This window comes from Kocuria sp. GQ42 (genome assembly GCF_059758435.1).
Genome location: NZ_JCAXEN010000004.1, coordinates 224,099 through 281,314, shown reverse-complemented (window position 1 = coordinate 281,314; position 57,216 = coordinate 224,099). Strand labels below are relative to the sequence as shown.

General features: G+C 73.9%; 46 protein-coding genes (2 of these 46 only partly in view). 25 read left to right on the top strand and 21 right to left on the bottom strand.

From position 1 onward, the window contains the following. Positions 1–406: the beginning of a type I methionyl aminopeptidase gene (gene map, locus AC6CH6_RS10930; protein WP_419967253.1), read on the bottom strand. The gene continues 494 nt to the left of window position 1, outside the view; only the first 406 of its 900 coding nucleotides appear in the window; the start codon lies at positions 404–406; the stop codon falls past the left edge of the window. A 131-nt stretch (positions 407–537) separates the two neighbouring features. Between map and AC6CH6_RS10925 the strand changes: the two genes are divergently transcribed. Further along, entirely contained in the window at positions 538–714 is a 177-nt protein-coding gene (locus tag AC6CH6_RS10925; RefSeq protein WP_498255131.1) for an SPOR domain-containing protein, read from the top strand. A 64-nt stretch (positions 715–778) separates the two neighbouring features. Here the strand turns inward: AC6CH6_RS10925 and panB are convergent, their stop codons facing one another. Next, positions 779–1,615, bottom strand: coding sequence for a 3-methyl-2-oxobutanoate hydroxymethyltransferase (gene panB, locus AC6CH6_RS10920; protein ID WP_133411694.1), 837 nt, complete (start codon positions 1,613–1,615; stop codon positions 779–781). Between the two features lie 138 nt (positions 1,616–1,753). Here panB and glnA (AC6CH6_RS10915) point away from each other — a divergent pair, with 138 nt between their 5' ends. Beyond that, positions 1,754–3,094, top strand: coding sequence for a type I glutamate--ammonia ligase (glnA, locus tag AC6CH6_RS10915; RefSeq protein ID WP_017834147.1), 1,341 nt, complete (start codon positions 1,754–1,756; stop codon positions 3,092–3,094). A gap of 18 nt (positions 3,095–3,112) precedes the next feature. Continuing rightward, on the top strand, positions 3,113–6,178 hold the full coding sequence (locus AC6CH6_RS10910; protein ID WP_419967251.1) for a bifunctional [glutamine synthetase] adenylyltransferase/[glutamine synthetase]-adenylyl-L-tyrosine phosphorylase: 3,066 nt from the start codon (positions 3,113–3,115) through the stop codon (positions 6,176–6,178). 121 nt (positions 6,179–6,299) lie between these two features. Here AC6CH6_RS10910 and glnA (AC6CH6_RS10905) read toward each other — a convergent pair whose 3' ends face one another. Continuing rightward, complete coding sequence (gene glnA / locus AC6CH6_RS10905) at positions 6,300–7,724, bottom strand: type I glutamate--ammonia ligase (protein ID WP_368796346.1); 1,425 nt, start codon at positions 7,722–7,724, stop codon at positions 6,300–6,302. A gap of 196 nt (positions 7,725–7,920) precedes the next feature. On the opposite strand from glnA (AC6CH6_RS10905), the gene AC6CH6_RS10900 reads away from it, so the two are divergent. Next, a complete protein-coding gene (locus AC6CH6_RS10900) occupies positions 7,921–8,367 on the top strand; it encodes an RDD family protein (protein ID WP_498255130.1) in 447 nt (148 codons plus the stop codon). 106 nt (positions 8,368–8,473) lie between these two features. Here AC6CH6_RS10900 and AC6CH6_RS10895 read toward each other — a convergent pair whose 3' ends face one another. The 3 genes from AC6CH6_RS10895 to lipB form a co-directional block, all read right to left on the bottom strand. After that, positions 8,474–9,271: a DUF4191 family protein gene (locus AC6CH6_RS10895; RefSeq protein WP_419967249.1), complete on the bottom strand. Its 798-nt coding sequence runs from the start codon at positions 9,269–9,271 to the stop codon at positions 8,474–8,476. A 126-nt stretch (positions 9,272–9,397) separates the two neighbouring features. Beyond that, positions 9,398–10,405 carry a lipoyl synthase gene (lipA, locus tag AC6CH6_RS10890; RefSeq protein ID WP_017834152.1) on the bottom strand — a complete coding sequence of 336 codons (1,008 nt, stop codon included), beginning with the start codon at positions 10,403–10,405 and terminating at the stop codon, positions 9,398–9,400. Positions 10,406–10,475: 70 nt separating this feature from the next. Next, positions 10,476–11,177, bottom strand: a complete 702-nt coding sequence (gene lipB / locus AC6CH6_RS10885; RefSeq protein ID WP_498255129.1) for a lipoyl(octanoyl) transferase LipB — start codon at positions 11,175–11,177, stop codon at positions 10,476–10,478. 95 nt (positions 11,178–11,272) lie between these two features. On the opposite strand from lipB, the gene AC6CH6_RS10880 reads away from it, so the two are divergent. Further along, entirely contained in the window at positions 11,273–12,928 is a 1,656-nt protein-coding gene (locus AC6CH6_RS10880) for a serine/threonine-protein kinase (RefSeq protein ID WP_498255128.1), read from the top strand. A 47-nt stretch (positions 12,929–12,975) separates the two neighbouring features. On the opposite strand, the gene AC6CH6_RS10875 is transcribed toward AC6CH6_RS10880, so the two are convergent. The 4 genes from AC6CH6_RS10875 to AC6CH6_RS10860 form a co-directional block, all read right to left on the bottom strand. Beyond that, a complete protein-coding gene (locus AC6CH6_RS10875) occupies positions 12,976–13,323 on the bottom strand; it encodes a hypothetical protein (protein WP_498255127.1) in 348 nt (115 codons plus the stop codon). Between the two features lie 132 nt (positions 13,324–13,455). Continuing rightward, positions 13,456–15,756, bottom strand: a complete 2,301-nt coding sequence (sucB, locus tag AC6CH6_RS10870) for a 2-oxoglutarate dehydrogenase, E2 component, dihydrolipoamide succinyltransferase (protein ID WP_498255126.1) — start codon at positions 15,754–15,756, stop codon at positions 13,456–13,458. 109 nt (positions 15,757–15,865) lie between these two features. Next, positions 15,866–17,233, bottom strand: coding sequence for a dihydrolipoyl dehydrogenase (gene lpdA, locus AC6CH6_RS10865; RefSeq protein ID WP_017834157.1), 1,368 nt, complete (start codon positions 17,231–17,233; stop codon positions 15,866–15,868). Positions 17,234–17,376: 143 nt separating this feature from the next. Next, the gene (locus tag AC6CH6_RS10860; RefSeq protein ID WP_498255125.1) at positions 17,377–18,930 is read right to left on the bottom strand and encodes a leucyl aminopeptidase; all 1,554 of its coding nucleotides are present in this window, start codon (positions 18,928–18,930) and stop codon (positions 17,377–17,379) included. Between the two features lie 266 nt (positions 18,931–19,196). Here AC6CH6_RS10860 and AC6CH6_RS10855 point away from each other — a divergent pair, with 266 nt between their 5' ends. The 4 genes from AC6CH6_RS10855 to AC6CH6_RS10840 all read left to right on the top strand — a co-directional run bounded on the left by AC6CH6_RS10855 (position 19,197) and on the right by AC6CH6_RS10840 (position 24,738). Further along, positions 19,197–20,114 (top strand): proteasome assembly chaperone family protein, encoded by a 918-nt coding sequence (locus AC6CH6_RS10855; RefSeq protein WP_017834159.1) that lies wholly within the window; start codon positions 19,197–19,199, stop codon positions 20,112–20,114. A 93-nt stretch (positions 20,115–20,207) separates the two neighbouring features. Beyond that, positions 20,208–21,503, top strand: a complete 1,296-nt coding sequence (locus AC6CH6_RS10850; protein ID WP_498255124.1) for an MFS transporter — start codon at positions 20,208–20,210, stop codon at positions 21,501–21,503. A 120-nt stretch (positions 21,504–21,623) separates the two neighbouring features. Next, positions 21,624–23,054 (top strand): DUF4192 family protein, encoded by a 1,431-nt coding sequence (locus AC6CH6_RS10845; protein ID WP_498255123.1) that lies wholly within the window; start codon positions 21,624–21,626, stop codon positions 23,052–23,054. Positions 23,055–23,241: 187 nt separating this feature from the next. Then, the gene (locus AC6CH6_RS10840; RefSeq protein WP_133409978.1) at positions 23,242–24,738 is read left to right on the top strand and encodes an RNA polymerase sigma factor; all 1,497 of its coding nucleotides are present in this window, start codon (positions 23,242–23,244) and stop codon (positions 24,736–24,738) included. 159 nt (positions 24,739–24,897) lie between these two features. On the opposite strand, the gene AC6CH6_RS10835 is transcribed toward AC6CH6_RS10840, so the two are convergent. Then, the gene (locus tag AC6CH6_RS10835) at positions 24,898–25,098 is read right to left on the bottom strand and encodes a DUF7455 domain-containing protein (RefSeq protein WP_017834164.1); all 201 of its coding nucleotides are present in this window, start codon (positions 25,096–25,098) and stop codon (positions 24,898–24,900) included. 265 nt (positions 25,099–25,363) lie between these two features. Between AC6CH6_RS10835 and AC6CH6_RS10830 the strand changes: the two genes are divergently transcribed. Together AC6CH6_RS10830 and AC6CH6_RS10825 are read left to right on the top strand one after the other, a co-directional pair. After that, positions 25,364–27,472 carry a DNA gyrase/topoisomerase IV subunit B gene (locus tag AC6CH6_RS10830; RefSeq protein WP_498255122.1) on the top strand — a complete coding sequence of 703 codons (2,109 nt, stop codon included), beginning with the start codon at positions 25,364–25,366 and terminating at the stop codon, positions 27,470–27,472. A 94-nt stretch (positions 27,473–27,566) separates the two neighbouring features. After that, entirely contained in the window at positions 27,567–28,619 is a 1,053-nt protein-coding gene (locus tag AC6CH6_RS10825) for a malate dehydrogenase (RefSeq protein ID WP_133409980.1), read from the top strand. 3 nt (positions 28,620–28,622) lie between these two features. Here AC6CH6_RS10825 and AC6CH6_RS10820 read toward each other — a convergent pair whose 3' ends face one another. After that, complete coding sequence (locus AC6CH6_RS10820; RefSeq protein ID WP_419967237.1) at positions 28,623–31,124, bottom strand: DNA topoisomerase (ATP-hydrolyzing); 2,502 nt, start codon at positions 31,122–31,124, stop codon at positions 28,623–28,625. A gap of 127 nt (positions 31,125–31,251) precedes the next feature. Between AC6CH6_RS10820 and AC6CH6_RS10815 the strand changes: the two genes are divergently transcribed. The 4 genes from AC6CH6_RS10815 to AC6CH6_RS10800 are packed head-to-tail and all read left to right on the top strand — an operon-like array spanning position 31,252 to position 37,506. Continuing rightward, complete coding sequence (locus AC6CH6_RS10815; RefSeq protein WP_498255121.1) at positions 31,252–33,948, top strand: bifunctional acetate--CoA ligase family protein/GNAT family N-acetyltransferase; 2,697 nt, start codon at positions 31,252–31,254, stop codon at positions 33,946–33,948. Between the two features lie 15 nt (positions 33,949–33,963). Beyond that, positions 33,964–35,577: a serine/threonine-protein kinase gene (locus tag AC6CH6_RS10810; protein ID WP_498255120.1), complete on the top strand. Its 1,614-nt coding sequence runs from the start codon at positions 33,964–33,966 to the stop codon at positions 35,575–35,577. A gap of 46 nt (positions 35,578–35,623) precedes the next feature. After that, positions 35,624–36,334 (top strand): DUF5998 family protein, encoded by a 711-nt coding sequence (locus AC6CH6_RS10805; protein WP_035924032.1) that lies wholly within the window; start codon positions 35,624–35,626, stop codon positions 36,332–36,334. A gap of 5 nt (positions 36,335–36,339) precedes the next feature. Then, a complete protein-coding gene (locus tag AC6CH6_RS10800; RefSeq protein ID WP_498255119.1) occupies positions 36,340–37,506 on the top strand; it encodes an alkaline phosphatase family protein in 1,167 nt (388 codons plus the stop codon). 108 nt (positions 37,507–37,614) lie between these two features. On the opposite strand, the gene AC6CH6_RS10795 is transcribed toward AC6CH6_RS10800, so the two are convergent. Both AC6CH6_RS10795 and sepH read right to left on the bottom strand, forming a co-directional pair. After that, positions 37,615–38,352: a hypothetical protein gene (locus AC6CH6_RS10795; RefSeq protein ID WP_498255118.1), complete on the bottom strand. Its 738-nt coding sequence runs from the start codon at positions 38,350–38,352 to the stop codon at positions 37,615–37,617. Positions 38,353–38,509: 157 nt separating this feature from the next. Next, on the bottom strand, positions 38,510–39,943 hold the full coding sequence (gene sepH, locus AC6CH6_RS10790; RefSeq protein WP_498255117.1) for a septation protein SepH: 1,434 nt from the start codon (positions 39,941–39,943) through the stop codon (positions 38,510–38,512). 299 nt (positions 39,944–40,242) lie between these two features. Here sepH and AC6CH6_RS10785 point away from each other — a divergent pair, with 299 nt between their 5' ends. Then, complete coding sequence (locus AC6CH6_RS10785; protein WP_419967231.1) at positions 40,243–40,542, top strand: DUF4193 family protein; 300 nt, start codon at positions 40,243–40,245, stop codon at positions 40,540–40,542. A 93-nt stretch (positions 40,543–40,635) separates the two neighbouring features. Here the strand turns inward: AC6CH6_RS10785 and AC6CH6_RS10780 are convergent, their stop codons facing one another. Further along, positions 40,636–41,157, bottom strand: a complete 522-nt coding sequence (locus tag AC6CH6_RS10780) for a DUF3093 domain-containing protein (RefSeq protein WP_095651737.1) — start codon at positions 41,155–41,157, stop codon at positions 40,636–40,638. Between the two features lie 111 nt (positions 41,158–41,268). Here AC6CH6_RS10780 and dut point away from each other — a divergent pair, with 111 nt between their 5' ends. The 4 genes from dut to AC6CH6_RS10760 all read left to right on the top strand — a co-directional run bounded on the left by dut (position 41,269) and on the right by AC6CH6_RS10760 (position 43,630). Continuing rightward, entirely contained in the window at positions 41,269–41,697 is a 429-nt protein-coding gene (gene dut / locus AC6CH6_RS10775) for a dUTP diphosphatase (protein WP_031283352.1), read from the top strand. 71 nt (positions 41,698–41,768) lie between these two features. Then, positions 41,769–42,500 (top strand): DUF3710 domain-containing protein, encoded by a 732-nt coding sequence (locus tag AC6CH6_RS10770; RefSeq protein WP_498255116.1) that lies wholly within the window; start codon positions 41,769–41,771, stop codon positions 42,498–42,500. A 3-nt stretch (positions 42,501–42,503) separates the two neighbouring features. Beyond that, positions 42,504–42,908: a hypothetical protein gene (locus tag AC6CH6_RS10765; RefSeq protein WP_419967228.1), complete on the top strand. Its 405-nt coding sequence runs from the start codon at positions 42,504–42,506 to the stop codon at positions 42,906–42,908. Next, positions 42,905–43,630, top strand: a complete 726-nt coding sequence (locus tag AC6CH6_RS10760) for a DUF3159 domain-containing protein (protein WP_498255115.1) — start codon at positions 42,905–42,907, stop codon at positions 43,628–43,630. The genes AC6CH6_RS10765 and AC6CH6_RS10760 overlap by 4 nt, the downstream gene beginning before the upstream one ends. A gap of 15 nt (positions 43,631–43,645) precedes the next feature. Here AC6CH6_RS10760 and AC6CH6_RS10755 read toward each other — a convergent pair whose 3' ends face one another. Together AC6CH6_RS10755 and AC6CH6_RS10750 are read right to left on the bottom strand one after the other, a co-directional pair. Continuing rightward, on the bottom strand, positions 43,646–44,329 hold the full coding sequence (locus tag AC6CH6_RS10755; RefSeq protein ID WP_017834178.1) for a potassium channel family protein: 684 nt from the start codon (positions 44,327–44,329) through the stop codon (positions 43,646–43,648). Further along, positions 44,329–45,075, bottom strand: coding sequence for a potassium channel family protein (locus AC6CH6_RS10750; RefSeq protein WP_017834179.1), 747 nt, complete (start codon positions 45,073–45,075; stop codon positions 44,329–44,331). Before AC6CH6_RS10750 ends, AC6CH6_RS10755 begins: the two co-directional genes overlap by 1 nt. 86 nt (positions 45,076–45,161) lie before the next feature. Between AC6CH6_RS10750 and AC6CH6_RS10745 the strand changes: the two genes are divergently transcribed. The 4 genes from AC6CH6_RS10745 to dxs all read left to right on the top strand — a co-directional run bounded on the left by AC6CH6_RS10745 (position 45,162) and on the right by dxs (position 53,780). After that, positions 45,162–47,162 carry an APC family permease gene (locus AC6CH6_RS10745; protein WP_498255114.1) on the top strand — a complete coding sequence of 667 codons (2,001 nt, stop codon included), beginning with the start codon at positions 45,162–45,164 and terminating at the stop codon, positions 47,160–47,162. Beyond that, on the top strand, positions 47,159–48,580 hold the full coding sequence (locus AC6CH6_RS10740; protein WP_498255113.1) for a class I SAM-dependent RNA methyltransferase: 1,422 nt from the start codon (positions 47,159–47,161) through the stop codon (positions 48,578–48,580). The genes AC6CH6_RS10745 and AC6CH6_RS10740 overlap by 4 nt, the downstream gene beginning before the upstream one ends. 167 nt (positions 48,581–48,747) lie before the next feature. After that, entirely contained in the window at positions 48,748–51,573 is a 2,826-nt protein-coding gene (locus AC6CH6_RS10735; RefSeq protein WP_498255112.1) for an aconitate hydratase, read from the top strand. Positions 51,574–51,740: 167 nt separating this feature from the next. Then, the gene (gene dxs / locus AC6CH6_RS10730; RefSeq protein ID WP_498255111.1) at positions 51,741–53,780 is read left to right on the top strand and encodes a 1-deoxy-D-xylulose-5-phosphate synthase; all 2,040 of its coding nucleotides are present in this window, start codon (positions 51,741–51,743) and stop codon (positions 53,778–53,780) included. A gap of 7 nt (positions 53,781–53,787) precedes the next feature. Here the strand turns inward: dxs and AC6CH6_RS10725 are convergent, their stop codons facing one another. Next, on the bottom strand, positions 53,788–54,225 hold the full coding sequence (locus AC6CH6_RS10725) for a Rieske (2Fe-2S) protein (protein WP_498255110.1): 438 nt from the start codon (positions 54,223–54,225) through the stop codon (positions 53,788–53,790). Positions 54,226–54,471: 246 nt separating this feature from the next. Here AC6CH6_RS10725 and AC6CH6_RS10720 point away from each other — a divergent pair, with 246 nt between their 5' ends. Continuing rightward, positions 54,472–54,912: a hypothetical protein gene (locus AC6CH6_RS10720; RefSeq protein WP_419967221.1), complete on the top strand. Its 441-nt coding sequence runs from the start codon at positions 54,472–54,474 to the stop codon at positions 54,910–54,912. 131 nt (positions 54,913–55,043) lie between these two features. On the opposite strand, the gene AC6CH6_RS10715 is transcribed toward AC6CH6_RS10720, so the two are convergent. From AC6CH6_RS10715 to msrB, 3 genes are all read right to left on the bottom strand, one after another. Beyond that, positions 55,044–56,390, bottom strand: a complete 1,347-nt coding sequence (locus tag AC6CH6_RS10715) for an HRDC domain-containing protein (RefSeq protein ID WP_419967220.1) — start codon at positions 56,388–56,390, stop codon at positions 55,044–55,046. A gap of 52 nt (positions 56,391–56,442) precedes the next feature. After that, entirely contained in the window at positions 56,443–57,102 is a 660-nt protein-coding gene (locus AC6CH6_RS10710) for a DUF3000 family protein (RefSeq protein WP_498255109.1), read from the bottom strand. A 112-nt stretch (positions 57,103–57,214) separates the two neighbouring features. Further along, positions 57,215–57,216, bottom strand: partial view of a peptide-methionine (R)-S-oxide reductase MsrB gene (gene msrB, locus AC6CH6_RS10705; protein WP_017834188.1) — a 2-nt sliver only. Its footprint extends 433 nt past the window's final position; a 2-nt sliver of its 435-nt coding sequence is all that appears in the window; its start codon lies off the right edge, out of view; the stop codon is cut by the window's right edge — 2 of its three bases fall inside, at positions 57,215–57,216.

Below are 57,216 nucleotides of genomic sequence, written 5' to 3'. Positions count from 1 at the left end.
CCAGCACCGTGGAGTCGGGGATGCCGTGGCAGATCACCTCGTTGAGGGACGTGCAGATGGACTTGGGGAAGCCCCGGTACCCCAGGCAGGAGGGGTAGGCCCCGTGGTCGCACAGGTACTCGTGGGCGATCCGGTCGAGCTCGTCCGTGGTCGTGCCCGGCACGGCGGCCCGGCCGGCCTCCTGCAGGGCGCGCGCCGCGATCCGGCCCGCCGCACGGATGAGCTCGATCTCGTCCGGGGTGTAGACGTTGCCGCCGCGGCCCTCGTCCGGCTCCGCCCGGCCCACGTACTCGGGGCGGGGGATGGACGCCGGCACGGGCCGGCCGGGGGTCACGGAGCCGGGAGCGAGGGCGCCGACGGGGGCGGTGCCGCCGGGGGCGGGAGCGGTGAGGTTGTGCGTGGGCACGGGGGTCTGGACCTCCTGGATCGGGTGGGCCGGCCCCGTCCGGGCCGGTCCGGGCCTAGGATCTACCCTAGCGCGCCGGGCACGGGGCCGGTCCGGTCACCGGTGCCCGGCGGCCACCGAGAGGAGAGGTCATGGCCGAGTACTGGTTCAACACCTACACCCACCAGGTCGAGGAGGGCCCGCAGTCGGACTACCGCAAGCTGCTCGGGCCCTACGCCACGCGCGAGGTGGCGCAGAACGCGCTGAAGCTCGCCGCGGAGCGCACCCGGCAGTGGGACGAGGAGGACCGCGCCTTCGAGGAGGGCTGATCCGCCGCGGGCGCAGTGCCTCGAGGGCCGGGTCGCCCCGGAACGGTGCGCCGGGCGCGGTGGCTCAGAAGCCGTGCTCCGGGGCCGGGAAGGCCCCCGAGCGCACGTCCTCGACGTAGCGGCCCACGGCGTCGGAGACCACCCCGTGCAGGTCCGCGTACTGCCGGACGAAGCGCGGCATCCGGCCCCGGCGCAGCCCCAGCATGTCCTGCCACACGAGCACCTGGCCCGTGGTCGCGGGCCCGGCCCCGATGCCCACGGTCGGGATCTCCAGGGCGGCGTCCACGGCCGCGGCGGCCTCCGCCGGGACCATCTCCATCACCAGGCAGAAGGCCCCGGCGGCCTCGAGGGCGCGGGCGTCCTCCACGAGCGTGCGCGCGGCGTCGCCGCGACCCTGCACCCGGTACCCGCCCAGGGCGTGCTCGCTCTGCGGGGTGAAGCCGATGTGGGCCACGACGGGCACCCCGGCCTGGACCATGGCCCGGACGTGGGGGGCGAACCACGCCCCGCCCTCGAGCTTTACCGCGTGCGCGCCGCCCTCCTTGAGGAAGCGCACCGCGGTGGCCACCGCCTGTTCGGGGGAGGCCTCGTAGGAGCCGAAGGGCAGGTCCACCACCACGAACGCGCGCTCGACGGAGCCGGACACGGCACGGCACATCGGCAGCAGCTCGTCCACGGTGACGGGCAGGGTGCTGGAGTGGCCCAGGACGTTGTTGCCCGCGGAGTCCCCGACCAGCAGCGAGTCGACGCCGGCCGCGTCGAAGATCGCCGCCGTCAGGGCGTCGTAGCACGTGAGCATCGTGAACTTCTCGTCACGGCGCTTGGCCTCGCGCAGGTGGTGCGTGCGCACCCGGCGCACGTCCAGCGCGCCCGGTGCCGGACGGGGTGTCTCCTGGGTCATGGCCCCACCCTATCGGGCGCGCCCGTCCGCGGCCGTCCGGTCCGGCGGGCGCGGCGGGGCAGCGCGTTAGAGTGGGCGGGACAGCAAGCGTGCCCGGGCGGCACAGCACTCCCGGGCAGGAAGACGAGGAAGACAACCATGGACCGTCAGCAGGAGTTCGTCCTCAGGACCATCGAGGAGCGCGACGTGCGCTTCGTGCGCATGTGGTTCACGGACGTCGTCGGGAGCCTCAAGTCGGTGGCCCTGGCCCCCGCCGAGGTCGAGGCGGCCTTCGAGGAGGGTCTCGGCTTCGACGGCTCCTCCATCGAGGGCCTGTCGCGGGTCTCCGAGGCGGACATGCTCCTGCAGCCGGACCCGTCCACGTTCCAGATCCTGCCCTGGCGCAGCGAGACGGAGCCCACCGCCCGGATGTTCTGCAACATCCTCACCCCGGACGGCGAGCCCTCCTCCTCGGACCCGCGAGGGGTGCTCAAGCGCGTCCTGGAGAAGGCCTCGGACATGGGCTTCACCTGCTACACGGCGCCGGAGATCGAGTTCTACCTGCTGAAGTCGGCGGACCTCGACGCCGAGGGCCGGCCCACGCCCGTGGACCACGAGGGGTACTTCGACCACGTGCCGGGCGGCGTGGTGCAGGACTTCCGGCGCAAGGCCGTGAACATGCTGGAGGCCGTCGGGATCTCCGTCGAGTTCTCCCACCACGAGGCCGGCCCCGGGCAGAACGAGATCGACCTGCGCTACGCCGACGCCCTGCAGACGGCCGACAACATCATGACGTTCCGCACGGTCATCAAGGAGGTCGCCCTCTCGCAGGGGCTGTACGCGACCTTCATGCCCAAGCCGTTCACCGAGCACCCCGGCTCCGGCATGCACACCCACTTCTCGCTCTTCGAGGGGGACACCAACGCCTTCTTCGAGGCCGGGTCCGAGTTCCGCCTCTCCCGCACGGCCGGGCACTTCATCGCCGGCATCCTGCGGCACGCCCCCGAGTTCACGTCGGTGACCAACCAGTTCGTCAACTCCTACAAGCGGCTGTGGGGCGGGGGAGAGGCCCCCTCCTACCAGTCCTGGGGCCACAACAACCGCTCCGCGCTCGTGCGGGTGCCCCTGTCCAAGCCGGACAAGGTGCAGGCCGCGCGCATCGAGTACCGCGGCATCGACTCCGCCACGAACCCCTACCTCTCCTACGCCGCGCTGCTGGCCGCGGGTCTGCGGGGCATCGAGAACGAGTACGAGCTCCCGCCCGTGGAGCTGGACGACGTCGCGGCGATGAGCTCCGCGGAGCGCCGCGCCCTCGGCCACAACCCGCTGCCCTCGAGCCTGTACGACGCCATCCGGGAGACCGAGGAGTCGGAGTTCATGGCCGAGCTGCTCGGGGAGCAGGTCTACGACTACTTCCTGCGCAACAAGCGCCGCGACTGGAACGACTACCGCCGGGTCGTCACGCACTTCGAGCTCAAGAACAACCTCGGCATCCTCTGACCCCGGACGGACCGTCCCATGACACACCCTCCCCAGTCCGCGGCCCCGGCGGGCACCGTCCCGTCCGGCCGTCTCATCAAGGTCGGCTTCGCGGACACGGGCAACGCCCAGCGCTGGCTCGGCTTCCCGGAGCTCGCCGAGGTCGACCTCGACCGGCTGCTGGAGGGTCTGGCCCTGGCGGCCTCGCCCGACGTCGCCCTGCGGCTCACCGTCCGGCTCCTCGAGGGCTCACCGGAGCTCGCCGAGCGGATCAACGCCGGCCCGGAGGCCTCCGAGGCCATGTTCCGGCTCCTGGGCTCCTCCGAGGCGCTCGGGGAGTTCCTGCTCCGGCGCCCCGAGCACCTGGACCTGCTCGCGGAGCCCGCCGCCGCCGAGCCGGCGGAGATCCCCGGCGAGCAGTTCCGCGACGCGCTGCTGACGGCGGTCGGCGCGGACCCCGCCGCGCGGACCCCGGTGGCCGCCGGGACCGGTGACGCCGCCTGCAGCGCCCTGCGCGCGGCCTACCGGCGGGAGCTGACGCGCATCGCGATCCGGGACGTCGGGGCCCTCTACCCCGCAGACCACATGCCCGCGGTGGGCCGCCAGCTCGCCGACCTGGCCGCCGCGGCCCTCGAGGGGGCGCTCGCCGTCTCCCGGGCGGAGGCGGCGGGGACCTGGGCCCCAGAGACCGTCGACCGGGTGCGGCTCGCCGTGATCGGGATGGGCAAGTGCGGCGCCCGGGAGCTCAACTACATCTCCGACGTCGACGTCGTCCACGTCATGGCCGTCGAGGACCCGGATGGCGCGGAGCCCCTGGACGGGGCGGAGGCCACCGTCATCGCCACGGCCCTCGCCACGGGCACCGCCCGGGCGCTCATGGCCCGCGGCGCGGAGCCCCCGCTGTGGGAGGTGGACGCCAACCTCCGGCCCGAGGGCAAGGATGGGCCGCTCGTGCGCACCCTGGACTCGCACGTGCGCTACTACGAGCGGTGGGCCGAGTCCTGGGAGTTCCAGGCCCTGCTCAAGGCCCGGCCCGTGGCCGGGGACCCGGAGCTCGGGGCGGCCTACCGGAAGGCCATCGAGCCGTTCGTGTGGCGCAGCTCCGGGCGCGAGGGCTTCGTCGAGTCCGTGCAGGCCATGCGCCGGCGGGTCACCGACAACATCCCGGCCGCCGAGGGCGAGCGCCAGATCAAGCTGGGACCCGGCGGGCTGCGCGACGTCGAGTTCACCGTCCAGCTCCTCCAGCTGGTGCACGGGCGCACGGACGAGCGGGTCCGGACCCAGGCCACGACCGAGTCCCTGGCCGCGCTCTCCGAGGGCGGCTACATCGGCCGCCGGGACAGCGAGCAGTTCTCCGCCCACTACCGCTGGCTGCGCCTCCTGGAGCACCGCATCCAGCTGTTCCGGCTGCGCCGCACCCACCTCATGCCGCGGGGCGAGCAGGAGCTCACGGTCATCGCCCGCTCCCTGCGCGGCGCCGCGGACACCGCCCGCCCCTCCGGCGACTCGCTGCTCGAGGAGTGGCGCAAGGTCAAGCGCAGCGTCCGGGGGATGCACGAGCGGATCTTCTACCGGCCGCTGCTGGCCGCGCTCGCCCACCTGCCCGAGACCGACACCCAGCTCTCGGCGGAGTCCGTGCGGGACCGGCTCGCCGCGCTCGGCTACCGGGACCCGAAGGCCGCCGTGCGCCACATCGAGGCGCTCACCCGCGGCGTCAGCCGGCGGGCCGAGATCCTGCGCACCCTGCTGCCCGTGCTCCTGGCCTGGCTGGCCGACGGCGTCGACGCCGACGCCGGGCTGCTGGGCTTCCGGCGGCTGTCCGAGTCCCTCGGGACCACCCCCTGGTTCCTGCGCCTGCTCCGTGACTCCAACGCCGCCGCCGAACGCCTGTGCCAGATCCTCTCCAGCTCCCGGTACGTCACCGACCTGCTGGAGAACTCCCCGGAGGCGACCGCCTGGCTCGGCCAGGACGACGAGCTGTGCCCCGTGTCCTTCGAGACGCTGTGGAGCGAGATCCGCGCCCAGATGGCCCGCCACCCCGATCCCGGGGAGGCCGTGCGGATGATCCGCCTCATCCGCCGCCGCGAGGAGCTGCGCGTCGCGCTCGCGGACACCTCCGGGCTGCTCGACGTCGAGCAGGTCGTGGCGGCGCTGTCCGACATCGACCGGGTCTGCGTCCTGGGCGCCCTGCACGTGGCCGAGCGGGAGGTCTACGACCGGGCCGGAAGACTCGCCGACGTCCTCGTCGTCGCGATGGGCCGGCAGGGTGGGCGGGAGATCGGCTACGGGTCCGACGCCGACGTCATGTACGTCTACGCCCCGGTGGGGGACGCGGACCCCGCGGCAGCCCGGGAGCAGGCCGAGACCCTGCTGCAGCGGATGGTGCAGCTGCTCAAGGCGCCCTGCACGCCGCCCATCGTGGCGGAGCGCGTGCTGGAGATCGACAACGACCTGCGCCCCGAGGGCAAGCAGGGGCCCATGGTGCGCTCCATCGAGTCCTACGCCGAGTACTACGCCCGGTGGGCGCAGACCTGGGAGTTCCAGGCGCTCACCCGGGCGCTGCCCCTGGCCGGCAGCGACGAGCTGGCCGACGCGTTCCGGCGGGTCGTGGACCCGCTGCGCTACCCGGCGGAGTTCACGGAGCGCCAGCTGCTGGAGATCCGGCGGATGAAGGCCCGCGTGGAGAACGAGCGGATGCCGCGCGGCGCGGACCCGGCCCGGCACCTGAAGCTGGGCCGCGGCGGCCTCTCGGACGTCGAGTGGCTCGTCCAGACGCTGCAGCTCCAGCACGGGCACCGCGTCCAGGGGCTGCGGACCACGAGCACCCTGCGGGCCCTGCACGCCGCCGAGGAGGCCGGTCTCGTGAGCGCCGAGGACGCCCTGGCCCTGTCCGCCGCGTGGCGGCTCGCCACGGCGGTGCGCAACGGCAACGTCCTGCGGACCGGGCGCCGCTCCGACGCCCTGCCCGCCAAGCGGGCCGATCTCGAGGCGGTGGCCCGCTGGTGCGGGTACCCCCACGGCGGCGCCGGGCGGCTCGAGGAGGACTACCTGCGCACCACCCGCAAGGCCCGGGCCGTGTTCGAGCGGCTCTTCTACGGCCACTGACGGCTGCCATCGTCGGCGGCCACCGCCGGCGTCGTCGTCGGACTGCCGGCGGCACGGGAAAGGCCCCGGACCCCACGAAGGGGTCCGGGGCCTTCCCGGTGAAGCGGTCGATCCGTGCGGATCAGACGCCGTAGTACATCGAGAACTCCAGCGGGTGCGGGACCACGGACAGCGGCTTGAGCTCGAACTCGCGCTTGTACTCGATCCAGGACTGGATGGTGTCCTCGGTGAAGACGTCACCGGCGAGCAGGAACTCGTGGTCCGCCTCCAGGGCCAGCAGCGCCTCCTCGAGCGAGGCCGGGGCCTTCTTGATGTCCTTGGCCTCCTCGGCGGGCAGCTCGTAGAGGTCCTTGTCGATCGGGTCGGCCGGCTCGATGCGGTTGCGGATGCCGTCGAGGCCCGCCATCAGCTGGGCGGCGAACGCCAGGTACGGGTTGCACGAGGGGTCCGGGGCGCGGAACTCGAGGCGCTTGGCCTTCGGGTTGGTGCCCGTGATCGGGATGCGGATGCCGGCGGAGCGGTTGCCCTGCGAGTACACCATGTTGACCGGCGCCTCGAAGCCCTTGACCAGGCGGCGGTAGGAGTTCACCGTCGGGTTGGTGAAGGCCAGCACGGCCGAGGAGTGCTCCAGGAGGCCGCCGATGTACCAGCGGGCGATGTCGGACAGGCCCGCGTAGCCCTTCTCGTCGTAGAACAGCGGCTCGCTGCCCTTCCACAGGGACTGGTGGCAGTGCATGCCGGAGCCGTTGTCGTTGTAGACGGGCTTGGGCATGAACGTGGCCGACTTGCCGAAGGCGTCCGCGGTGTTCTTGATGACGTACTTGAACTTCTGCAGGTCGTCGGCGGCCCGGGTGAGGGTGCTGAACTTGTAGTTGATCTCGGCCTGGCCGGGACCGCCCACCTCGTGGTGGGAGCGCTCGACCTCGAGGCCCACCTCGTCCAGGGCCACGCACATCGCGTCGCGCAGGTCGGCCTGCTTGTCGACCGGGGAGACCGGGAAGTAGCCGCCCTTGGTGGCGGTCTTGTTGCCCAGGTTGCCGCCCTCCTCCTTGCGCCCGGTGTTCCAGGACGCCTCGTCGGAGTCGATGGCGTAGAAGGAGCCCTGCGGCTGGATGTCGTAGCGGACGTCCTCGAAGATGAAGAACTCGGCCTCGGAGGCGAAGTTGGCGACGTCCGCGATGCCGGTCGACGCCATGTACGCCTCGGCGCGCTCGGCGACGCCGCGGGGGTCGCGGTGGTAGGGCTCACCGGTGCGGGGGTTCACGATCGAGCAGGTGACCACGAGGGTCTTCTCGACGCGGAACGGGTCCACGAAGGCCGACGTCGGGTCCGGGATGAGCTGCATGTCGGACTCGGCGATGCCCTGGAAGCCCCGGATGGAGGAGCCGTCGAACAGCTGCCCGTGCTCGAAGAAGTCGTCGTCCACCGACTTGGCGGGGAGGTTGAAGTGCTGCTGCACGCCGGGCATGTCCGTGAACCGGACGTCGACGAAGACGATCTCCTCGTCCTTGATGAACGTGAGGACTTCCTCGGGTGTCTGGAACATGTGCTGTTCTCCTTGTTAGGTGGGCTGGACCGCCGTGCCGGGAATGCTCGTGCGGCGTCCGTTTCCGGGGACAACGCTACGGACCGGGCATTAAGGCTCCGTGTCCCGGGTGTTTCCTCGGTGTTACGCGGAGGACCTCCGGGGAGCCACGGTCTCCCGTCAGTCTAGGGGAGTCCCGCCCCGATACCCTGAGGGGATGATCGACAGACGTGACGTGGGCTCGTGGCTCGAGGGGCCGGGGACCGGCCGGCAGCAGTACCCGGGGCAGCGCCTCGGGCGACCGGAGCTGGGGCCGGGCTCCGTGGGACGCGTGGGGCGGCGGATCGTGGCCCTGGTGGTGGACTGGTTCCTGTGCTGGGGCCTCGCGGAGTGGCTCGTGCCCCAGTGGAACGAGCAGGGCCTGCTGACCCTGGCGTTCCTGCTCGTGCTCAACGTGCTGCTGGTCGGCGCGACCGGCCACACCCCCGGGCACCTGCTCCTGGGCCTCCAGGTGCAGGCGCTGGCGGGGCGGCCGGCGGGGTTCGCCCGCGCCGCGGTCCGCTCCCTCCTGCTGTGCCTCGTGATCCCGGCGGTCGTGTTCGACCCGGACCAGCGCGGCCTGCACGACCGGGCGGCGGAGACGATCCTCGTCCGCACGCGCTGAGCGCAGTGCCGGGCGCGGCACCCGGCACGACACGCACGGAGCCCCCGCCTTCCGTGGAAGGCGGGGGCTCCGTGCGTGTCGTGGTGCGTGTCGTGGGGCCGGCGGCTCAGCGGCCGCGCATGGCCCTGCGGTCCGGGCGGGCGCGCATCGGGTCCACGCCCTTGGGGATCGGCAGGCGGTTGCCCAGGGTGCTGATCCGCTTGTGCACGGTCTGCACCTCCTGCTGGGTGAGCTTCTTGTCGAGCTTCTTCATCCGCTTGGACAGCTCCCGCAGCGGGACCTGTCCCTCGCCCTTGCCGGTCTTGATGACGTGGATCGGCACGTTCTGGATCACGGGGCCGATCCGGCGGCGCTCCTTGGCGACGAGCTTGTCGACCCGCCCCGCAGGGCCCTCGGTCACGAGGACCACCCCGGGCCGGCCGATGGCCCGGAAGATGAGGTCGCGGGTGCGCGGGTCCATGGCGGCCGGCTGGTCCTCGACGATCCAGCCGCGGCGCAGCGCGGACAGCGCGGCGCCGGCAGCCCCGGGCTGGTCCTCGATCCGGGCGAACGCGGCGCGCTCGGCCCGCCGGGAGAGGTAGAAGGAGGCGGCCAGCAGGGCGAACGGCAGGCCGATGAGCAGCCCGGTGATCCAGTTGCCGAGGAGCACGCCGATGAGCAGGAAGACCAGCAGGACCCCGAGGCCGATCAGCAGCATCCACCAGCCGATGTTGGGCTCGACCTCGCGGGTCATCTTGAAGACCTGCTTGATCTGGCCGAGGAAGCCTGGCCCCTTGGTCGCCTTCCGCTGCTTCCTCGCCTCGCGCTTCTGCGCCCGGGTCGGCTTCCCGGACGGCTTGCCCGCCGGCTTCCCGGGGGAGGTGGATCGCGACGCGGGGCGCGACTTGGCGTGGGAAGGTGACACGGTGAGACCTCGTCCTGTGGTGCGGTGGCGGTGTTCCGGGGGACCCGCGGCGTCAGGGCGTCGGGGCGCCCGGCCGTGGTCCGTCCTCCAGTTTAGCGGGTGGGCGGGGCCGCGCCCCGCCGGACCTCAGCGGAGTCGCTGGACGAGCGAGGAGGCCTCCTGGGAGGCGCTGCCGGTGTCCTCGATGTGCGCCAGGTGCTCCGGGATCGCCCGGCCCGACTTCTCCATGGCGCGGGCCCACAGCCGGCCGGCGCGGTAGGAGGAGCGGACCATGGGGCCTGCCATGACGCCCAGGAAGCCGATCTCCTCGGCCATCTCGGAGAGCTCCACGAACTCCTCGGGCTTGACCCACCGGTCGATCGGGTGGAACAGCGGGGAGGGGCGCAGGTACTGGGTGAGCGTGATGATGTCGCACCCGGCGTCGTTGAGGTCGCACAGCGCCTCGTAGATCTCCTGGTTCGTCTCGCCCATGCCGAGGATGAGGTTGGACTTGGTGATCATCCCGGCGTCCTTGCCCTGGGTGATGACGTCCAGGGAGCGCTCGTAGGTGAACGCGGGCCGGATCTGGCGGAAGATGCGCGGGACCGTCTCGACGTTGTGGGCGAAGACCTCCGGCGCGGCGTCGATGACCTGCTGGAGCCGGTCCGGCTTGCCCTGGAAGTCGGGGATCAGGATCTCCACACCGGTGTTCGGGTTCAGCGTGTGGATCGCGCGGATGGTCTCCGCGTACAGCCAGGCGCCGCCGTCGTCGAGGTCGTCACGGGCCACGCCGGTCACGGTCGCGTAGCGCAGGCCCAGCTCCTTGACGGACTCGGCCACCTTGCGGGGCTCGGTGACGTCCAGCAGGTCCGGCTTGCCGGTGGCGATGTCGCAGAAGTCGCAGCGGCGGGTGCACTTGGAGCCGCCGATCAGGAACGTGGCCTCCCGGTCCTCCCAGCACTCGTAGATGTTGGGACAGCCCGCCTCCTCGCACACGGTGTGCAGGCCCTTGCCGCGGGCCAGCGACTTCAGCTCCTGGAACTCGGGGCCCATCCGTGCGGTGTTCTTCAGCCAGGACGGCTTCTTCTCGATCGGCGTCTCGGCGTTGCGCGCCTCGACGCGCAGCAGGCGGCGGCCCTCGGGGGCAACGGTCATGGTCGGTCTCCTTGTCGAGATGTCGACGGTGGTGCGCTCACGGTCCCGGCGGTCCCGGGGGCGGCGCGGGTCAGCTGACGGCGGTGGGCCAGGGCAGCGGACCCGGGGTCCCTGACGGGACGAACTGTTCGCACAACTCGTCCCGGCGGGCGGATATTTCCTGCTCCACGCGCGCGACCACCGTCTCCGGGGTCACGAGCCGGCCCGTCTCCTGCGAGAGGCTCGTGACGGAGGCGTCGGTGATGCCGCAGGGGATGATCTTGCCGAACGGCCGCAGGTCGTTGGAGCAGTTCAGGGCGAAGCCGTGCATGGTGGCCCGCTTGGAGACCTGCACGCCGATGGCGGCGATCTTGCGGTCGGGCCCGTGCCCGTCCGCGAGCACCCAGGCCCCGGAGCGTCCCGCCACGGTGGTGGCCTCCACCCCGAGGTCCGTGACGACGGCGATGATGATCTCCTCGAGCAGGCGCACGAAGCGCACGACGTCGATGGGCGTGGTCAGCCGGACGACGGGATAGCCCACGAGCATCCCCGGGCCGTGGTAGGTGAGCTTGCCCCCGCGTCCGATCTCCACGACCTCGGTCCCGTCGGTGGGGTGCTCGTGGGGCTCGGTGCGCCGTCCGGCCGTGTAGACCGGGGGGTGCTCCAGCAGCAGCACGGTGTTGTCCCGCTCGCCCGCGACGACCTCGCGGTGCACGTTCTTCTGCAGCTCGAGCGCCGAGCGGTAGTCGACGAGGTGCGGGTCGAAGCCGAGCCGTTCGAAGCAGATGGACATGTCCCCAGCCTATCGCGCGGCGGGGACAACGCGCGCCGGGCGGGGGCTGTGGACGGCGCCCACGGCCCGGGGTGGCGGGCGGGCATGCTGGGGGCATGGAGCAGCGCCCCGCCGCGCACGGCGGCCACCACGAGCCCTCCCGGGCCCCGTCCGTCTCCGCCCGGGCGCGGCTCGCTGCGGCCGTCCGGGACGACGGTGCGGGCCCCCTCCCCGGCACGCGGGCCGAGGACACGCCTCCGCGGCTCCCGCCGGAGGACGGCCTGGAGCCGGTGCGCCGCCTGGGCGGCCGATCGTGGCTGGTGCGGGAGGCACGGTCGGGGGAGCACTTCGTCCTGCGGCCCTGCCCGGAGGAGCCCGGACCGGAGCGCGACCGGTCGAGGGCCGCGCTCCGGTCGCTCGCGGTCGCCCTGGCGGGCCGGGACGAGGCCTGTCTCGTGGCCGTGCGCGGCCTGCTGGGCCCGGCGGCGGCACCAGTCGGGCTGGTCGAGGACTTCCTGCGGGGCGGCTCCCTCGCCGACCGGCTGGCCGAGCGCGGCCGACTGGCGCCCGCCGAGGCCGCCGCGGTGCTGCGGGACGCCGCGACCGGCCTGGCCGCCCTGCAGGCCCTCGGCCGGTGCCACGGGGAGCTCTCCGCCCGGCAGGTCCTGTTCCGCGGCACCGTGACCCCTCCGGAGAGCGCGGCCGCGGGCCCGGCGGAGCGCACGGCGGCCGCGGACGGCGCGGGGCACGTCGCCGCGGTGCGCGCGGGCACCGCGGCGGGGAGCCCGGAGGAGGACGTCCGCGCTCTCGGGGCCCTCGGGTGGGCGGCGCTCACCGGGCGGGCCCCGGCCCGGGAGGCGCGGCGGGCGCCTCTGTCCCTGCTGTGCCCCGGCGCCCCGCCCGGCCTCGTGCGGGCGGTCGAGGCGGCCCTCGACCCCGACGCCTCGGCCCGGCCCACGGCGGCGGAACTGGCCGACCGGTTCGCGCGGGCCCAGGAGCCGGACCCCGGCGGGCGGCGGGTCGCCGCCGCCCGTCCGGAGCCGGTCCGGATGGGCGGCGGTCGCCGGGCCGCGCTCGTCGGGGTGGCGGCGCTGCTGCTGGCCGCCGGGGGCGCGATCCTGCTCCCCCTGGGCGGGGCCGGCCCGTCGCCGGACCCGGCGGCCGATCCGGCGATCACGCCGGCGGCGACGACGCCCCCGGCGCGGCATCCCTCTGCGGCGCGGCCGGGCCCGGTGGCGCCGGGGTCCGTGGTCGACCCGCCGCAGAACGCCGTCGAGGACGCGGACCCCCGGCGGGCGCTGCGAGAGCTGGTGGCGCGGCGGGGAGAGGCCCTGCGCACCGGTGACGCCCGGCTGCTGGACGAGGTGTACGCGCCCGGCGCCCGGGCCGCGGCGGCGGACCGGGACACCATCGCCCGGGCGGACGGCGGTTTTCCCGGCCTCGTCCTCGAGGCCGAGAGCGTCCGCGACGGGCCGGCGGGGTCCGCGCCGCCGGGCGGGGTCGTGCTGGTGGCCGAGGTGCGGGTGGACGGCCACCGCGGCGGGCCGGGCACGGTCCCGTCCGTGGTGCCGGCCGGGGACGGATGGGTGCAGACGGTCCTCGTCGAGCTGGTCCACGGGGAGCAGGGCTGGCGGCTGTCCGGGGTGGAACCTGCGGCGGGGGCGACGGCCCGGCCGGGATCCGGCTCGGACGGGCCGTCGCGGAACGGACGGGGGCCGGACGGGCAGGAGCCGGACGGACAGGAACCGGCACGGCAGGACCCCCGGGGCTGACGGGCAGCGCCGGGGGTCCGGTCGTCGATGGTGCGGTGGCGCGGGGCTCACCAGAGGGTGGCGACCGCCATGTTGATCAGCGCCAGCCCGCCCACGGCGTGGGCAAGACCGGTCGAGACCGTCTCCCCGCGCCTGGTCCTCCGCTGGCCCACGAAGGCGGCGACCGCCACGGCGAGGGCGACCAGCAGCTTCACGGCGACCTTGGCATGGTTGACGTCACCCTCGCCCATCTCGTAGATCGCCACGAGCAGGAGACCGGTCACCAGGCTCAGCAGCGAGGCGTGGAACTGGCCGGGGGACACCGTCGGGCGCTTCATGGTGTAGATCCAGGTGCCCACGATGATCGCGGCGCCGACGAGGTGCAGGAAGACGAGGAGTCCGGTCAGGAAGGTCATGCCGTCGAGCCTATCGGAGCGCCGCCGGCGGACGCCGAGAGGGCGTGCCCCTGTGACCAGGAACACGCCCTCTCGGCGTCCGCCGGCCCTCCGCAGGTGCTCAGCGGGGGCCGTGGACCGGCACGGGGCCGGTCAGAGGCCGACCTCGGACTCGAAGCGGCCCTCCTCCAGGCGCGCCTTGAGCGCCTGGAGGAAGCGGCCGGCGTCCGCGCCGTCGACCAGGCGGTGGTCGTAGGTCAGCGACAGGTAGCACATCTGGCGGATGGCGATGGTGTCGTTGCCGTCGGCGTCGGAGACCACCATGGGGCGCTTCACGATCGATCCCGTGCCGAGGATCGCGACCTGCGGCTGGTTGATGATCGGGGTGTCGAACAGGGCCCCGAACGACCCGAGGTTCGTGATCGTGAAGGTGCCGCCGGTGAGGTCGTCCGGCGTGATGTTGCCGTTCTTGGCCCGGGAGCCGAGGTCCGCGATCTGCTTGGCCAGGCCGCCGAGGTTGAGGTCGCCGGCGTTCTTGATGACCGGCACCAGCAGGCCCTTCGGGGTGTCCACCGCGATGGCGATGTTCTCCGAGCCGTTGTAGACGATCTCCTTCTCGGCCTCCTTGAAGGTGGCGTTGAGCTTCGGGTGGGCCTGCAGGGCCTCCGCCACGGCCTTGGCGAAGAACGGCAGGTAGGTGAGCTTGGCGCCCTCCCGCTCCTGGAACTTCGCCTTGGCCCGGCCGCGCAGCACGGCCACCCGGGTCATGTCGACCTCGGTCACCTGGGTCAGCTGAGCGGCCTCCTGCAGCGACTCGCGCATGCGCTGGGCGATCGTCATCCGGATCCGCGGGGCCTTCTCGGTGGTCCCGCGCTTGGCGTCCGCCTTCGGCGCCGCCGCGGCGGCCTCCTTCGCCGGAGCGGCCGCGGCCGTCTCGGCCGGGGCCTCGGCGGCCGGTGCGGCCGCGCTCTTCTGCTGCTCGGCGGCGGCGAGCACGTCCTGCTTGCGGATGCGGCCGCCCACACCGGTGCCGGTGAGCGCGGAGAGGTCCACGCCCTCCTTCTTGGCGAGCTTGCGCACCAGCGGGGTCACGTAGGACGAGTTGTCGCCCGTCGGCGCCTCCGCGTTCTCGGTGCGGGCGCCGTCGCGCTGAGCGGCGTCCTGCTGCTCGTCCCCGGAGGTGTCGGCCAGCACGGGCTCGTCGGTCTCGACCAGGGCCTCGTCGCGGGACGGCGCCTTCTCCTGCTTCCCGGAGGAGGAACCCTCGTAGCCCTCGCCGCCGGCGGAGGACTGCTTCGCCGGCTTCTCCTCGGCGGAGGTGTCCGCGGCGGGCTTCTCGGCGGGCTTGTCCCCGGACGGGGCGGAGCCGGAGCCGATGACCGCCAGGACCTGGCCGACCTCGGCGTCCTCGTCCTCCTGCACCCGGATCTCCAGCAGGGTCCCGGCCACGGGGGAGGGGACCTCGGTGTCGACCTTGTCGGTGGAGACCTCCAGCAGCGGCTCGTCGACGGCGACCTCGTCACCGACCTGCTTGAGCCACCGGGTCACGGTGCCCTCGGTCACGGACTCGCCCAGGGCGGGCAGGGTGATCTCGCTGCCCTCGCCCGTCTGCTGGGCCTCGGCCTGCGGGGCCTGCTCCTGGTCGGAGGACTCCTGGCCGGAGGACTTCTGCTCGGCGGCCTCGTCGGTCGCCTCGGGGGTCTCGGCCTCGGTCGCGGCGTCCTCGGCCTCCTCGGCGGAGGTGTCCGCGGCGGGCTTCTCGGCGGGCTTGTCCCCGGACGGGGCGGAGCCGGAGCCGATGACCGCCAGGACCTGGCCGACCTCGGCGTCCTCGTCCTCCTGCACCCGGATCTCCAGCAGGGTCCCGGCCACGGGGGAGGGGACCTCGGTGTCGACCTTGTCGGTGGAGACCTCCAGCAGCGGCTCGTCGACGGCGACCTCGTCACCGACCTGCTTGAGCCACCGGGTCACGGTGCCCTCGGTCACGGACTCGCCCAGGGCGGGCAGGGTGATCTCGCTGCCCTCGCCCGTCTGCTGGGCCTCGGCCTGCGGGGCCTGCTCCTGGTCGGAGGACTCCTGGCCGGAGGACTTCTGCTCGGCGGCCTCGTCGGTCGCCTCGGGGGTCTCGGCCTCGGTCGCGGCGTCCTCGGCCTCCTCGGCGGAGGTATCCGCGGCGGCCTCGTCCTGGCCGGACCCGCCGCCGGAGCCGGAGCCCGAGCCGTCACCGATGACGACCAGCGGCGCGCCGACCTCGACGTCCTCGTCCTCCTCGACGAGGATCTCCTCGATCACGCCCGCCACGGGGGAGGGGATCTCGGTGTCGACCTTGTCGGTGGAGACCTCGACCAGGGGCTCGTCGACGGCGACCTCGTCACCGACCTGCTTGAGCCACCGGGTCACGGTGCCCTCGGTCACGGATTCGCCCAGTGCGGGCAGGTTTACGGTTTCTGACATGGTCCGACCGTCTCTCTTTCGGTGCCTTCGATGGTGCGGTCCGGGCGCCGGGCCCGGTTCCGGGGTAGTGGGGGAGGCCCCGCCCGGGAGGGGCGGGGCCTCGACGCGGTCAGCCGTGCAGCGGCGTGCCCGCGAGTGCCATGGCGGCCTCGCCGATGGCCTCGTTCTGGGTGGGGTGCGCATGCACGAACGCGGCGACGTCCTCGGGGTAGGCCTCCCAGTTGACGATGAGCTGGCCCTCGCCGATCTGCTCGCTGATGCGCTTGCCGATGGCGTGGAAGCCGATGATCGGCCCGTCCTTCTCGCGCACCAGCTTGATGATGCCGCCGGTGCCCAGGATCGAGCTCTTGCCGTTGCCGGCGAGGTTGTACTCGGCGACCTCGACGTTGTCCTCGCCGAACTTCTCCTTCGCCTTCGGCTCGGTGTAGCCGACCGAGGCGATCTCCGGCTCGGTGAACGTGACCTTGGGGATGTTCACGTCGTCGACGACGGCGGGGTTCAGGCCGGCGATCTCCTCGGCCACGAACCGCCCCTGCTGGTAGCCGCGGTGGGCGAGCTGGACCCCGGGGACGATGTCGCCGATCGCGTATATGTTGCCGACGCCGGTGTGCAGGCGCTCGTTCGGGGTGACGAAGCCGCGGTCCATGGGGATGCCCTGCTCCTCGTAGCCCATGTCGGCGGTGTTCGGGCCGCGGCCCACGGCGACCAGCACGATGTCGGCCTCGAAGACCTTGCCGTCGGCCAGGGTGACCTTCGCCCCGTTGTCGTCCTGCTCGACCTTCTCGAAGAAGGTGCCGAGGCTGGACTTGATGCCGCGCTTCTTGAACTCCCGCTCCAGGATCTTGATGAGCGCGGGGTCCTCGTTGGCGACCAGGTGGGGGAGGCCCTCGATCACGGTGACGTCCACGCCGAAGGACTTCCACATGGAGGCGAACTCGCAGCCGATCACGCCGCCGCCGAGGACGATGGCGCTCTTGGGCACGAAGTCGATCTCCAGCGCCTCGGTGGAGGTCATGATCCGTCCGCCGATCTCGACGCCCAGGGTCTTGGAGATCGAGCCGGAGGCCAGCACGATGTGCTTGCCGGTGTAGGTGGTGCCGTCGACCTCGACGGTGTTCTCGCCCGTGAGCTTGCCGACGCCCTCGATGACCTTGATCTTGCGCATCTTCATCAGACCCGTGAGGCCCTTGAACTTGCCGGCGACGATCTTGTCCTTGTACTCCCGCACGGCCGCCATGTCGATGGAGTCCAGCGTGGTGTGGATGCCGTACTTGGAGCTCTCGCGGGCGTCCTCGGCCAGCTCGGCGGAGTGCAGGTACGCCTTGGTCGGGATGCACCCCCAGTGGAGGCACGTGCCCCCGAGCTTGTTCTTCTCCACCAGCGCCACGGTGAAGCCGAGCTGGACGGCCCGCAGCGCGGCGGCGTAGCCGGCACTCCCTCCGCCGAGGACGAGGATGTCGAATTCGTTGTCGGCCACGTGTTTGGCTCCCTTGCGCGTTGACGTCGTTCCGGGTGGGTCGCACCCGTCCCGTGACGGGTTCGTTTCGTACATACCTTAGCCCTACGCCGGAGGGAGCGACCAGGCGGGCGCTCCCTCCGGCGCAGGGGTGTCGCGGGACCTCAGCCGCGGTCGGCGACCGCGTCCTCGAGCAGCCGCACGAGCGTGCGCACGCCCGCGCCCGTGCCCTCAACCGGGGTGTAGCCGTAGGGCGATCCCTCGTTGAAGGAGGGGCCGGCGATGTCCACGTGCGCCCAGGGCACCCGTGCCCCGTCGGCGCCGCCGACGAACTCGCGCAGGAAGATCCCGGCGACGAGCATCCCGCCGTTCTTGTCCCCGATGTTCTTGAGGTCGGCCACCTTGGAGTCCAGGGACGGGCGCAGGTGCTCGGGCAGCGGCATGGGCCAGCCGTCCTCGCCGGCGGCGTGGGCGGCCTCGGCCACGGCGGTGCGCACTGCCTCGTCGCCCATGATCCCGAACGTCCGTGCGCCGAGGGCCACCATCTGCGCGCCGGTCAGCGTGGCGATGTCGACGACGGCCTCCGGGGCCTCCTCGCACGCGGCCACGAGACCGTCGGCCAGCACCAGGCGCCCCTCGGCGTCGGTGTTGAGCACCTCGACGGTGCGGCCGCCGCGGATGGTGATGACGTCGCCGGGGCGGGTGGCGGTCGACGAGGGCAGGTTCTCGGCCAGGCACAGCCACCCCGTGACCTTCACGGGCAGGCCCAGCTCGGCGGCGGTGAGGACGGTCGCGAGCACGGCGGCGGCGCCGGCCATGTCCGACTTCATGGTCATCATCGAGGCCGGGGGCTTGAGGGAGAGGCCGCCCGAGTCGAAGGTGATGCCCTTGCCCACGTAGGCGTAGTGCTTCGCGGCGCGCGCCGGGGCGTACTCCAGCCTGACGAGGCGCGGACCGTGCACGGAGCCCTGTCCCACCCCCAGGAGCCCCCCGTAGCCGCCCTTGGCGAGCTCCTTCTCGGCGAGCACGGTCACGGAGACCTTGGTGCCCCTGGCGGCCCGGCGGGCGTAGTCCGCCACGGCCTCCGGGTACATGACGTTGGGGGAGAGGTCCACGAGGGTGCGGGCCGCGCGGACGCCGCGGCCCAGGGCGGCGGCGCGGTCGAGGCACCGGCCCAGCGCGGCGCGCGCCACGCCCGGGGCGTGCACGACGGCGGAGGCCAGCGGGTCCTGCACGGAACCGGCGGTCGCCGCGCGCTGGTGGGCGAAGGCGAAGGCGCCGAGGGCGGCGCCCTCGGCGACCGCCGCGGCGTCCTGCTCGGAGTCCACGGGCAGGGCGAGCACCGCGGAGTCGGTGCCGGCGAGCCGCCGCACGGCGGCGCCCACGGCCCGGCGCAGCACCTCGGCGCGCTCCGCGGTCCCGGCGGGCAGGGCGCCGACCCCGGTGAGGACCACCACGGTGAACGGGAGCCCGGACGGGGCCGGCACCACGGTCACCTCGTCGGCGGCACCCTTCACGCGCAGCGCCGCCGCGGCCTCCACCACGGGGGCGAGCCGTCGCTGCTCGCCGGCGGGGAGCAGGACACGGCCCGAGCCGTCGCCGTCCTGTCCCTTCTCCACCCCGAGCACGAGCGCGTGGGCCGGCGTCCGGCCCAGGGCCTTGTGCGTGGCGGTGAGCTCGATGCCCCGGGGTTCGAGCAGGTCCTGTACGTCGGGCATGGATCGTCCTTTCGCTGAGGTCTGGACCGGCGGGGCCGGCCCGGTCCGCGGTCGGCGGCCCGGCCCGGCCGGCAGGCGTGCTGTCGATCCTATCCCCGGCCGGCGCGCCGCCGGGGCCCGGACGCACGGAGCGGGCCCCGCGGGATCGGCGGGGAATAACGCGGTGCCCGCGGACGGTTGACATGATCCGGGCGCGCCGTCGGAGGCGTGCTCCCACCGGTCTCCCCACGGACGCCCGGAACCGACCCACCCCAGGAGGAAGAGCTGTGCTGGACCCCACCTCGCTGTACCTGAGCAACCCCGCTCTGCTCGAGGACGCCCGGGTTCGCGGACTGCCGCTGATCGTCGCCCTGTCCGGCTACGCGGAGGCGGGGCACGTGGCCGTGCAGATCGAGCACACCATCACCGAGGCCCTCCCGCACGAGGTCGTGGCCCGTTTCGACCTGGACCAGCTCTACGACTACCGGGCCCGCCGCCCGCACGTGAGCTTCGTGGAGGACCACTTCGAGGGCTTCCAGACCCCCGAGCTGTCCCTCCGGCTGGTCACGGACGGTCTGGGGCGCAGCTTCGCGCTGCTGACGGGCCCCGAGCCGGATCTGCAGTGGAACCGGTTCACCGAGGCCGTCGTGGGCCTGGCCCGGCGGATGGACGTGTCCCTCGTGGCCATCGTCTCGGGAATCCCCATGCCCGTCCCGCACACCCGTCCGTTCATCGTCTCGGTGCACGGCAACCGGGCCGACCTGCTGCCCGCCGAGCACGCGTGGAAGCCGGTCGTGGAGATGAGCTCGTCGGCCGCGCAGCTCCTCGAGATCCGGCTGGGCGAGGCGGGGATCGACAACATCGGCTTCACCGTGCACGTCCCGCAGTACCTGGCCGAGGCGCACCTGCCGCACGCCGCCGTGGCCGCCCTCGAGCACATCAGCGCCGTGACCTCGCTGACCCTGCCCTCGGACGAGCTGCGCGAGGCGGCCCGCGAGATCGAGCGCCAGATCGACCAGCAGGTCGGCGCGTCGCCCGAGGTGCAGGCGGTCGTGGCAGGACTGGAACAGCGCTACGATGACGTCGTCGACGCCTCGGTACCGCGCTCCCTGCTGGTGGGGGACGAGTCCGAGCTCCCCGACGCCGACGAGATCGGCGCCGCGGCCGAGGCCTTCCTCGCCGCCCAGGAGGACGACCAGGACTGAGCCCGGCCGGCGTGCGGGGCGGTCCGGCGCCGTCCGAGGCGGCCCCGCCGTCCCGGGTCCCGGCCCGGACCCGTCCCCCCGAGAGCGAAGTGCATGCCGTCCGACCGGTACCGGGCCCACGAGCCCGGCAAGGACTCCCGCCGCGCCTACCTGGTCTTCGCGATCGGCACCTTCGCCTACTTCAGCGCTGTGGCGCAGCGCACCAGCTTCGGCGTGGCGTCGGTCGACGCGGCCGAGCGCTTCGGCACCGCGGCCTCCGCGCTGTCGATGTTCTCGCTCATGCAGGTCCTCGTCTACGCGGCGCTGCAGATCCCCGTCGGCGTGCTCGTGGACCGCTTCGGCTCCCGCGTCATGGTCGCCGCCGGGGCGCTGCTCATGACGGCCGGGCAGGTCCAGCTGGCCCTGGCCGACACGGTCGGCGAGGGCGTGGCCGCCCGTGTGCTCGTGGGCGCGGGCGACGCGACCACCTTCGTGTGCGTGATGCGCCTGATCCCCGCCTGGTTCTCCGCGCTGCGCGTGCCGCCGCTGACCCAGTTCCTGGGCGTGGTCGGCAACCTCGGCCAGCTGGTCTCCGTCATCCCGTTCGCGTGGCTGCTCGAGCTCACCGGGTGGTTCCCGTCCTTCGCGGCGCTGGCCTCCCTCGCGCTGCTCGCCGCCGTGCTCGCCGCGACCCTGCTGCGCAACGCGCCCCCCGGGGTGGAGGTGCTGAACCCGGCGCTGGGCCTGCGGCGGACCGGCCGGGTGCTCCGGGAGAGCGTGGCCGAGCCCGGCACCCGGCTCGGCTTCTGGGTGCACTTCACCACCCAGTTCGCGGGCAACACGTTCGTGCTGATGTGGGGCTACCCCTATCTCGAGTACGCCCAGGACCTGTCGGACACCACGATCTCCCTGGTGATGACCTCCTTCGTGGTGACCAACCTGGCCGTGGCCCTCGGCCTCGGCGGGCTCTCCGCCCGCCACCCGCACCGCCGGGTGCGGCTGTCGCTGGGGGTGACCGCCGTGATCTTCGCGGCGTGGACGGTCCTGCTGGTCTGGCCCGGGACGGCCCCCGTCCCGGTGGTGCTGGCCGCCGTGTGCGTCATCGCGATCAGCATGCCGGCCTCCATGATCGCCTTCGACATCACCCGCAGCTTCAACCCGGCCCGCCGCTCGGGCACCGCCACGGGCATCGTCAACGTCGGTGGCTTCACGGCCTCGGTGCTGGCCATCTTCGTCACCGGCTTCGTGCTCGACGTGCTCTATGCCGCGGGCTTCCGCGACGAGCTGTACGCACCCGACGCGTTCCGGGTCGCGATCGCGGCGCAGTTCCTGGTCGCTGCGGCGGGCGCCGCGGGCGTGCTGGCCACCGTCCGGCGGGTGCGCCGGCAGCACGGGCGCGACGCCGCCTGACCGGCCGCCCGGTCCCGTCGGCACTGCACCGCGCCGGGCGCCGGGTCCCCGACCCGCCGGCCGTCCACAGACCGCGCCCCGGCCGGTGCTTCCGGACCGGCCGGTGCCCAGGCTGGGCGCATGAGACAGCACCCCTTCCGAGACCCCTTCGTCCCCGTCGTCCGGTGCGCGGCCGACCTGCTCGCCGTCGTGCCGCACACGCTCGGCTACTGGCCCGCCGACTCCCTCGTCCTGTTCGCCGCCGGCGGCGGGACGGCAGGGGCGTGCGTGCGCGTCGACCTCCCGGCCGGCCCGTCCGACGAGCGCCTCGGGGAGGCCTTCGTCGCCGAGCTCGCCGACCTCGTGGCCCACGACACCCTGAGCGACCGGGTCTTCGTCATCGTGTACACGTCGCCGCCGCCCGGGGACCCGTCCGGGGCGGCGGCGCCACCCGCCGCGGTGGACGGTGTGCTCGCCGTCGTGGACGAGGCCGCCCGGCGCGCGGGGCGGGCGGTGGCGGCGCGCTGGATCGTGGCCGGCGACCGCTGGTGGCCGGCCGAGGACCCGGCCGACTTCCAGGACGTCGCGGACATCGAGGACAGCGCCGTCAACGCCGCGCTCGTGGCCTCGGGCAGCTCCTACGCCGCCGCCCCGCGGCTCGCCATGGACGAGGAGTACGGGGCGCTGCCCGCCGGCACCGCCCGTGCCACCGGGCAGGCCGCGGTCCGCTGGGCACGGGCCGGTGCGGACGCGTGGCACCACCTGGACCGCCTCGGGCCCGCACTGTCCGTCTGGACCGACATGCTCGCCACGGTCCGGGGAGCGCCGGGGGGTGCGGTGCCCGCGGTGCTGGACCACGACGACGACCTGCTCGGCTTCCTGGCCGCGAGCCTGTCCGACCCCGTGCTCGCCGACCTGCTCCTGGCGGCCTGCGCCACGGACGACCTCGACGGCGTCCTCGCGGCCGCCGCGATGTGGGCCGAGCTGTGCGACGACGTCGACGACCGGGCGGACGGCCCCGACGCCCCGGGCGTTCCGATCGGGCCGACCCGGGCGACCCTCCCTCCGGGCGTCCCGCCGGTGCCCCGGCGACCGGCGGCCGGTCGCGGCGGCACCGCGTCCGGCCCGGCCGCCGCCCGGGTGCCCGTGCCGGACGCGGGGGAGCTGGTCCGGCTCTCCCGCGTGCTCTCCGGCGAGTGGGCGGAGACCCCGCACTGGTCGCTGCTCGACACCCTCTACCGGGTGCTCCAGGTGCTCGGCTGGCTCCTGGAGCCCACGGGGCTGGGGCCGGGGCCCGGACCGGAGCCCGGTGCGGGGACGGCGGGCGGAGCGGCCGAGGACTCCGCGGGGACGGACGACGAGGCGCGGGGCCGGGCCGTGCTCGCCGGCGTGCTGGTCGAGCTCGCGCAGCTCAACCGGTTCCGGGTGCGCGGCTCCCACACCGCGCACTTCGTGCGCCGGGCCACGGCGCTGCTCCCCGGACACCCGCCCGCGCTGCGCGTGCTGCGCCTCGCCGACGCCCGGCCCGTGCCGCTCTGGGCCCGGGACCGTGCCACCGCCTGGCACTCCTGAGCCCCGCGCGCCGAGCTTTTTCGGGTCCGTCCGGTGGAGCGGGAACAAATCCCGCCCACGGGTGGTTCCGGCTGTCAGGACCCTTCAAGCCCGCCGCGCCGGACACTGCCCGGCGCACGGACTTGACAGGGTCATAGGCGTGTTGCCCCGAGGGCGGACGCCGTGACCGCTCAACGAAAGGCTCTCAGTGTCACCTGCCGCCAGCAACAAGACGACGGACACCGCCGCCGAGACCCCGGGCACCGGGGACGCTCGGTCGCCGTCCGGCACCACGGGCACGTCGCCGCGGGCGAAGACCGCCGCTGCGAAGTCGACCGCGACCAAGAAGACCGTGGCCGCGAAGAAGACCACGGCGGCGAAGTCCACCGCCGCGAAGTCCACCGCTCCCAAGAGCGCCACCGCGGCCGCCTCGACGAAGTCCACGGCCGGCCGGTCGACCGCGACCAGGACGGCCGCGAGCAAGCCCCCGGCCGCACCGAAGGCCGCGGGCCGCAAGAAGGCTGCGGCCCCGGCGGACAAGGACGCCCTGGCCGTCGCCGGGGAGCCCGAGGAGGACGTCGTCGTCACCGACGACGCCGACATCGAGACCGCCCTGACCGACGAGGCCGGGGTGATCGAGCCCGAGGTGGACGAGGACGCCGACGCGGAGGAGGAGGCCGCGCCCGAGGACGCGCCCGCCGTCCCCGCGCCCAAGGACGAGAAGACCTCCGGCTTCGTCATCACCAACAACGACGACGACGACGCCCCGGCCCAGCAGGTCGTCTCCGCCGGCGCCACCGCCGACCCGGTCAAGGACTACCTCAAGCAGATCGGCAAGGTCGCGCTGCTGAACGCCGAGCAGGAGGTGGACCTGGCGCTGCGGATCGAGGCCGGCCTGTACGCGGAGCACAAGCTCGCGGACGGGAAGGACAGCCTCGACCCGCAGACCCGCAAGGAGCTGCGCTGGGTCATCCACGACGGCAAGCGCGCCAAGAACCACCTGCTCGAGGCCAACCTGCGCCTGGTCGTCTCGCTCGCGAAGCGCTACACCGGTCGCGGCATGCTGTTCCTGGACCTCATCCAGGAGGGCAACCTCGGACTGATCCGTGCGGTCGAGAAGTTCGACTACACCAAGGGCTTCAAGTTCTCCACGTACGCCACGTGGTGGATCCGCCAGGCCATCACCCGCGCCATGGCCGACCAGGCCCGCACCATCCGCATCCCGGTGCACATGGTCGAGGTCATCAACAAGCTCGCCCGCGTCCAGCGCCAGATGCTGCAGGACCTCGGCCGGGAGCCCACCCCGGAGGAGCTGGCGAACGAGCTCGACATGACGCCCGAGAAGGTCGTCGAGGTGCAGAAGTACGGCCGTGAGCCGATCTCGCTGCACACCCCGCTGGGGGAGGACGGCGACTCGGAGTTCGGCGACCTCATCGAGGACTCGGAGGCCGTGGTCCCCGCGGACGCCGTGAGCTTCACGCTCCTGCAGGAGCAGCTGCACTCGGTCCTGGACACCCTCTCCGAGCGGGAGGCGGGGGTCGTGGCGATGCGCTTCGGCCTGACTGACGGCCAGCCCAAGACGCTCGACGAGATCGGCAAGGTCTACGGCGTGACGCGTGAGCGCATCCGGCAGATAGAGTCCAAGACGATGTCCAAGCTGCGCCACCCGTCCCGCTCGCAGGTGCTGCGCGACTACCTCGACTGACCGGCCGTCCCCGCGCCCGGAGACCCTCCGGGTGCGGGGCGACCACGTCCGGGACCTGCGCACCGCTCCGGTGACCGGGGCGAGGACCGGACACGCAGGAGGGCCCCGACACCAGGTGTCGGGGCCCTCCTGCGTCGACTGCCCTCGGCGATCGCCCGGTCAGGAACCGATGCGCTCGGTCTCGTCCTGCCAGGTGGCGGCCAGCGGCCGCAGCTTCTGCTCGTTCTTGCGCGCGTGGTGAGCGCAGAACAGCAACTCACCGCCCGTCGACTCGAGGATCACTCGGACGTAGGCCTGGGCGCCGCACGCGTCGCAGCGGTCGGTCGCATTGAGCTCTCGGCTCTCCAATGTTGCGTTCACGGGATCCTCCTCCTGGGTCGTACTCGTTGCACGGGGCACGGGGCCGCCGGTGCGGGTACCCGGGGTCTCGTGGACGCGTCGGGGTACTGCTCTATACAACCACGACCCTCGGACAAACGATTCCGGCGGAGGCCGTTTTTCGCCCCGGGCGTAGGTCACGGTGCCGGCCGGGGGGTGTCCCCGCAACCAGCGCCCGGCCCTGCGGTGTCCGCCGCCGGGACTACAGTGGTGGGGAATCCCGCCGTCCCCCAGGAGTCGTATCCCCGTGACACCGTCCCGTTCCGAGTACAACGCCCGCCACCTCTCCGTCCTCGAGGGCCTCGAGGCCGTCCGGAAGCGGCCGGGCATGTACATCGGCTCCACCGACTCCCGCGGGCTGATGCACTGCATGTGGGAGATCATCGACAACTCCGTGGACGAGGCCCTCGCCGGCTTCGGCCACCAGATCACGGTGGTCCTGCACGCCGACGGCGCCGTGGAGGTCCACGACGACGGCCGCGGCATCCCCATCGACCTCGAGCCGCGCACCGGGCTGACCGGCGTGGAGGTCGTCTTCACCAAGCTGCACGCGGGCGGGAAGTTCGGCGGCGGCTCCTACAGCGCCTCCGGCGGCCTGCACGGCGTGGGCGCCTCCGTGGTCAACGCGCTCTCCGCCCGCCTGGACGTCCAGGTGGACCGCGGCGGGAAGACCTACCAGATGTCCTTCCGGCACGGCGAGCCCGGCCGCTTCGTGGACCAGGGCCGGCCCTCCCCGCACGCCCGGTTCGAGCCGTTCGTGGAGGGGTCGGTGCTCGACGTCGTCGGCAAGGCCAAGCGGGGGGTCACCGGCACCCGGATCCGGTACTGGGCGGACGAGCAGATCTTCACGACGGACGCCCGGTTCAGCTACGAGGAGCTCGCCAAGCGCGCCCGCCAGACCTCGTTCCTGATCCCCGGGCTGCGCATCACCGTGCGCGACCAGCGGGGCCTGCCCGGCACGCCGGGGGAGTTCGGGACCCACGAGGAGGTCTTCCAGCACGACGGCGGGATCTCCGAGTTCGTGGAGTACCTCGCCGCCGACAGCTCGGTCACCGACGTGTGGCGGTTCCAGGGCGAGGGCCGGTTCAAGGAGAACGTCCCGGTCCTGGACGAGAACGGCCGCTCCAAGCTCACGGAGCTGGACCGCACGTGCGAGGTCGACGTCGCCCTGCGCTGGGGCATCGGCTACGACACGTCCCTGCGCTCGTTCGTGAACATCATCGCGACCCCCAAGGGCGGCACCCACCAGGCCGGCTTCGAGGCGGCCCTGCTGAAGACGTTCCGGAAGCAGATCGAGGCCAACGCCCGCAAGCTCAAGGCCGGCAGCGACAAGATCGAGAAGGACGACGTCCTGGCCGGGCTCACGGCCGTGCTCACGGTGCGGCTGGCCGAGCCGCAGTTCGAGGGTCAGACCAAGGAGGTCCTGGGCACCCCGGCCGTGCGCCAGATCGTGAGCCGGGTGATCGAGAAGGAGCTGACCGCCAAGCTCACGGCCACCGGCCGCCACGACAAGCAGCAGGCCGGGCAGCTGCTCGAGAAGGTCGTGGCGGAGATGAAGTCCCGCATCTCCGCGCGGGTGCACAAGGAGACCCAGCGGCGCAAGAACGCCCTGGAGACCTCCTCGATGCCGGCCAAGCTCGTCGAGTGCCGCTCGAACGACGTGGAGCGCTCCGAGCTGTTCATCGTGGAGGGCGACTCCGCGCTCGGCACGGCGCGGCTGGCCCGGTCCTCCAACTACCAGGCGCTGCTGCCGATCCGCGGCAAGATCCTCAACGTGCAGAAGGCGTCCATCACGGACATGCTCGCCAACACGGAGTGCGCCGCACTCATCCAGGTCATCGGCGCCGGCTCGGGGCGCACCTTCGACCTCACCGCCGCCCGCTACGGCAAGGTCATCATGATGACGGACGCCGACGTCGACGGCGCGCACATCCGCACCCTGCTGCTGACGCTGTTCTACCGCTACATGCGCCCCCTCGTCGAGGCCGGGCGGGTCTACGCGGCGGTGCCCCCGCTGCACCGGGTAGAGATCGTCAACGCCGGCGACAAGGCCAACGAGATGGTCTACACGTACTCCGAGCGCGAGCTCACGGACCTGCTCGCCCGGCTCGAGGCGGAGGGGCGGCGGTACAAGGAGCCCATCCAGCGCTACAAGGGCCTGGGCGAGATGGACGCGGACCAGCTCGCGGAGACGACCATGGACGTCCGGCACCGGATGCTGCGCCGGATCCGGGTCGAGGACGCCGAGGCCGCCGAGCACGCCTTCTCCCTGCTCATGGGCTCCGAGGTGGCCCCGCGCAAGGACTTCATCATCGAGGGCGCCACGCACCTGGACCAGGAGCGCATCGACGCCTGAGCGCGCGGGACGGCGGGCGCACCGGGGGCCGGTGCCCCGGCGCGGCCGCTACGCTGGGCAGGGACGAGCGACCGTCCCCGAGGAAGGACCCCGCATGACCGCCACCGGCCCGCACACCCCGTCCCCCGCACCCGGCCGGCCCCGGCCGGTCACCGTCACCGTGACCGGTGCCGCGGGCCAGATCGGCTACGCCACGGTCTTCCGGGCCGCGGCGGGCGACCTCCTCGGCCCCGGCACCCCCGTCCGCCTGCACCTGCTCGAGCTCCCGCAGGCGCGGCGGGCCGCGGAGGGCACGGCCCTGGAGCTGCAGGACGGGGCGTTCCCGCTGCTCGACGGCGTGGAGGTCTTCGAGGACGCGGACGCCGCGTTCGACGGCGCCTCGGTGGGGCTGCTCATCGGGGCCCGCCCCCGGTCCCAGGGCATGGAGCGGGCCGACCTGCTCGAGGCCAACGCCGGGATCTTCTCGGTCCAGGGGCGGGCCGTCAACCGCGGCGCCGCCGAGGACTTCCGGGCCGTGGTGGTCGGCAACCCCGCCAACACCAACGCCTACATCGCCGCCTCGCACGCCCCGGACGTCCCGCGCGAGCGGTTCACCGCCCTGACCCGGCTCGACCACCACCGCGCGCTGGCCCAGCTCGCCGCGGCCACCGGGGCCCGCGTCGACGAGATCGACGGCGTGGCCGTGTGGGGCAACCACTCGGCGAGCCAGTACCCCGACCTGACCCACGCCACGGTCGGGGGCCGGCCGGCGCTCGAGGTGCTGGCCGGGGGAGGCCACGACCTCGCCTGGGTGGACGGCACCTTCATCCCCCGGGTGGCGCGCCGCGGCGCGGAGATCATCGACGTGCGCGGCGGCTCCTCGGTGGCCTCGGCGGCCCACGCGGCCCTGTGCCACGTCCGCGACTGGGTCCTGGGCACCCCCGAGGGCACGTGGACGTCCATGGCGGTCGCGTCCGACGGCTCCTACGGCGTGCCGGAGGGACTCGTCAGCTCGTTCCCGGTGGTCTGCCGGGACGGCCGGGCAGCGATCGTGCCGGATCTCGAGCTGGACGAGTTCTCCCGCGCCCGCATCGACCGCTCCGTCCGGGAGCTCGAGGAGGAGCGGGCGGCGGTGGAGCAGATGGGGCTGCTCGGGCCCCGCCGCTGAGCCTCAGCCGTAGGCCGGGCCCACCGCGTCGATCACCTGGTCGGTGGGCACGCCCGAGCCGTCCCGGCGGCCGTGCTCGGTGGGCAGGGCCCGGGCCACGCCCGAGGCCGCGACCGCCTTGGCCGGTCCGTGCCCCACCCAGGCCAGGGCCAGTCCCGTCTCGCCCTTGAGGAACCGGTGCGCGCGCACCCCTCCGGTGGCCCGGCCCTTGGGCGGGTACTCCGAGAACGGGGTGACCTTCACCGAGTACTGCGACATGCCGGGGAGCACCTCGTCGGCGCGGGCGAGGGTCACGACCACGGGCGTCTCGTCCGCGGCGCGCACCGCCCCGAAGAAGACCACGGCGTCCCCCGCGACCAGCTTCACCCCGGCGACGCCGCCCGCGGTCCGGCCCTGGGGGCGCACCGCACCGGCCTCGAAGTGCAGCAGCTTGCCGTCCCGGGTCACGAACACCAGCTCGTCCTCCGCGGCGGCTGACTCGGCGAGGCCGACCACCTCGTCGTCGTCCTTGAGCGTGATGACCTCCCAGTCCTCGCGGTTGAGCGGATACTCGGGGCTGACCCGCTTGACCACGCCGTTACGGGTGCCCAGGGCCAGCACCGCGTTGAGCGGCGCGAGCCCCACGAGCCGCTCCCCGCGGCCGAGGGTGAGGAAGTCCTTGACCGGGACGCCGTCGCCCAGCTTCGGGGTGCCCTCGAAGGCGGTCAGCACGGGCACGTCCATCACCTGGACGCGCAGCATGCGCCCGGTGGACGTGACCGCCCCGATCTCCCCGCGGGCGGTGGCGCGCACCGCGGAGACCAGGGCGTCGTGCTTGATCCGCCGGGGCGGGTCCACCAGCGGGACCTGGGAGGGCGTGCGCGCGAGCTGGCCGGAGGTGGACAGGAAGACCCAGCAGGGGTCGTCGGCGATCTCGAGCGCCAGCCCGCCCGCCGCCGTCCGCCCCGGAGCGGGGGCCGCCGCCGCGGCGACGGGCGCCGGCAGGGCCTCCGACTCGAGCAGCTCGGTGCGCCGGTCGTCGCCGTGGACCTCCGCGACCTCCGCGAGCTCCGCGGAGACCAGGGCCCGCAGCAGCGAGTCCGAGGCGAGGGTCTCCTCGAGCTCGGCGATCTCCCGGCGCAGCTCCTCCTGCTCCTTCTCGAGCTCGATCCTCGAGTACTTGGTCAGCTGCCGCAGCCGCAGCTCGAGGATGTGGTCGGCCTGCACGCGGCTGAGGTCGTACACGGCCATGAGGCGTTCCCGGGCCACGGCGGTCTCGTCGGAGGAGCGGATGATCTGGATGACCTCGTCGATGTCGACAATCGCCACGAGCAGGCCCTCGACCAGGTGCAGGCGGTCGCGCCGCTTGGCCAGCCGGAAGCCGGTGCGCCGCCGGACCACCGACAGCCGGTGCTCCACGTAGACCCGCAGCAGCTCGAGGAGGCCCATGGTGCGGGGCCGTCCGTCCACGAGGGCCACGTTGTTGATCCCGAAGGAGTCCTCCATGGGCGTGTACTTGTAGAGCTGCTGGAGGACGGCCTGCGGGTTGAAGCCGTTCTTGACCTCGATGACCAGCCGCAGGCCGTTCTTGCGGTCGGTGAGGTCCACGACGTCGGAGACGCCCTGGAGCTTCTTGGCCTGCGCCGCCTCCTTGATCTTCTCGGTGACCTTCTCGGGCCCCACCATGTAGGGCAGCTGGGTGACGACGATGCCCTGCTTGCGGGGGGAGATCTGCTCGACCGAGACCTTCGCGCGGGTCTTGAAGGAGCCCCGCCCGGTCCGGTAGGCATCCCGGATCCCGTCGAGGCCCACGATCCGCCCGCCCGAGGGCAGGTCCGGGCCGGGGACGAAGCGCATGAGCTCCTCGAGCGTCGCCTCGGGGTGCTCCACGAGGTGCCGGGCGCCCGCGACGACCTCGCGCAGGTTGTGCGGGGCCATGTTCGTGGCCATGCCCACCGCGATGCCGGAGGAGCCGTTGACCAGCAGGTTGGGGAACGCCGCGGGCAGCACGCCCGGCTGGGTGAACTGGTTGTCGTAGTTGGGCACGAAGTCGACGACGTCCTCGTCGAGGTCGGCCGTCAGCGCCAGGGCGGCCGGGGCCATCCGGGCCTCGGTGTAGCGGGAGGCGGCGGGGCCGTCGTCGAGGGAGCCGAAGTTGCCGTGCCCGTCCACGAGCGGCAGGCGCATCGCGAAGGACTGGGCGAGCCGGACCATCGCGTCGTAGATGGCGGAGTCGCCGTGCGGGTGCAGCTTGCCCATCACCTCGCCCACGACGCGGGCGCTCTTGACGTGGCCGCGGTCCGGGCGCAGCCCCATCTGGTTCATCATGAACAGGATGCGCCGCTGCACGGGCTTGAGCCCGTCCCGGGCGTCGGGCAGGGCGCGGGAGTAGATGACGGAGTACGAGTACTCGAGGAAGCTCGTCTCCATCTCGGAGGTCACGTCGATGTCGACGATGTTCTCCCGGAAGTCGGGGGGCAGCTCGTCCTCGGCGGACGGGCGGGAGGGCGCACGGCGGCGTGCCATCACAGCGGGGGGTCCTTCGGTCGTGGGTCGGTCCGGGGCGGGCCCGGCGGCTCGGCGTTCGAGATCGTCCGGGGACGCACCGGGACGCACCGTTGACGGTGCAGGTTTGTCTACTAGCCTGAAGTCTATGGTTCCAGAGACCGCGGACACGGACGACGCCGGGCAGTACCCCGAGTACTGGGAGGCCGACGTCATCCTCCGTGACGGCGCGACGGCGCAGCTGCGCCCGATCTCCCCGGAGGACAAGGACGCGCTCCTGGCCTTCCACCAGTCGCAGTCCGAGAACTCCATCTACCTGCGCTTCTTCTCCTACAAGCCCACCCTCTCCGCCCGGGAGCTGGAGCGGTTCACCCGCGTGGACCACCGGGACCGCGTCTGCTTCGTGCTGCTGCTGGCGGACCGGATCATCGGCGTGGGCCGCTACGACCGCACGGACCGGTACGACGACGCCGAGGTCGCGTTCATGATCTCGGACGCCCACCAGGGGCGGGGCATCGGCTCGATCCTGCTGGAGCACCTCGCCGCGGCCGCGCGCGAGAACGGGATCGACCACTTCTCCGCGGAGGTCCTGCCCGAGAACCGCAAGATGCTCCGCGTGTTCGCGGAGGCGGGCTACGAGCTCACCCGCAAGTTCGACGACGGCGTGGTGGTGGTGGGCTTCGACATCGACCCGACCGAGAAGTCGCTGGCCGTGATGGCCGCGCGGGAGCACCGCGCCGAGGCCCTGTCCATGGCCGACCTCCTCTCCCCGTCCTCGATCGCCGTGATCGGGGCGTCGCGGGACCCCGGCCACGCCGGGCACGCGCTGGTCGAGCACCTCGTCGCCTCCGGGTTCGCCGGCCGGCTCAGCGGGGTGAGCCCCACGCCGTTCGAGCGGGAGGGCATGACCCACGCCACCTCGATCGAGGAGGTCCCCGAGCCCGTGGACCTCGCCGTGGTCGCCGTGCCCGTCGACCAGGTGGCCGACGTCGTGGACCAGTGCGGCGCGGCGGGCGTGCGCGCCGTCGTGGTGGTCACGGGCGGGTACGCCGAGGCGGGCGCGGCGGGCCGGGCCCGGCAGACCGAGCTGGTGCGCCGCGCGCGCTCCTATGGGATGCGCGTGGTCGGCCCGGCGAGCCTGGGGCTCTACAGCACGGCCCCGGAGTCCCGCTTCAACGCCTCCATCCTGCCCACCGTGCCGCGGGAGGGCCCGCTGGGGCTGTTCAGCCAGTCCGGGGCCATCGGCATGATGCTCAACGCGGCCGCGCTGCGCCACGACGTGGGCGTGTCCACGTACCTCTCCGCCGGCAACCGGGCCGACGTCTCCGGCAACGACATGATGCAGTACTGGGAGGACGACGCCGCGACCCGGGCGTGCGGGCTCTACCTGCAGTCCGTGGGCAACCCGCGCAAGTTCTCCCGGATCGCCCGCCGGCTGTCCCTGACCAAGCCCGTGATCGTGGCCAAGAGCGAGGTCACCGGTCTCCGGCTGCCGCCCGGCCACACCGGGCGCACCACCCAGGCCCCGCCGGGGGCCCTGGACGCGATGTTCCGGCAGGCCGGCGTGATCCGCGCGGACACGAGCGAGCACCTCATGGACGTGGCCGGTATCCTCGCCGGCCAGCCCCTGCCCGCGGGCGCCCGCACGGCCCTCGTCTCCAACGCGCTGGCCCTGGGCCAGCTCATGGAGGACCGGTGCATGCAGCTGGGACTGGACGTCGCGGTGACCCAGGCGGGGGTCCGGACCGCGGAAGGCGGGGACGACGCCCTCGAGGCGCTGCGGGCGGCCGTCGACAGCTGCCTCGGCGCCGAGGCCGTCGACTCCGCCGTGGTCACGCTGATGCCGATCCCGGGCACCACGCCGGAGCGCGTGGCCGAGCTCGTGGGCCGGGTGGGTCGGGAGCACGGCAAGACCGTGGTGGTCGTCTTCACGGGCAGCACCGAGCCCGGAGCGGTCTCCGCCCTGCACCACGCCGAGGACGGACTGGACGTGCCCTGCTTCGACTCCCCGGGGGCGGCCCTGCGCGCGCTCGCCAAGGTGGTGGACTACACCCGGTGGCGCGCCCAGGACCAGGGCAGCCTCGCCGAGCCGAAGGGCATCGACGCGGAGGCGGCGGAGACCTTCGTGGAGAAGATCCTGCCCACGGTCTCCGGCGACGAGCTGCTCGAGCTGGACGGGGACCAGGCGCGGGAGCTGCTGGAGACCTACGGCGTGGGCCTGCTGCCCAGTGAGCGGTTCACCGACCCCGAGGACGCCCTGGCCGCCGCCGACCGGCTCGGCTACCCCGTGGCCCTGAAGACCACCGACCCCAACCTCCGGCACCGCCTGGACCTGGGCGGCGTGCAGCTCAACATCCAGGACGACGCGCAGCTGCGCGCGGCCATCGAGACCATGCACCGGGCGCTCGCCCCCTTCGGCACCTTCGACCTCGAGGTACAGGCCATGGCCCCCACCGGTCAGTCGGTGGTGCTCCGGGCCATCGAGGACCCTCTGATCGGCCCCGTGGTCTCGTTCGGGATGGCGGGGGACGCGGTGAACCTCCTCGAGGACTGGGCCCACCGGGTCCCGCCGCTCACCGACCAGGACGTGCGGCGGATGGTCCGCGAGCCCAAGGCCTCGCGCAAGCTCTTAGGTCACCAGGGGGTCCCGGCCGCGGACGTCGACCGGCTCGAGGACCTCGTCTCCCGGGTGGCGCTGCTCAAGGACCGGCACCCCGAGATCGCCCGCGTGGAGCTGAACCCCGTGCTGGTCTCCAGCGGCTCCGTGACCGTGCTGGGGGCCTCGGTCGGCATCGGCAACGCCCGGCAGCGGACGGACAGCGCGCGCCGGGCCATGCGCAGCTAGGCGGGCCCGGACTTCGTGGCGGACACCATAGCCGGTCGGTACACCCTCATCGACCCGATCGCGCGCGGCGGCAGCGGCTCCGTGTGGCGGGCCTGGGACGGCCGGCTCCAGCAGCTGTGCGCGGCCAAGGTGCTGCGCCAGCGCGACTCCGCGGACCTGCTGCGCTTCGCGCGGGAGCAGTCGGTGAAGCTGGACCACCCGCACGTGCTCGCCCCCTACGGATGGGCGGCGGAGGACGCGCACGTGGTCATCGCGATGCCCCTCGTCCACGGCGGCACCCTGGAGTCCGCGCTGCTCGACAACGGGGCCGCCTCGGCGGAGCTGACCGAGGAGGTCCTCACCCAGCTGCTCCAGGCTCTGCAGTTCGTGCACGCCCAGGGCTGGGTGCACCGGGACGTGAAGCCGGGCAACCTCATGCTGGACAGCACCGGGACGGGCCGCCCCCACGTCCTCCTCTCCGACTTCGGCATCGCCGTGCGCGTCCAGGACGCCCGGCTGACCCGGACGGGCACGGTGGTGGGCACGCCCGGCTACCTGCCGCCGGAGGCCTACGAGCTCACCGACCCGAACCCCGCGCAGGACCTCTACGCGGCGGGCATCACCGCGCTGCGGATGCTCGACCCCTCGCTGGAGCCGCAGGAGAGCCTGGGGCCCGACGACGCGCGCGCCGTGGTGGGGGAGCAGGGCGACCTCGCGGAGCACCTCGCCGCCCTCCTCACCCCGGACCCCGCCCAGCGCCGCGACGCTGCCGTCACCGTGCTCCACGAGCTCACCGCGGGCGCGGCGCGGCGGCGCTTCGACCCTGCCCGCACGCGGGACGGGGAGCCGTTCGAGGTCTTCGACGTCCTCGAGCCGCTGCCGGAGCCGTGGGCGAGCCGGGTGCTGACCGGGTGGGACGGCCCGGAGGGGACGGACGGGACGCCCGGCGCCGGGCCCGGCGGCGGAGCCGCCGCGGGCACGGAGACCGGCGGCCGGTTCCCGGACGGCCCCGACACCCTCGGCACCGGCTCCGGCGCCACCGATTCCGCCGGCACCGCTTCCGGCAGCACCGGGCAGCGGACGGTCGGGACCACGGTGGGCGGCGGCGGCGGGGTGGCCGACGCCGGCGGCGCCGGCAGCGGAACGACCGGCAGCGGGAGAACCGGTGCCGGGGGAGTCGACAGCGGGGGAGTCGACACCGGGCCGGCCGACGACGCGGTGCCGGACCCCACCCGATCCGGGCGCGGCGCGCCGGGGCAGGGGGGGCCCGGGCACGGCGGGTCCGGCGACGGCGACGGCGGGGGCACCGGGAACGACCCCGGCCGGGACCGGGCGGGCCGCGGGCCCGCCGGGGGGAGGGCCACGGAGGCGCTCCCGCGGCCGGCGCGGACCGGGCGGCGCCGCGGCGGCCGAGCCGTGACCGGCGTGTTCGTGGTCCTCGTGGGGATGACCGCGCTGCTGAGCGGATATCTGCTGCTGGACCCCCTGGGCTCCGCGGAGCGGGTGCCCGGTCCCGGGAGCTCGCCCACCGCCACGCGCAGCGCCGACGCGACCCCGAGCCCGGAGCCGGAGGAGAGCCCCGTGGTGCTGGAACGGGTCTGCGAGGACGTGGGCGGCGGGGAGGAGCGGTGCTACTTCCGGGTGCCCTGAGGGCCCGTGTTGGGCGCTGGCGCGGCCGTGGGGGAAAATGGCCCCCATGACGTATTCAGGTGAGCGCGGCCAGCGGCTGGTCGAGGACATCAACAAGGCCGGCTTCTACCCGCAGCTGGTGATCGACGTGGTCCAGGACTCCCTGGACGGCCGGTCCCCGGTCTCCCACCTCGTGCAACTGGAGACCCACATCGACCGGACGGAGGTGCACCGCCACACCACCGTGCTGGTGCTCGCCGAGGACGTGCTGCACGTGACGCACGTGGACGACGAGGAGTTCGACGAGGGCGGCCGGGACGTGGTGGCACGGGTCTCCACGGAGACGGTCGGCATCTCGCAGATCCGCTCGGTCACGCTGAGCTACTCGTACTACCAGCCGGCCAACTACCGGCCGGACAGCCCGATCTCCGAGGTGACGCTCGCCATCGCGTGGACGGGCACCCTGCACGTGGACCTGGCGCCCGCACTCTGCGAGGACCCCCAGTGCCAGGCCGACCACGGCTACACCGGCACGGCCGCCCGGGAGGACATCGTGCTGCGGATCAGCGCGGAGGCCGACGGCCCGACCGCCGTGGAGGGCGCGCGGGAGTTCGCGCGCACGCTGCGCCGGGCCAACCTCTCCCCGCTGACCGACGGCGCGCAGATCGCCCAGCCGGCCCACGGGCGCACGCCGGCCCCGCGGCGGGCGGCCGCCGCCACACCGCGCACCCGGTTCACCGACCGGTTCACCGGCCGGGACAGCGGCGCCGCCCGGTGAGGGCGGTGCAGGAGGTCCTGCCCGCGCTGCCCGCCGACCTGCCGGGGCCGCCGCGCTACGGCAGCCGCTCGGTCGCGGAGGTCATGTCCTCGGCCGCGGCGTCCCTGGGCGTGCCCGGCTTCCGGGACGCGCTGGGGCTGCCCGCCGCCCGGAGGGTCGTCGTCGTCATGGTGGACGGTCTGGGACGGGCCCAGCTGCGGGCCCGCGCCGGGCACGCCCCGGGCCTGGCCGGCGCGCAGGGTCTGGCCACCCTGGACGCGGCGTTCCCCACGACCACGGCGGCCTCCCTGGCGTCCCTCGGCACGGGCGCGGCCCCCGGGGCGCACGGACTCGTGGGCTACGACGTGCTGGACCCCGACCGGGACCGGGTCGTGAACCAGCTCGGCGGCTGGGACGCCGCCGTGGACCCCCGGGTGTGGCAGCCGCTGCCCACGGTGCTCGAGCGCGCCGCCGAGCACGTGGACGTGGTCACGGTCAGCCGGCAGCGCTTCGCCGGCTCCGGGCTCACCGACGCGGCCCTGCGCGGGGGTCGGTTCGTGGCCGCGGAGGGGCCGGCCGCGCGGGTCAGCACCGCGCTCGACCAGCTCGCCGCGGGACGCGACGCCCTCATGTACTTCTACTGGGACGAGCTCGACCGCACCGGCCACGCCCGGGGCTGGGAGTCCTGGGAGTGGACGGCCCAGCTCGAGGAGCTCGACGCGTCGCTGCGCCGGCTGGTCGCGCGCGTGCCGGCCGGCACCACGGTGCTGGTGACCGGTGACCACGGCATGGTGGACGTCCCGCGGGACGCGCGCGTCGACTTCTCCGAGCTCCCGGGGCTGCTGGACGGTGTCCGGCACACGGCCGGCGAGCCCCGCACGGTGCAGCTGCACCTGGAGCCGGACGCGACGGCGCAGGACGTCCGGGCGCTCGTGGCCGCCTGGCGGGAGCAGTTCGGGTCCCGCGTGTGGATCCTCTCCCGGGAGGCCGCCCTCGACGCCGGCTACTTCGGCCCGCCGGCGCTCGTGCGCGACGCGGTGCGCGGGCGCATCGGCGACCTCCTCGTGCTGGGGCGGGAGCCCCTGGCACTGTTCGACCTCGGCCGGGTCCGCCCGAGCGTCCTGTCCATGGTCGGCCAGCACGGCTCGCTGACGCGCGCCGAGCGGGAGGTCCCGCTCCTGCGCCTGGCCTGAGCGCCCGCGCACCGGGAGCCGGGCCAGGGACGCCGCGACCAGGTTGCCGCGCCGGGTGAGCCGCCCCGGGGCCGCCGCGCCGGGTGGGCCGCGGCCGGGGGCCTGCGCTCAGGGTGCCGGCGAGGCGTCCTGGGGCGTGTCCTCCGTGGTGGCCTCCTCGGTCCCCGCCTCTGCGGCGGCCGGGCCGGCGTCCTCCTCGGCCGCGTTTTCCTCGTCCGTGTCGACGTCCTCCGCGCCGGCCTCGTCGTCCTCCGCGGGCGCTCCCGGGGCGGTAGGACCGGGATCCGCCGGGGCCGGTGCGGACGGGGCCGGCGCCGGCGGTGGGGGCGCGGGGACCACGGGCTGCGGCGGGACCGGGGCGGGCACGACGGGTTGGGGCACGACGGGCTCGGGGACCACGGGTGCCGGGGGGACGTACGGCGCCGGGGGCGCCACGGGCTCCGGGGCCGGTGGCGGCGGTGCCGGCTCCTCCGCCGAGGGGCGCGGCGTGGGGGAGGGCGTGCGCGAGCGCGACGGCGTGGGCGACGCGGTGGGTGTGCTGGTGGGCGTGGCGGACGGCGAGCTGGTCACCGCCGGGGCCGGGATGAACTCGGCCTCCTGGCCGGCGCCGAAGAGGTCGCGACCCACGCCGCCCAGGTAGAGCGCACCCGCGCCGGCCAGGACCACGAGCACGACCGCGCCGAGGACCAGCCCGGCGACGAACCGCCCCGGCCCGGAGCCGCGGACCAGCTCGGCCGGCGCCTCCGGAGCGGCGGAGGCGCCGCGGGCACCGGGGTCGCCGGGGTCCCGGGCGGCGGCGTCGCGCTCGTCGTCCCCGAAGAGGTCGTCCTGGATGGAATTGCCCATGTCGTGCTGCCCCTGACGTGGTGTCGTCCGTCCGGGCCGCGCGCGGGATGGGGGAGCGCACGAGCCCGGAGGGACGGCGCGGAGCCGTCCCCTGCTGCGTGCACTCTAGCGCGTGCCGGGCCGGCGGCGCCGGACGGCGCGCACCGGCGCCGGGGGCTCAGTCGGACGAGCTGCCGAAGACGATCTCGTCCCAGCTGGGCACCGAGGACCGCGCGGGGCGCCGTGCCTTGGCGGTCTTGTTGCGCGGGCGGGGCCGTTCGGGCGTGGTCTCCTCGGCGGGGCCGGAGTCCTCGGGCTCCTCGCCGGGGACCGCGGGGGCCGGGCCGGCGGAGCGGTCGCCCCGGACGTCGTCGTCCCGGGAGCTCCCGGTCACGGAGTCCTGGGGCGCGGAGTCCTGGGCTGCGGAGTCCTCGGCCGCGGGCGCCTCGTCCCGGGACGCGGCGGTGTCCGGTCGCGCCGCGGACCGCTCGGTGCCGTCGTCGACGCCCCGCTCCCGTCCGGCCTCCCGGAAGGTCTCCGAAGTGGTCTCCGCCACGGTGTCCCGAGCCGTGTCCCGGGCGCCGGTGCGAGCGGCGGGCGCGGTGGGCTCGGCGACGGGGTCGTCGGCGGGCTGCACGGTGGCGGGCCCGTCCGTCCGGGGCGCGGGCTCACCGGCCGGTGCCGGCTCCGGTGTCGGCTCCGGCGCGGGACCCGGCTCGGGGAACCGGGTGGCCGGCTGGAAGGGGCGGTCGAAGACGGAGCTGTCCTCGGGTGCGGCCAGAGGGCGGGGCCGCCGCTCGACGTGCCCCATGCCGCGGCCCAGGATCTCGGCGAGGGCGTCGTCCCCCTCGGCGTCCTCGCCGATGCGCTGCCCGCGGCGGGCCTGCAGGACGTCGAGCAGGTCGTCGGCCTCCACGGCGGACCGGCGCAGCTGCGTGAGCTCGGGGTCGAGGCCCCCGTCCAGGACGCCGAGGCCCGTGCCGAGCGGCGTGTCCGGGGTGCCGGCCTCCGTGAGAGCCTCCGCCCACGGGTTCGTGGGACGGACGCTCTGGTTCGCCGGGTTGTAGAGCCACTCGGCCAGCGGCTCGTCGTGGGCGGGCGCGGCGGCGCGGTCGACCACGGAGAACCGGGCGACCACCGCCCACAGGTGGTCCTCCCGCTGCCAGGAGTCCCACTCGAGGGAGGAGGGGTCCACCCCGAGGTCGGCGGCCCGGTGGGCGACGGCGCGGCCCAGGGTGAGTGGTTCGCCCTCGAAGACGGAGTGGTAGCCGCGGTGCGCGGAGCGGTCCTCGATCTCGACCTTCTGCGCCTCGGTGGCGATGTGGGCGCGCTCGGCGAGGATCGGCCACTCGTAGCGGCGGACCCGGGAGGCCTCCCACCCGCTCTCGGCCACGATCTCCTCGACCGTGGCCCCGGAGCGGAACCGGGCCTGGATCTCACGCGGCCCGAACTGGCCCGTTCCCCGCTGGCGGGCGCCCGGCAGCCGCCGGGCGCGCTGGACGGCCAGGCGCAGCTCCTGGTCGATCCGCAACAGGTGGCGGGTGCCTGCCTCGTCCTCGACGACCAGGTGCTCACCGTCGTCGTGCACACCTGCCAGGCGCAACTGCTCCATGCTGTCATTCCTCCGGGTGGTTCTCGGGTGCGCTCGGGGTCGTCGAGCGGGCGCTGCGGGGCGGGTCCGTCGGTCGCGGCCGACGTGCCGGCCCGGACCCGCCCCCAATCCTACTGGCCGTCGCGCGCCCCGGCCGGAGGTCGCCCGCGGACGGGCCCGGCCGCGTGTTCACGGGCCCGCGACGGGGTTGGATTTTTGCCCTCGGATGGTGAACAATCTACGCGACACAGAGCCCGGAGGGCGGCGCACAGCCGTGCCGGAGCCCGCCCTCGGACCCCTTATTGGAGCGAAGACCGGACATGGCCACTGATTACGACGCGCCGCGCAAGCAGGAGGACGAGCTCAAGGAGGACTCGATCGAGGAGCTGCAGACGCGCCGCACCGATGCGCAGTCCGGCGCCGTCGACGAGGACGAGGCGGCCGCGGCCGAGAGTTTCGAGCTGCCGGGCGCGGACCTCTCCAACGAGGAGCTGTCCGTCGTCGTGCTGCCGGCCCAGGAGGACGAGTTCACCTGCGGCTCGTGCTTCCTGGTGCGCCACCGCTCCCAGATCGCCGAGGAGCGGGGCGGGGTCAAGTACTGCGTCGAGTGCGTGGGCTGAGCCCCGCGGGGCCGAGCTCGTCCGGAGAACCGGAGAACCCCGTCGCGACGGTCGTCGCGGCGGGGTTCTTCCGTGCGGTGGCGGCGGGCGCGCTCACGGGCGCGCGGACAGCACCTCGACGATCCGCTCCGGGTGCCGGGTGGAGGTGAGCCAGTACGGCGTGGGGTCCACGGGGTCGGTGATCCGGATCCGCACCACGGGGCCCACGGACGCCCGGAAGTTCATGAAGGCCCGCCCGTCCAGCTCGGGGCCGCGGACCCGGCGGACGTCGTCGCCGCGGAAGGCCTCGGCCTCGCCCACGAACCGTCGCTCGATGCGGGCCCGGCCGACCTGCAGGGACTCGTCGGTGACGACGATGGTGGTGCTGGAGGCCACGAGGGCCACGGCCGCGCCGCCGCCGACCACGACGGCCGCCGCTCCGGCCACCCACGGGTCGATGGGGGCGAGCGCGACGAGGGCGACGACGCCGGCGAAGAGCACGAGCAGCCACATCCACCACGCGGGGGTGAGCTTCTCCTGGTAGAGGATCTCAGCGCCGGGCCGCTCGGAGGAGGACCGGCGGGGTTCGCGGGGGCCGTCGGCCGGGGACGCACTGGAGGACGCAGGACGGGACATGCCTCTAGCGTCTCACGACTGCGCCCGGGGTCCGGCGCGTTAGAGTGGGGCACTGTGAACGACCAGTCGACAGGCCACCGGCCGCCGTCGGGCAACGGGCGCCCGCTCAGCATCGCGCTGCAGGCCCTCGACCCGGACCTTCCCCTGCCCGTGTACGCGAAGCCCGGAGACGCGGGCGCCGACCTGCGCTCGCGCGAGGACGTGGTCCTCGGCCCCGGTCAGCGGGCCCTGGTGCCCACGGGGGTGGCGATCGCGCTGCCCGAGGGGTACGCCGGGTTCGTGCACCCCCGCTCGGGTCTGGCGGCCCGGCACGGGATCACGGTGGTCAACGCCCCGGGCACGGTGGACTCCGGCTACCGGGGCGAGATCATGGTCACCCTGCTCAACACGGACGGCGCCGAGCCCTTCACCGTCCGCCGCGGCGACCGCATCGCCCAGCTCGTCGTGCAGCGCGTCGAGCAGGCCGTCTTCGAGCTCGTCGACGTGCTGCCCGGCTCGGCGCGCGGCGGGACGGGGTTCGGCTCCAGCGGCACCGCCTGAATCCACGAGCAGACCCCCCACGAGCTCACGCCACGAGCCGGCACCGCGTGCCGGCGGAGGAGAACGAAACCATGTTCGGTCGCAAGAAGAAGAAGGCCTCGGCGCAGGACGCCGCCCCGCAGCAGCCGGAGGCCGCGCCGAGCGCGGAGGACGCCGCGGCGGCGCGGCGGCGCGAGCCGCAGGGCCCGCTCGACGTCTCCCAGGTGGAGGACCGGGACGGCTACCTCGATCTCGGCGCCGTGCTCGTGCGTCCCCGCCCGGGGCTGGGGGTGCGGCTCGAGGTGGACGAGCGCACGCAGCGCCCCCGTGCCGTCGCACTCGACCTCGACGGCGGATCGGTCCAGGTCCAGGCGTTCGCCGCGCCCCGCTCCGAGGGGCTGTGGGACGAGGTCCGCCGCGAGCTGGTGCAGTCGCTGCGCTCGAGCAACGGCGAGCCGACGGTCGAGGAGGGCCCGTTCGGGCTCCAGGTCGTCACCCGCTTCCCCGCCACCGCCTCCGACGGGACCCGCGGCTTCCGCCTCGCCCGCTTCGTGGGCGTCGACGGGCCGCGCTGGTTCGTGCGGGCCGTGTTCACGGGCACCGCCGCGGTGACCGCGGAGTCGGCCGCGGCCCTCGACGAGGTCGTCCGCGAGCTCGTGGTGGTGCGCGGCGACCGGCCCATGCCCCCCCGGGAGCTGCTGACGCTGGTCGTGCCCGAGGACGCGGTCCGTTCCCCCGCCCCGGAGACGGAGACGGAGCCTGAGCCTGCGCCGGAGCCCGTGCGGCCGCCGCGGCGCGGACCCGAGATCACCGAGATCGGCTGAGCCATGACGAGAACAGGCACCGGCGAGTTCCGGCCGACACCGGGGACGGGGTCCATCGACGTGGTCGCCGAGGCGCCCGTGTGCGCGGGCGACCTCGACCCCTCGACCGCCGCCGGGAGCCGGCGCCGGGTGATGGCGACCGGTCTCGTGGTGGAGGTGACCGTGCCCCCGGTGACCGGCGCGCAGAACTACACCGCCCTGCTCGCCCCGGACTGCCCGCAGGCGCCGGGGGACGAGGGCTTGGCCGCCCCCCGGCCGCTGCGCCTCGTGTGGCACGGCCAGCGCACCGTGCCGGGCGTCACCGCGGGGACGCGGCTGCGCTGCGTGGGCGTGGTGAGCTTCCGGGACGGGCGCCCCTCGATGTTCAACCCGCGCTACGAGATCATCGCGAAGCAGGTCAGCAGATGACGGATCCCCAGGAGCCCGGGAGCGCCGGGGACGGGCCGGGGCGCGGCCACGACGTGGAGCGCTCGATGGCCGCCTACGCCGCGCGCTCGGGCATGCGCCGCAAGGACAACGGGCAGCTCGACGTGCTGCACGCCGTCGGCGGCTGGCGCGGTCTGGCCGAGACGATCCTGCCGGGCTTCGTGTTCCTCGCCGTGCTGCTCGTCGGCAACGCCCTCGGGGTCGCGCTCGCCGCGTCCCTGGGCACGGCCGCCCTGTTCACCGTGCTGCGCCTGGTCCAGCGCCAGAGCCTGGTCCAGGCCGTGTCCGGGTTCGTGGGCGTGGCCGTCTGCGCGCTGTTCGCGCGGGCCACCGGCGAGGCGCTGGACTACTACGTCCCCGGCTTCTGGATCAACGCGGCCTGGTTCGCGGGCCTGGGCGCGTCCCTGCTCCTGCGCTGGCCGCTGCTCGGCGTCTTCTACGGCTACATCCGCGGGGAGGGCGCGCAGTGGCGCGACGTCCCGGTGCGCCGCCGCGCCTACCAGGTGGCCACGGTCATGCTCATGGCGATGTTCGCGGCCCGCCTGCTCGTGCAGGTGCCCCTGTACTTCGCGGAGAACCTCACCGGCCTGGGCGTGGCGCGGCTGGTCATGGGCGTGCCGCTGTACGCGCTGACCCTGTGGCTCGCCTGGCTCGTCTCCCGGCCCCCGGAGCAGATCGCCGCCCAGGAGCAGGACACCCCCTGAGGCCCCGCGCCGCGCTCAGCTCCGGTGCGGCTCGTGCCGGCCGGCCGTCGTGAACATCGCGCGCAGCTGCGCCTCGCCCTCCGTGGTGGAGACGAAGAACAGCTGGTCGGCGCCCTCCACCACGTCGTCCCCCGAGGGGGTGATGGGCACCCCGTCGCGCAGGATGGCCACGAGCGTCACGTCCGGCGGCCACGGCACCTGGGAGACCATCGTGGCGATGATGGGGTGCTCGTGCGGCACCGTGTAGGCGGAGAGGGTCGCCCCGCCCGTCTGCAGGGTCAGCAGCCGCACCACGTCGCCCACCTCGACCGCCTCCTCCACGAGCGCCGTCATCAGCCGCGGCGTGGACACGGCCACGTCCACCCCCCACGCGTCGTCGAAGAGCCACTCGTTCTTCGGGTTGTTGACCCGGCCCACCGTGCGGGGCACGCCGAACTCGCTGCGCGCCAGGAGGGAGACCACCAGGTTCGCCTTGTCGTCGCCCGTGGCGGCGACGACGACGTCGGTCTCCTCCAGCCCGCCCTCCCGCAGCGTGGAGAGCTCGCAGGCGTCACCGATGATCCACTGGGCCCCGCGCAGGTCCGAGCGGCCGATGACCTCGGGCTTCTCGTCGAAGATCACCACCTCGTGCTGGTGGGAGAGCAGCTCCCGGGCGATCGAGGCGCCCACGGCGCCCGCGCCCACGATGACCACGCGCATCAGGATCCTCCCCGGGAGGTGTCGTCGGAGCCGGGCGCGTCGTCGGACTCCCGGCGCAGGGAGTTGGCGAAGTCGAGCACGTCCGGGCCGGGCGGGCGGGACAGGACGCGGGACACGGCCTCGACGTCGTCGGTGCGCATCATGGCGTGCACCACGTCCCCCTGCTGGTAGCTCATGTCGGGCCCGGGCAGCACGCCCTCCCCGAAGCGCGTCACGAACGCGATCCGCACCCCCGTGGCCTCCTGGATCGCGTCCAGGTGCAGCCCGGACCACGAGTCGTCCAAGGACAGCTCGCCCAGCTGCAGCCGTCCCGAGGCCTCGCGGAAGTCGGCCGTGATCGTCTGCTCGGGCAGGATCCGGCGCAACGCCTGGTCGGCGCTCCAGCGCACGGCGGCGACGGTGGGGATCCCCAGCCGCTGGTAGAACTCCGCCCGGGAGGGGTCGTAGATGCGGGCCACCACGTGGCGGACCTTGAACGTCTCGCGCGCCACGCGCGCCGCGATGATGTTGGAGTTGTCCCCGCTCGAGACGGCCGCGAAGGCGTAGGCCTCCTCGATCCCGGCCCGCCGCAGCACCTCCTGGTCGAAGCCGAGGCCGGTGACCTTCTTGCCCTCGAAGGACTTGCGCAGCCGCCGGAAGGCGCGGTCGTCCTGGTCGATCACCGCCACGGTGTGCCCGGAGTCCTCGAGGGTGTGGGCGACCATCACGCCGACGCGCCCCACTCCCATGATCACGAAATGCGCCATGCGTCCCAGCCTAGGTCACCCCGGGGGGCGCGGCCCGCACGGGGCGCGGCGGACAATCGGTGCGGGACGGACTACCGTGGGGAGCCGTGCAGAGCATTCCCCAAGCGCTGAGGCGAGCCCTCGTCGGCAAGCCCATCCACAACGAGCGGTTCAGCGACGCCGTGCTGCCCAAGCGCACGGCGCTGCCGGTCTTCTCGGCGGACGCCCTCTCCTCGGTGGCCTACGCCCCCGACGAGATCATCCTCACCCTCGCGCTCGCGGGGACCACGGCCGTGGCGGTCTCCCCGTGGGTCGGCCTGGCCGTGCTCGTGGTGCTCACCGTGGTGATCACCGCCTACCGGCAGAACGTGCGCGCCTACCCCTCCGGCGGCGGCGACTACGAGATCGTCTCCAAGAACCTCGGCCGCACCGCGGGGGTGGGCGTGGGCGCGGCCCTGATGGCCGACTACGCCCTCGTCGTGGCGGTGTCCATGGCCACCGCCGCCCAGTACGTCACCGCGGCGCTGCCCGCGCTCGCCGGGCGGCGGGTGGAGCTGGCCGTGGCCGGGATCCTCTTCGTGGGGCTGCTCAACCTGCGCGGGCTGAAGTTCATGGGCCGGGCCGCGGCCGTGCCCACCTACTTCTTCCTCGTGGTCCTGACCGCGCTGCTGCTCGTGGGCCTCGGGCAGGACCTCACCGGCTCCCTGGGGGACGCCCCCAGCGCCGGCCGGGAGGTGCTGCCCGCCGCCGGCTTCGACGCGGGGCTGGCCGGTCTCGCGGGCGCCCTGCTGGTGCTGCGGGCCTTCTCCTCCGGGGCCGTGGCGCTGACCGGCGTGGAGACCATCACCAACTCGGTGCCGTACTTCCGCAAGCCCCGCGCCGCCAACGCGGCGGCCACCCTGGGCGTGCTCGGGGCGATCTCGGCGGCCCTGCTGGCCGGGGTGCTGTACCTCGCCGACCGCACGGACGTCGTGGTCGTCGGCGACCCGGAGGAGCAGCTGCTCGTCGACGGCCGGCTCCCCGGCCCCGACTTCTTCCAGGACCCCGTGCTGGGCCAGCTCGCGAAGACCGTCTTCGGCACCGACTCCCTGTGGTTCTTCGTGCTCGTCGCCGCGACGGTGGGTGTGCTGATCCTCGCCGCGAACACCGCCTTCTCCGGCTTCCCCACGCTGGCGTCCCGGCTGGCGCGGGACGCCTTCCTGCCCCGGCAGCTGCAGGCGCGCGGGGACCGCTTCGCGTTCACCAACGGCATCCTGCTTCTGCTGCTCGTCGCCGTGGTGCTCACCGTGGCGTTCGGGGCCAACGTCAACAGCCTCATCCAGCTCTACATCGTGGGCGTGTTCGTCTCCTTCACGCTCACCCAGGCCGGCATGGTCCGGCACTGGGCGCGCGTCCGGCGGATGCGCCCGCACCCCGGGGTCCGCCGCGAGCTGTTCGTGCGCCGGGCCGTGGCCCTGGTCGCCTTCGTGCTGTGCGCGGCGGTGCTCGTCGTCGTCCTCGTCACCAAGCTCACCCAGGGCGCGTGGATCACCATCGTGGCCATCGTGGTCCTCAGCGCGGTCATGGCGGGGGTCCGGCGGCACTACGACGGCGTGGACGCCGAGCTCGCGCTGCAGCCCGACTCCCCGGTCCGGGCCCTGCCCTCGCGGGTGCACGCCATCATCTACGTCTCCTCCGTCCGCAAGCCCCTCATGCGCGCCCTGGCCTACGCCCGGGCGTCCCGGCCCTCGACCCTCGAGGCCGTCGTCGTGGACACGAACGCCGCCGCCACCCGCCGGATCCTCGACGAGTGGCGGCGCCTCGAGATCCCGGTGCCCGTCACCGTGCTCCACGCGCCCTACCGGGACACCATCGGCCCGGTCCTCGACCACGTGCGCGGGGTGCGCCGCAAGTCGCCCCGGGACCTGGTCGTGGTGTACCTGCCCGAGTACGTCGTGCGGCACCGGTGGGAGCGGCTGCTGCACAACCAGGCCATCCGGCCGCTGCGGGCCCGCCTGCACCAGGAGCGCGGGGTCATGACGGCCTCCGTGCCCTGGCACCTGTCCTCCGCCTCCGGCCAGGACACGGGCCCCGAGTCCGCCCCCGAGCAGAGAGCGTCCCGCCCGTGACCCCGTACCACCCCCCGGCCCCCGCCGTGCCCGCCGTGCCCGCCGTCCCCGTCGAGCTCGAGCTGCGCCTGGGCCCCGTCGCCCACGGCGGCCACACCGTGGCCCGCACCGGCGAGGGCCGCGTGGTGTTCGTCCGCCACGGCCTGCCCGGCGAGCTCGTCCGCGTCCGCCTCACCGACAGCGGCCCCGAGGCCCGGTTCTGGCGCGGCGACGTCGTGGCCGTCCTCGAGGCGGACCCCCACCGGAGGACCGAGCACGTGTGGGCCCCGGCCGACCCCCTGCTGACCTGGCGGCGCGGCGAGCCGCCCGTCGGCGGCGCGGAGTTCGGCCACGCCGAGCTGGAGGCCCAGCGCGCCCTCAAGGCCGCCGTGGTCACCGAGCAGCTCACCCGCCTGGCCGGGCTCGAGACCGAGCTCGTCGTCGAGGCCATGCCGGGGGAGGACCCGCAGGGTCGCGGCTGGCGCACCCGGGCGCACTTCGCGGTCGACCCCGCGGGGCGGATCGGGATGCACCCCCACCGCAGCGCGGCCGTCGTCCCGGTGGAGGGGTTCCCGCTCGTGGTCCCCGCCATCGACGCCCTGCGGCTCGGGCGGCTCGACCTGCGCGGGGCGGAACGGGTCGACGTCGCGGCCCCCGCCGACGGCGGGACGCCGCTGGTGCACCTGAGCCTGGCCGCCGGGGCCGACCGGCACCGGCTGAGCCGCGAGCTGGCACGGCTCACCGCGGACCGGAACGTCTCCGTCACCGCCCGCGCCGAGGGGCAGCGCGAGCCCGAGACGTGGGCGGGCCGGCCGTCGGTCGCCGAGCACGTGGGCCCGCACCGGTGGGAGGTCTCCGCCGAGGGGTTCTGGCAGATCCACCGCGCCGCCCCCGCCCTGCTGCACCGGGAGGTGCCCGCGGCCGCCGGTGCCCGTCCCGGGGAGCACGCCCTCGACCTCTACGCCGGCGCCGGACTGTTCACGGCCGCGCTCGCGGACGCCGTGGGGGAGACGGGCACGGTCCTGGCCGTCGAGGGCTCGCCGGTCACCAGCGCCGACGCCCGCCGCGCCTTCGCCGGCCGCCCGGGGGTTCGCGTCGAGCGCGGGAGCGTCGACAAGGTGCTCGCCCGGACCTGGCCGCAGGCGGCGCCGGCCCGTGGCCGCCGGCCGGCGCGGGGCGGCCGCCCGGCCCGGAGCGGCGCGGCCCGCCCCGACGTCGTGGTCCTGGACCCGCCCCGGGCGGGCGCCGGGCGGACCGTCGTGGACCAGCTCGTGGCGCTGGCCCCGCGCCGGATCGTCTACCTCGCGTGCGATCCGGCCACGCTGGCGCGGGACCTGGGCCGGTTCCGCCGCGCCGGGTGGCACGTGCGGTCGGTGCGCGCCTTCGACATGTACCCCAACACCCATCACGTCGAGACGCTGGCGGTCCTGGAGCCCTGACGGACGCCGCCGCCCGCTGCGTGACGGCGATCGCCGGGAGTCGTTCGGAGTCACCGGGCTCACACGGGCTACACTGGCGGATGACTGTTCACGGGAGAACCTCCGGCCCTTCGCCGGTGTCCTCCCGCGGGCGTTTCCAAGACGGTGGCGAGAGGAGTTCCACGCATATGAGCACAGTGGACAGCTTCGGGGCCAAGGGCGTACTCGACGTCAAAGGCACCGAATACGAGATTTTCCGACTGAACACGCTGGAGGGTGCGCAGAAGCTCCCGTACAGCCTGAAGGTTCTGCTCGAGAACCTGTTGCGCACCGAGGACGGCGCCAACATCACCTCCGAGCACATCGAGGCCCTGGCCAACTGGGACCCCACGGCCGAGCCCAGCATCGAGATCCAGTTCACCCCGGGTCGCGTGATCATGCAGGACTTCACGGGCGTGCCCTGCATCGTGGACCTCGCGACGATGCGCGAGGCCATCGCGGACCTCGGCGGCGACCCCGCCCGCGTGAACCCGCTCGCCCCGGCCGAGCTCGTGATCGACCACTCCGTGCAGATCGACTCCTTCGGGACCTCGGACTCGATCGGGATCAACATGGACATCGAGTACCAGCGCAACGGGGAGCGCTACCAGTTCCTGCGCTGGGGCCAGACGGCGTTCGACGACTTCAAGGTCGTCCCCCCGGGCATGGGCATCGTCCACCAGGTGAACATCGAGAACCTGGCGCGCGTCGTGATGACCCGCGAGGTCGACGGCGTGCTGCGCGCCTACCCGGACACCTGCGTGGGCACCGACTCGCACACCACCATGGAGAACGGGCTCGGCGTGCTCGGCTGGGGCGTGGGCGGCATCGAGGCCGAGGCCGCGATGCTCGGCCAGCCCATCTCCATGCTCATCCCGCGCGTGGTCGGCTTCAAGCTGACGGGCCAGATCCCGTCCGGGGCCACCGCCACCGACGTGGTGCTGACCATCACCGAGATGCTCCGCGAGCACGGCGTGGTCGGCAAGTTCGTCGAGTTCTACGGCGAGGGCGTCGGCGCCGTGCCCCTGGCCAACCGCGCCACCATCGGCAACATGAGCCCCGAGTTCGGCTCCACCGCCGCGATCTTCCCGATCGACGACGTCACCCTCGAGTACCTGCGCCTGACCGGCCGCTCCGACGAGCAGATCGACCTCGTCGAGGCGTACGTCAAGGAACAGGGCATGTGGCACGACCCGTCCGAGGAGATCACCTTCTCGGAGTACCTCGAGCTGGACCTCTCCACCGTGGTCCCCTCGATCTCCGGGCCGAAGCGGCCGCAGGACCGCATCTCGCTCACCGACGCGAAGGCGCAGTTCCACGAGGACATCAAGAACTACGCCACGCACGTCGACGACGACGCCTCCGGCGACACCGTGGACGACGTCGCGGCGCAGTCCTTCCCGGCCTCGGACGCCCCCGGCTACACCGCGGACGACCACCAGTCGGAGGCCGACCGCCCGCGCGAGCACCACGCCTACGCCGAGGACGGCCGCCCGAGCAAGCAGGTCCCCGTGACCATGCCCGACGGCCGCGAGTTCGAGCTCGACCACGGCGCGGTGTCCATCGCGTCGATAACCTCGTGCACCAACACCTCGAACCCGTCGGTCATGATGGCCGCGGCGGTGCTGGCGCGCAACGCCGTCGAGAAGGGGCTCAAGGCCAAGCCCTGGGTCAAGACCTCGATCGCCCCGGGCTCGAAGGTCGTCACCGACTACTACGAGAAGTCCGGTCTGGTGCCGGCGCTCGAGGAGCTCGGGTTCTTCATCGTGGGCTACGGCTGCACCACCTGCATCGGCAACTCCGGTCCTCTCGAGGACGAGATCTCCCAGGCCATCCAGGACAACGACCTGGCCGTGACCTCGGTGCTCTCGGGCAACCGCAACTTCGAGGGCCGCATCAACCCGGACGTGAAGATGAACTACCTGGCGTCCCCGCCGCTGGTCATCGCCTACGCCCTGGCCGGCAACATGGACTTCGACTTCGAGAGCGAGTCCCTGGGCCAGGACGCGGACGGCAACGAGGTGTACCTCAAGGACATCTGGCCGGACCCGGCCGAGGTGCAGAAGATCATCGACGCGTCCATCGACACGGAGATGTTCACCCGCGAGTACGGCACCATCTTCGACGGCGACGAGCGCTGGCAGAACCTGGACACCCCCACCGGCAAGACGTTCGAGTGGAACCCCGAGTCCACCTACGTCCGCAAGCCCCCGTACTTCGAGGGCATGACGATGGAGACGACCCCGGTCGAGGACATCACGGGCGCCCGCGTGCTGCTGAAGCTGGGCGACTCGGTCACGACCGACCACATCTCCCCGGCGGGCTCGTTCAAGTCCGACACCCCGGCCGGCAAGTACCTCATCGAGAACGGGGTCCAGCGCAAGGACTTCAACTCGTACGGCTCCCGCCGCGGCAACCACGAGGTCATGATCCGCGGCACCTTCGCCAACATCCGGATCAAGAACCAGCTCCTGGACGGCGTGGAGGGCGGCTACACCCGCGACTTCACGCAGGAGGGCGGCCCGCAGGCCGCCGTCTACGACGCCTCCATCAACTACCAGGAGGCCGGCGTCCCGCTGGTCGTGCTGGGCGGCAAGGAGTACGGCTCCGGGTCCTCCCGCGACTGGGCCGCGAAGGGCACTTCCCTGCTGGGCGTCAAGGCCGTCGTCGCCGAGAGCTACGAGCGCATCCACCGCTCGAACCTCATCGGCATGGGCGTGCTCCCGCTGCAGTACCCGGCCGGGGAGTCCGCGGACTCCCTCGGCCTGGAGGGCACGGAGACCTTCGACATCCAGGGCGTGACCGGGCTCAACGAGGGCACCACCCCGAAGACGCTCAAGGTCACCGCCACGAAGGAGGACGGCTCCACCGTCGAGTTCGACGCGGTCCTGCGCATCGACACGCCGGGCGAGGCCGACTACTACCGCAACGGCGGCATCCTGCAGTACGTGCTCAGGAACATCGCGAAGTCCTGATCCCAGGACGTTCGCAGCACGCAGGGGCCCGGTCCGGGAACGGACCGGGCCCCTGCGCGTCGTCGGCCCTGTCGGGGTGAACGAGTAGGATCGGGGGAGCGCGCCGCCCCGGCCCCCCGGGACCGGCGGCGCGAGCGACCACGACGCCGAGGACTGCGGGAGAAACCATGAGCGTGCTGGAGCGGGTGTCCGGGCCCGAGGACCTCGCGGGACTGAGCCGTGCGGAGCTGGGCCGGCTGGCCGAGGAGATCCGCGAGTTCCTCGTCACCCACGTCTCCGCGACGGGCGGCCACCTGGGACCCAACCTGGGCGTCGTCGAGCTGACCCTCGCGGTGCACCGGGTCTTCGACTCGCCCAAGGACTCCGTCGTCTTCGACACCGGGCACCAGTCCTACGTGCACAAGCTGCTCACCGGCCGCAAGAACTTCGAGACCCTGCGCCAGGAGGGCGGTCTCGCCGGCTACCCGGACCGGCGCGAGTCCGAGCACGACATCGTCGAGTCCTCGCACGCGTCCTCCTCCCTGTCCTGGGCCGACGGCATCTCGCGCGGCTACGCGATGACCGGCCAGCACGACCGGCACACGGTGGTGCTGGTGGGGGACGGGGCGCTCACGGGCGGAATGGCCTGGGAGGCCGTCAACAACATCGCCTCCGACCGCGACCGCAAGGTCGTCATCGTGGTCAACGACAACGGCCGCTCCTACGCCCCGACCGTCGGCGGCTTCGCCAACCACCTCGCGGAGCTCCAGGCCAGCGTGCAGCAGGGCGTGGACGCCGTGCGCACCGACCGCCGCTACGAGCAGACCCTCGAGACCGTGAAGGACCTGCTGAAGCACTCCGGCCCCGTCGGGGAGATGTTCTACCGCGGTCTGCACGGGATGAAGCAGGGCATCAAGGACGTCGTGGTGCCCCAGGGCATCTTCGAGGACCTCGGCATGAAGTACGTCGGCCCCGTCGACGGCCACGACCTCGAGGCCGTCGAGCAGGCCCTGAGCAACGCCAAGAACTACGGCGGGCCGGTCATCGTGCACGCGATCACCGAGAAGGGCCACGGCTACGGGCCCGCGACCGCGAACGTGGACGACCAGTTCCACGCCGTGGGCGTCATCGACCCCGTCACCGGCCGCTCCACGGCCACGAGCTCCGAGCGCAGCTGGACGGCCGTGTTCCGCGACGAGATCGCCCGGATCGCCGACGAGCGCGAGGACGTCGTCGGCATCACCGGCGCCATGCTCATCCCCGTGGGGCTGCAGAAGATGCAGGCCGCCCACCCCGACCGGGTCGTGGACGTGGGCATCGCCGAGCAGCACGCCATCGCCATGGCCGCCGGCATGGCCTACGGCGGTCTGCACCCCGTGGTGGCCCTCTACGCGACGTTCCTCAACCGCGGCTTCGACCAGCTCCTCATGGACGTGGCGCTGCACCGGGCCGGCGTCACGCTCGTCCTCGACCGGGCCGGGGTCACCGGCCCGGACGGCCCCAGTCACCACGGCATGTGGGACCTCGCGCTGCTCCAGATCGTGCCCGGGCTCCACCTGGCCGCACCGCGCGACGAGCCCACCCTGACCGAGGAGCTGCGCGAGGCGGTGGCCGTCGACGACGCCCCCACCGTCATCCGGTACCCCAAGGGCGCCGTGGGCGCCCCCGTCCCGGCCGTCGAGCGGCTGGCGGACGGGGTGGACGTGCTCGCGCGCCGCGGCGGCGAGAGCGGGACCGAGGGCGCACGCCGGGACGTCCTGCTCGTGTCCGTCGGCGCCATGAGCGCTCTGGCGCTGGACGTGGCCGACCGGCTCGAGGCCCACGGCGTCACCTCCACCGTGGTCGACCCCCGCTGGGTGCTGCCCGTGCCGGCCTCGGTCATCGAGCTCGCCGCCCAGCACCGGATCGTGGTGGTCGTCGAGGACGGCGTGCGCGCCGGCGGGATCGGCTCCCGGATCCGCCAGGAGATGCGGGCGGCGGGCGTCGACACCGCCCTCAACGAGGTGGGACTCCCCACGGAGTTCCTCCTGCACGGCTCCCGCTCCCAGGTCCTCGCGCGGGTCGGGCTGACCGCCCAGCGCGTCGCCCAGGACACGCTGGCCTCCGTGCTCGGCACCCGGGTGCCCTACGCGCGCCCGGTGCAGGGTGCGGCCGCCGGCCAGGGTGCCGTGCCCGACACGGCCGAGGACGCCCGCGGGGCGTCGCTGCCGCGGTCGCCCCGGGGCTGAGCTCCGCTCAGCCGAGCAGGATCCGCCCGTCCGCCACGCTCGCGGGGTACGGCTCCAGCCCGGACTCGGCGGGTCCGGCCAGGACCTCACCGGTCGTGAGGTCGAACTGCGAGGAGTGGCACGGGCAGACGTAGAGCTCCTGCTGCGGGGCCACCATGCACCCCTGGTGCGGGCACACGGGGGAGAACGCGACCACCGTGTCCGGGTCGGGTCGGCTCACGACGGCCTGGACGCCGTCCCGGTCGAACTTCACGGCCGAGCCCACCGGCAGGTTCTCGACGGCGCCCGCGTCCACGGGGCCGGAGTCCGCGGGGGCGGGGGCGCCGCCCGTCGACGGCGGGGCGTCGGCGGCGCACGCGGTGAGCGCCGCGGTCGAGCCGGCCCCGGCCAGGCCGAGGACCGTGCGCCGGGACGGGGCGGACGGGGTGGTCGGGCGCTCGGGCATCAGGGTCCTCTCGACGGCGGGGTGCGGGTCCGCCGTCAGTCTAGGCGCCGCGCCCCACCCCCGGGCGCTGCCGGCCCGAGGGCGCCCCGCGCGGTGATCGCTGTGAGCGGAGCCGCACGGGGCCGGTGTCCGCCGCGCCGGTTCATCAGTAGGATGATGAAGACATCAGTCAGCGGGACGGGCCGTGCACGACCGGCTCGTCCTCGGGCCCGGCCGCCGCGCCGGGACGGACGGAAGGACAGCACCATGATCAAGCGACTCATCTTCGTCACCGGATTCGGGGTCGGCTTCGTGGTCGGCTCGGCCTCGGGCCGCAAGAGCTACGAGGCCCTCAAGCAGAACGCCGTGAAGACGTGGCACGACCCCAAGGTCCAGGAGAAGGTCTCCGAGGGCACCGACTGGGTGAAGTCCGAGGTGCCCGTGGTCGGCGGGAAGCTGGCCGACAGCGCCAAGAAGGCGGCCGACACCGTGGGCACCAAGGCCGCCGACGCCTCCTCGTCCGTCAAGGAGAAGGTCTCCGGGTCCTCGGCCGGCACGGAATCCTCCAGCGGTGCCGCCGCCGGTGCCTCGACCGCCGGGACCTCGACCACCGGCTACGCCGACCTGCAGGACGCGAAGCCGGTGACCCCGGAGAGCCCCATGGACCCGGCCGAGCCGCACCCGGCCCCCGGCGACACGCAGCACTGACCCGCCGGCGCCCGCCCGCAGCACCGCTGCCGCAGGACGCGGTGCTGCGGGGCGCGCGGAGCCCGGCCCGCACAGGAGGAAGGGCCCCGGCCGACAGCCGGGGCCCTTCGTCCGTCCCCGGGGGGAGCGGCTCACGCGGCGGGCTCGCCCTCGTCCCCGAGCGGCGGCTGGTCGCGCTCCACCTGGCGCGCCGCGCGCTTGCGGGCCCGCAGCTCCCGCCAGGCTGGGCCGAGGACCGGGGCCGTCAGCTCGACCTGCCACCGGCGCGCCCCGAGGTCCCGCAGGCGGTCCGCCACCGCCTGGTCGGTGGTGCTCTTCGGCGGCTGCCAGCAGAAGCGCCGCAGGTGCTCGGGGGTGAGCAGGTTCTCGGTGGGCAGCTCGTGCGCCTCGGCGAGCTCGGCGACGAGCGGCTTCAGGACCCGCAGCCGTGCTGCGGCCTCGGGGCGCTTGACCTCCCACGCCTTCACGGGCGGCAGGGCGTCGGACTTCACGGTGAAGGGGACGAGCTCCGTGGCCGTGCGGGCCTCGGCGATCGCCCGCAGCCACCGGGGCGCCTCCCGCGCCGCGAGCCGGCCGTGGAAGCCGGGGGTGTCGAGGAGCTGCGGCACGGTGCGCGGCATGGCGGCCGCGGCGGCGACCAGGGCGGCGTCGGGCAGCAGCCGGCCGGGGGCGACGTCCTTGTGCTGGGCGAGCCGCTCCCGCTCCTCCCACAGCCCGCGCAGGGCGGTGAGCTGGCGCCGGCCCTTCACCTTGTTGAGCCCCGACGTCCGGCGCCACGGGTCCTGGCGCGGGGGAGCGGGCTCGGCGGTGCGCACGGCCTCGAACTCCTGGAGCGCCCAGTCCAGCTTGCCCTTCTCCCGCAGCAGCTCCTCCATGGCCCAGCGCAGCTGGATGAGCATCTCCACGTCGAGCGCGGCGTAGTTCAGCCAGTCCCTCGGCAGGGGCCGCTTCGACCAGTCCACCGCGGAGTGCTCCTTGGCCAGCGTGTAGCCCAGCAGCTCCTCCGTCTCCGCGGCCAGGCCCACGCGCCGGAGCCCCGCGATGCGCCCGCCGAGCTCGGTGTCGAAGAGCCGGTCCGGCTCCATGCCGAGGGCGCGCAGGGAGGGCAGGTCCTGGGTGGCGGCGTGCAGCACCCACTCGACGCCGGAGAGCGCCTCGCCCAGCACGGCCAGCGAACCGGTGGCCTCCGGGTCGATCAGCACGGTACCCACGCCCTCGCGCCGCAGCTGCACGAGGAAGGCGCGCTGCCCGTAGCGGAAGCCCGACGCCCGCTCGGTGTCGATCGCCGCCGGGCCGGAGCCCGCGGCGACGGCGGCGGCGGCCCGCTCCAGTCCTGCCACGGTGTCGATGACGGGAGGGATCCCGTCGAACGGCGCCGCGAGGTGGACGCTGTCGGGGATCTCGAAGTCCTCGAAGCCGGCGACCACGGGGGTCGAGGGCTCGTCGGGCGCGGATCGGCGGTCGGCTGGGCTGGTCAAGGAGCGTCTTCGATTCTGTCTCGGCCCCGGCGGGGCGCGGTCGGTTCGGTGGTCAGCGGCGCGGGTGCAGCACGGTCACGCCCCGGGGGTACGGCGGCAGGCCCGCGAAGGTGCAGACCGTGTCGGCCCAGGCCGCCAGGTGCGGAGCCACGTCGGAGCCGTCGGGCGTCCAGGAGGCCCGCAGCTCGACGTCGGCCCCCTCCTCCTGGTCGCCGAGCAGACCGAAGCCCTCGGCGAGGACCCGGGACGCGGTGCCGCCCTCCCGAGAATATCCGGCCCGGTGGCGTTCCAGGGCCTCGAGGAGCCAGGTCCAGGCGTTCGCGCCCACCGTGTCGTCGCAGCCGATCTCGCGGCTCGCGGCCGCGCGGGCCCAGGTGACGATGCGGAACGGTCCGCCCCACGCCGTCGGCTCGGACGGGTCGTGCAGGAGCACGAAGCGTCCCGTGGCCAGTTCGTCCTCCGGGGTGCCGGGCGCCCGGTCCGGGACGGCGGCCGCGCCGGCGTCCTGCGCCGCTGCCGGACCGGCCGTGAAGGCCGGGGCGCGGGACGGCGCGGGCGGTCGCCGCACCTCGGCGCGCACCGCGGCCGCGAACGGCGCGAGGTGCGTCGGGGCCGGAATCGCCGTGAGCTCGACGCCCTCCCGGTGGCCGGTGCGGCGCAGCTGCTCGAGGGCGTCCTGGAAGTCCTGGTACACCTCGGTCAGGCCGTTCACCGCGCTCACACTGGAAGGGTAGGCCGTCGGGGCGTCCCGGCCCCTCGTGCCACGCCGCGAGCGCGCGATCAGCGTGGTCCCGGTCACCCCGGTCCCGTCCGGGCGGGACCGCTC

Bases quoted from the DNA above. Each gene is read 5' to 3' on its own strand.
- AC6CH6_RS10825 (WP_133409980.1), top strand. From the start codon at position 27,567: ATGACCGCCACCGGCCCGCACACCCCGTCCCCCGCACCCGGCCGGCCC.
- AC6CH6_RS10750 (WP_017834179.1), bottom strand. From the start codon at position 45,075: ATGGCGCATTTCGTGATCATGGGAGTGGGGCGCGTCGGCGTGATGGTC.
- AC6CH6_RS10860 (WP_498255125.1), bottom strand. From the start codon at position 18,930: ATGCCCGACGTACAGGACCTGCTCGAACCCCGGGGCATCGAGCTCACC.
- AC6CH6_RS10875 (WP_498255127.1), bottom strand. From the start codon at position 13,323: ATGACCTTCCTGACCGGACTCCTCGTCTTCCTGCACCTCGTCGGCGCC.
- sepH (WP_498255117.1), bottom strand. From the start codon at position 39,943: ATGGAGCAGTTGCGCCTGGCAGGTGTGCACGACGACGGTGAGCACCTG.
- AC6CH6_RS10850 (WP_498255124.1), top strand. From the start codon at position 20,208: ATGCCGTCCGACCGGTACCGGGCCCACGAGCCCGGCAAGGACTCCCGC.
- AC6CH6_RS10725 (WP_498255110.1), bottom strand. From the start codon at position 54,225: ATGCCCGAGCGCCCGACCACCCCGTCCGCCCCGTCCCGGCGCACGGTC.
- AC6CH6_RS10785 (WP_419967231.1), top strand. From the start codon at position 40,243: ATGGCCACTGATTACGACGCGCCGCGCAAGCAGGAGGACGAGCTCAAG.
- AC6CH6_RS10760 (WP_498255115.1), top strand. From the start codon at position 42,905: ATGACGGATCCCCAGGAGCCCGGGAGCGCCGGGGACGGGCCGGGGCGC.
- AC6CH6_RS10720 (WP_419967221.1), top strand. From the start codon at position 54,472: ATGATCAAGCGACTCATCTTCGTCACCGGATTCGGGGTCGGCTTCGTG.
- AC6CH6_RS10815 (WP_498255121.1), top strand. From the start codon at position 31,252: ATGGTTCCAGAGACCGCGGACACGGACGACGCCGGGCAGTACCCCGAG.
- glnA (WP_017834147.1), top strand. From the start codon at position 1,754: ATGGACCGTCAGCAGGAGTTCGTCCTCAGGACCATCGAGGAGCGCGAC.
- AC6CH6_RS10795 (WP_498255118.1), bottom strand. From the start codon at position 38,352: ATGGGCAATTCCATCCAGGACGACCTCTTCGGGGACGACGAGCGCGAC.
- AC6CH6_RS10755 (WP_017834178.1), bottom strand. From the start codon at position 44,329: ATGCGCGTGGTCATCGTGGGCGCGGGCGCCGTGGGCGCCTCGATCGCC.
- AC6CH6_RS10820 (WP_419967237.1), bottom strand. From the start codon at position 31,124: ATGGCACGCCGCCGTGCGCCCTCCCGCCCGTCCGCCGAGGACGAGCTG.
- AC6CH6_RS10910 (WP_419967251.1), top strand. From the start codon at position 3,113: ATGACACACCCTCCCCAGTCCGCGGCCCCGGCGGGCACCGTCCCGTCC.
- lipA (WP_017834152.1), bottom strand. From the start codon at position 10,405: ATGACCGTTGCCCCCGAGGGCCGCCGCCTGCTGCGCGTCGAGGCGCGC.
- AC6CH6_RS10735 (WP_498255112.1), top strand. From the start codon at position 48,748: ATGAGCACAGTGGACAGCTTCGGGGCCAAGGGCGTACTCGACGTCAAA.
- AC6CH6_RS10765 (WP_419967228.1), top strand. From the start codon at position 42,504: ATGACGAGAACAGGCACCGGCGAGTTCCGGCCGACACCGGGGACGGGG.
- lipB (WP_498255129.1), bottom strand. From the start codon at position 11,177: ATGTCCATCTGCTTCGAACGGCTCGGCTTCGACCCGCACCTCGTCGAC.
- glnA (WP_368796346.1), bottom strand. From the start codon at position 7,724: ATGTTCCAGACACCCGAGGAAGTCCTCACGTTCATCAAGGACGAGGAG.
- AC6CH6_RS10880 (WP_498255128.1), top strand. From the start codon at position 11,273: ATGGAGCAGCGCCCCGCCGCGCACGGCGGCCACCACGAGCCCTCCCGG.
- AC6CH6_RS10770 (WP_498255116.1), top strand. From the start codon at position 41,769: ATGTTCGGTCGCAAGAAGAAGAAGGCCTCGGCGCAGGACGCCGCCCCG.
- sucB (WP_498255126.1), bottom strand. From the start codon at position 15,756: ATGTCAGAAACCGTAAACCTGCCCGCACTGGGCGAATCCGTGACCGAG.
- AC6CH6_RS10925 (WP_498255131.1), top strand. From the start codon at position 538: ATGGCCGAGTACTGGTTCAACACCTACACCCACCAGGTCGAGGAGGGC.
- AC6CH6_RS10780 (WP_095651737.1), bottom strand. From the start codon at position 41,157: ATGTCCCGTCCTGCGTCCTCCAGTGCGTCCCCGGCCGACGGCCCCCGC.
- AC6CH6_RS10900 (WP_498255130.1), top strand. From the start codon at position 7,921: ATGATCGACAGACGTGACGTGGGCTCGTGGCTCGAGGGGCCGGGGACC.
- panB (WP_133411694.1), bottom strand. From the start codon at position 1,615: ATGACCCAGGAGACACCCCGTCCGGCACCGGGCGCGCTGGACGTGCGC.
- dxs (WP_498255111.1), top strand. From the start codon at position 51,741: ATGAGCGTGCTGGAGCGGGTGTCCGGGCCCGAGGACCTCGCGGGACTG.
- AC6CH6_RS10845 (WP_498255123.1), top strand. From the start codon at position 21,624: ATGAGACAGCACCCCTTCCGAGACCCCTTCGTCCCCGTCGTCCGGTGC.
- AC6CH6_RS10805 (WP_035924032.1), top strand. From the start codon at position 35,624: ATGACGTATTCAGGTGAGCGCGGCCAGCGGCTGGTCGAGGACATCAAC.